49 protein-coding genes and 2 pseudogenes (1 of these 51 running past the window's edge) are annotated in these 57671 nt (G+C 35.9%); 28 read left to right on the forward strand and 23 right to left on the reverse strand.

Annotated features, from left to right (window positions below; all coding sequences use genetic code 11):
- The 11 genes and pseudogenes from QSH13_RS00005 to QSH13_RS00055 form a co-directional block, all read left to right on the forward strand.
- A pseudogene (locus QSH13_RS00005) lies at positions 1-87 on the forward strand (RNA-guided endonuclease InsQ/TnpB family protein); the annotation flags it as partial.
- Positions 88-404: 317 nt separating this feature from the next.
- Positions 405-1775: a sucrose-specific PTS transporter subunit IIBC gene (locus tag QSH13_RS00010; RefSeq protein ID WP_109397465.1), complete on the forward strand. Its 1371-nt coding sequence runs from the start codon at positions 405-407 to the stop codon at positions 1773-1775.
- Entirely contained in the window at positions 1776-3173 is a 1398-nt protein-coding gene (locus tag QSH13_RS00015; RefSeq protein ID WP_109397464.1) for a sucrose-6-phosphate hydrolase, read from the forward strand.
- A 72-nt stretch (positions 3174-3245) separates the two neighbouring features.
- Positions 3246-4256, forward strand: a complete 1011-nt coding sequence (locus QSH13_RS00020) for a LacI family DNA-binding transcriptional regulator (RefSeq protein WP_109397463.1) — start codon at positions 3246-3248, stop codon at positions 4254-4256.
- Positions 4257-4755: 499 nt separating this feature from the next.
- On the forward strand, positions 4756-6000 hold the full coding sequence (locus QSH13_RS00025) for a PfkB family carbohydrate kinase (RefSeq protein WP_196544513.1): 1245 nt from the start codon (positions 4756-4758) through the stop codon (positions 5998-6000).
- Positions 6000-6944, forward strand: coding sequence for a tripartite tricarboxylate transporter substrate binding protein (locus tag QSH13_RS00030; RefSeq protein ID WP_109397461.1), 945 nt, complete (start codon positions 6000-6002; stop codon positions 6942-6944). Before QSH13_RS00025 ends, QSH13_RS00030 begins: the two co-directional genes overlap by 1 nt.
- 31 nt (positions 6945-6975) lie before the next feature.
- Positions 6976-7413: a tripartite tricarboxylate transporter TctB family protein gene (locus QSH13_RS00035; RefSeq protein WP_072063949.1), complete on the forward strand. Its 438-nt coding sequence runs from the start codon at positions 6976-6978 to the stop codon at positions 7411-7413.
- Between the two features lie 15 nt (positions 7414-7428).
- Positions 7429-8919, forward strand: coding sequence for a tripartite tricarboxylate transporter permease (locus QSH13_RS00040; RefSeq protein WP_109397460.1), 1491 nt, complete (start codon positions 7429-7431; stop codon positions 8917-8919).
- 138 nt (positions 8920-9057) lie between these two features.
- On the forward strand, positions 9058-10053 hold the full coding sequence (locus QSH13_RS00045; RefSeq protein ID WP_286038651.1) for a dihydroxyacetone kinase subunit DhaK: 996 nt from the start codon (positions 9058-9060) through the stop codon (positions 10051-10053).
- 2 nt (positions 10054-10055) lie between these two features.
- Positions 10056-10658 carry a dihydroxyacetone kinase subunit L gene (locus QSH13_RS00050; RefSeq protein ID WP_286038652.1) on the forward strand — a complete coding sequence of 201 codons (603 nt, stop codon included), beginning with the start codon at positions 10056-10058 and terminating at the stop codon, positions 10656-10658.
- 18 nt (positions 10659-10676) lie between these two features.
- On the forward strand, positions 10677-11588 hold the full coding sequence (locus QSH13_RS00055; protein WP_109397458.1) for a dihydrodipicolinate synthase family protein: 912 nt from the start codon (positions 10677-10679) through the stop codon (positions 11586-11588).
- 120 nt (positions 11589-11708) lie between these two features.
- Here QSH13_RS00055 and QSH13_RS00060 read toward each other — a convergent pair whose 3' ends face one another.
- The 8 genes from QSH13_RS00060 to QSH13_RS00095 all read right to left on the reverse strand — a co-directional run bounded on the left by QSH13_RS00060 (position 11709) and on the right by QSH13_RS00095 (position 23990).
- Positions 11709-12677, reverse strand: coding sequence for a threo-3-hydroxy-L-aspartate ammonia-lyase (locus tag QSH13_RS00060; protein WP_286038653.1), 969 nt, complete (start codon positions 12675-12677; stop codon positions 11709-11711).
- 3 nt (positions 12678-12680) lie between these two features.
- On the reverse strand, positions 12681-13070 hold the full coding sequence (locus QSH13_RS00065; protein ID WP_109406298.1) for a RidA family protein: 390 nt from the start codon (positions 13068-13070) through the stop codon (positions 12681-12683).
- Positions 13071-13196: 126 nt separating this feature from the next.
- Entirely contained in the window at positions 13197-15647 is a 2451-nt protein-coding gene (gene glgP / locus QSH13_RS00070) for a glycogen/starch/alpha-glucan family phosphorylase (protein WP_286038654.1), read from the reverse strand.
- Between the two features lie 45 nt (positions 15648-15692).
- A complete protein-coding gene (gene glgA / locus QSH13_RS00075) occupies positions 15693-17126 on the reverse strand; it encodes a glycogen synthase GlgA (protein ID WP_286038655.1) in 1434 nt (477 codons plus the stop codon).
- Positions 17123-18466 (reverse strand): glucose-1-phosphate adenylyltransferase, encoded by a 1344-nt coding sequence (gene glgC, locus QSH13_RS00080; RefSeq protein ID WP_109397453.1) that lies wholly within the window; start codon positions 18464-18466, stop codon positions 17123-17125. The genes glgA and glgC overlap by 4 nt, the downstream gene beginning before the upstream one ends.
- Before the next feature lie 21 nt (positions 18467-18487).
- Positions 18488-20557: a glycogen debranching protein GlgX gene (glgX, locus tag QSH13_RS00085; RefSeq protein ID WP_286038656.1), complete on the reverse strand. Its 2070-nt coding sequence runs from the start codon at positions 20555-20557 to the stop codon at positions 18488-18490.
- A 1-nt stretch (position 20558) separates the two neighbouring features.
- On the reverse strand, positions 20559-22742 hold the full coding sequence (glgB, locus tag QSH13_RS00090; protein ID WP_286038657.1) for a 1,4-alpha-glucan branching protein GlgB: 2184 nt from the start codon (positions 22740-22742) through the stop codon (positions 20559-20561).
- A gap of 366 nt (positions 22743-23108) precedes the next feature.
- Entirely contained in the window at positions 23109-23990 is an 882-nt protein-coding gene (locus QSH13_RS00095; protein ID WP_109397450.1) for a LysR substrate-binding domain-containing protein, read from the reverse strand.
- 143 nt (positions 23991-24133) lie between these two features.
- On the opposite strand from QSH13_RS00095, the gene QSH13_RS00100 reads away from it, so the two are divergent.
- Complete coding sequence (locus QSH13_RS00100; protein WP_194294840.1) at positions 24134-24859, forward strand: sulfite exporter TauE/SafE family protein; 726 nt, start codon at positions 24134-24136, stop codon at positions 24857-24859.
- A 521-nt stretch (positions 24860-25380) separates the two neighbouring features.
- Here QSH13_RS00100 and QSH13_RS00105 read toward each other — a convergent pair.
- Positions 25381-26148: a GNAT family N-acetyltransferase gene (locus tag QSH13_RS00105; protein ID WP_109397448.1), complete on the reverse strand. Its 768-nt coding sequence runs from the start codon at positions 26146-26148 to the stop codon at positions 25381-25383.
- An 876-nt stretch (positions 26149-27024) separates the two neighbouring features.
- On the opposite strand from QSH13_RS00105, the gene leuE reads away from it, so the two are divergent.
- On the forward strand, positions 27025-27672 hold the full coding sequence (gene leuE / locus QSH13_RS00110; protein ID WP_109397447.1) for a leucine efflux protein LeuE: 648 nt from the start codon (positions 27025-27027) through the stop codon (positions 27670-27672).
- A 66-nt stretch (positions 27673-27738) separates the two neighbouring features.
- On the opposite strand, the gene QSH13_RS00115 is transcribed toward leuE, so the two are convergent.
- Complete coding sequence (locus QSH13_RS00115; protein WP_286038658.1) at positions 27739-28758, reverse strand: methyltransferase; 1020 nt, start codon at positions 28756-28758, stop codon at positions 27739-27741.
- Between the two features lie 243 nt (positions 28759-29001).
- Between QSH13_RS00115 and QSH13_RS00120 the strand changes: the two genes are divergently transcribed.
- From QSH13_RS00120 to ddlA, 4 genes are all read left to right on the forward strand, one after another.
- On the forward strand, positions 29002-29610 hold the full coding sequence (locus QSH13_RS00120; RefSeq protein ID WP_109397446.1) for a DNA-3-methyladenine glycosylase family protein: 609 nt from the start codon (positions 29002-29004) through the stop codon (positions 29608-29610).
- 78 nt (positions 29611-29688) lie between these two features.
- A complete protein-coding gene (gene ada, locus QSH13_RS00125; RefSeq protein ID WP_109397445.1) occupies positions 29689-30537 on the forward strand; it encodes a bifunctional DNA-binding transcriptional regulator/O6-methylguanine-DNA methyltransferase Ada in 849 nt (282 codons plus the stop codon).
- Positions 30538-30598: 61 nt separating this feature from the next.
- Positions 30599-30919, forward strand: coding sequence for a N(4)-acetylcytidine aminohydrolase (gene yqfB / locus QSH13_RS00130; RefSeq protein WP_109397444.1), 321 nt, complete (start codon positions 30599-30601; stop codon positions 30917-30919).
- A 316-nt stretch (positions 30920-31235) separates the two neighbouring features.
- The gene (gene ddlA, locus QSH13_RS00135) at positions 31236-32336 is read left to right on the forward strand and encodes a D-alanine--D-alanine ligase (RefSeq protein WP_109397443.1); all 1101 of its coding nucleotides are present in this window, start codon (positions 31236-31238) and stop codon (positions 32334-32336) included.
- Positions 32337-32627: 291 nt separating this feature from the next.
- Here ddlA and QSH13_RS00140 read toward each other — a convergent pair whose 3' ends face one another.
- A complete protein-coding gene (locus QSH13_RS00140) occupies positions 32628-33716 on the reverse strand; it encodes an alpha/beta hydrolase family protein (RefSeq protein ID WP_286038659.1) in 1089 nt (362 codons plus the stop codon).
- Positions 33717-34251: 535 nt separating this feature from the next.
- Here QSH13_RS00140 and QSH13_RS00145 point away from each other — a divergent pair.
- From QSH13_RS00145 to QSH13_RS00160, 4 genes are all read left to right on the forward strand, one after another.
- Positions 34252-34629 carry a lysozyme inhibitor LprI family protein gene (locus QSH13_RS00145; RefSeq protein WP_228407403.1) on the forward strand — a complete coding sequence of 126 codons (378 nt, stop codon included), beginning with the start codon at positions 34252-34254 and terminating at the stop codon, positions 34627-34629.
- Between the two features lie 204 nt (positions 34630-34833).
- The gene (locus tag QSH13_RS00150) at positions 34834-35367 is read left to right on the forward strand and encodes a carbapenem self-resistance protein CarG family protein (protein WP_109397440.1); all 534 of its coding nucleotides are present in this window, start codon (positions 34834-34836) and stop codon (positions 35365-35367) included.
- Positions 35368-35584: 217 nt separating this feature from the next.
- Positions 35585-36385 (forward strand): MetQ/NlpA family lipoprotein, encoded by an 801-nt coding sequence (locus QSH13_RS00155; protein ID WP_109397439.1) that lies wholly within the window; start codon positions 35585-35587, stop codon positions 36383-36385.
- A 277-nt stretch (positions 36386-36662) separates the two neighbouring features.
- Positions 36663-37946 (forward strand): cystathionine gamma-synthase family protein, encoded by a 1284-nt coding sequence (locus tag QSH13_RS00160; RefSeq protein ID WP_109406307.1) that lies wholly within the window; start codon positions 36663-36665, stop codon positions 37944-37946.
- A 63-nt stretch (positions 37947-38009) separates the two neighbouring features.
- Here QSH13_RS00160 and QSH13_RS00165 read toward each other — a convergent pair whose 3' ends face one another.
- On the reverse strand, positions 38010-38567 hold the full coding sequence (locus QSH13_RS00165; RefSeq protein ID WP_109397437.1) for a GNAT family N-acetyltransferase: 558 nt from the start codon (positions 38565-38567) through the stop codon (positions 38010-38012).
- A 288-nt stretch (positions 38568-38855) separates the two neighbouring features.
- Here QSH13_RS00165 and QSH13_RS00170 point away from each other — a divergent pair, with 288 nt between their 5' ends.
- The gene (locus tag QSH13_RS00170; RefSeq protein WP_228407404.1) at positions 38856-39635 is read left to right on the forward strand and encodes a helix-turn-helix domain-containing protein; all 780 of its coding nucleotides are present in this window, start codon (positions 38856-38858) and stop codon (positions 39633-39635) included.
- A 132-nt stretch (positions 39636-39767) separates the two neighbouring features.
- A complete protein-coding gene (locus QSH13_RS00175; protein WP_109397435.1) occupies positions 39768-40304 on the forward strand; it encodes a metallophosphoesterase in 537 nt (178 codons plus the stop codon).
- 135 nt (positions 40305-40439) lie between these two features.
- On the opposite strand, the gene ydeE is transcribed toward QSH13_RS00175, so the two are convergent.
- Positions 40440-41627: an efflux MFS transporter YdeE gene (gene ydeE / locus QSH13_RS00180; protein WP_286038660.1), complete on the reverse strand. Its 1188-nt coding sequence runs from the start codon at positions 41625-41627 to the stop codon at positions 40440-40442.
- A 301-nt stretch (positions 41628-41928) separates the two neighbouring features.
- Between ydeE and accA the strand changes: the two genes are divergently transcribed.
- Together accA and QSH13_RS00190 are read left to right on the forward strand one after the other, a co-directional pair.
- On the forward strand, positions 41929-42891 hold the full coding sequence (accA, locus tag QSH13_RS00185) for an acetyl-CoA carboxylase carboxyl transferase subunit alpha (protein ID WP_185900753.1): 963 nt from the start codon (positions 41929-41931) through the stop codon (positions 42889-42891).
- Between the two features lie 78 nt (positions 42892-42969).
- Positions 42970-43857: a LysR family transcriptional regulator gene (locus QSH13_RS00190; RefSeq protein WP_196544214.1), complete on the forward strand. Its 888-nt coding sequence runs from the start codon at positions 42970-42972 to the stop codon at positions 43855-43857.
- A gap of 3 nt (positions 43858-43860) precedes the next feature.
- On the opposite strand, the gene QSH13_RS00195 is transcribed toward QSH13_RS00190, so the two are convergent.
- Positions 43861-45363 carry an MFS transporter gene (locus QSH13_RS00195; protein WP_196544195.1) on the reverse strand — a complete coding sequence of 501 codons (1503 nt, stop codon included), beginning with the start codon at positions 45361-45363 and terminating at the stop codon, positions 43861-43863.
- A gap of 152 nt (positions 45364-45515) precedes the next feature.
- Between QSH13_RS00195 and QSH13_RS00200 the strand changes: the two genes are divergently transcribed.
- Positions 45516-46112 carry a TetR/AcrR family transcriptional regulator gene (locus QSH13_RS00200; RefSeq protein WP_196544196.1) on the forward strand — a complete coding sequence of 199 codons (597 nt, stop codon included), beginning with the start codon at positions 45516-45518 and terminating at the stop codon, positions 46110-46112.
- Positions 46113-46184: 72 nt separating this feature from the next.
- Here the strand turns inward: QSH13_RS00200 and QSH13_RS00205 are convergent, their stop codons facing one another.
- Complete coding sequence (locus QSH13_RS00205; protein WP_109397431.1) at positions 46185-46775, reverse strand: TetR/AcrR family transcriptional regulator; 591 nt, start codon at positions 46773-46775, stop codon at positions 46185-46187.
- Between the two features lie 140 nt (positions 46776-46915).
- On the opposite strand from QSH13_RS00205, the gene QSH13_RS18505 reads away from it, so the two are divergent.
- Positions 46916-47254, forward strand: a complete 339-nt coding sequence (locus QSH13_RS18505) for a hypothetical protein (RefSeq protein WP_336621750.1) — start codon at positions 46916-46918, stop codon at positions 47252-47254.
- Positions 47209-48123 (forward strand): MFS transporter, encoded by a 915-nt coding sequence (locus QSH13_RS00210; protein ID WP_336621751.1) that lies wholly within the window; start codon positions 47209-47211, stop codon positions 48121-48123. Before QSH13_RS18505 ends, QSH13_RS00210 begins: the two co-directional genes overlap by 46 nt.
- A 63-nt stretch (positions 48124-48186) precedes the next feature.
- Here the strand turns inward: QSH13_RS00210 and fhuB are convergent, their stop codons facing one another.
- The 8 genes and pseudogenes from fhuB to hutW form a co-directional block, all read right to left on the reverse strand.
- Positions 48187-50154, reverse strand: coding sequence for a Fe(3+)-hydroxamate ABC transporter permease FhuB (gene fhuB, locus QSH13_RS00215; protein WP_286038662.1), 1968 nt, complete (start codon positions 50152-50154; stop codon positions 48187-48189).
- Positions 50144-51052 carry an iron-siderophore ABC transporter substrate-binding protein gene (locus tag QSH13_RS00220; protein ID WP_286038663.1) on the reverse strand — a complete coding sequence of 303 codons (909 nt, stop codon included), beginning with the start codon at positions 51050-51052 and terminating at the stop codon, positions 50144-50146. The genes fhuB and QSH13_RS00220 overlap by 11 nt, the downstream gene beginning before the upstream one ends.
- Complete coding sequence (locus QSH13_RS00225; RefSeq protein WP_109397427.1) at positions 51043-51825, reverse strand: ABC transporter ATP-binding protein; 783 nt, start codon at positions 51823-51825, stop codon at positions 51043-51045. The genes QSH13_RS00220 and QSH13_RS00225 overlap by 10 nt, the downstream gene beginning before the upstream one ends.
- A gap of 74 nt (positions 51826-51899) precedes the next feature.
- Positions 51900-53984: a TonB-dependent siderophore receptor gene (locus QSH13_RS00230; protein ID WP_109397426.1), complete on the reverse strand. Its 2085-nt coding sequence runs from the start codon at positions 53982-53984 to the stop codon at positions 51900-51902.
- Between the two features lie 437 nt (positions 53985-54421).
- Entirely contained in the window at positions 54422-56020 is a 1599-nt protein-coding gene (locus QSH13_RS00235; protein WP_109397425.1) for an ABC-F family ATPase, read from the reverse strand.
- 239 nt (positions 56021-56259) lie between these two features.
- Positions 56260-56886 (reverse strand): NAD(P)H-binding protein, encoded by a 627-nt coding sequence (locus QSH13_RS00240; protein WP_109397424.1) that lies wholly within the window; start codon positions 56884-56886, stop codon positions 56260-56262.
- 6 nt (positions 56887-56892) lie between these two features.
- Positions 56893-57314 (reverse strand): annotated as a pseudogene (hutX, locus tag QSH13_RS00245) (heme utilization cystosolic carrier protein HutX).
- A 39-nt stretch (positions 57315-57353) separates the two neighbouring features.
- Positions 57354-57671 carry the final stretch of a heme anaerobic degradation radical SAM methyltransferase ChuW/HutW gene (gene hutW, locus QSH13_RS00250; protein WP_286038664.1) on the reverse strand. It continues 1029 nt past the right edge of the window, so the window shows 318 of its 1347 coding nt (coding positions 1030-1347); its start codon lies off the right edge, out of view; the stop codon is at positions 57354-57356.

Genomic DNA, 57671 nt, shown 5'->3' on the forward strand with positions numbered 1-57671 from the left:
GGCATACTGGAATTACAAGCGGCGGGACTCGTCGTTTCTGCCCATGGAGGCCAGCGTAAATCCGTCACACAGACGGTTGCGGTCTAAGAAGTGGGAAGCCTCGCCCGACAGGGCGGGGAGCAGTCACAAGCTATAATTATCTAACAATCGATTAACCTGTTTAGCTAAACAAAAAATTAAAATTTGTTTAGCTTGTCGTTATTTTTAATTATTTTAAATAGTCAAAATGTGATTAATAAATGTGCTTTTTTGTAACTTAGATCACAATTAAATGCCCGTTAACTGAGTTTTCATTGCTATCTTGAATTGATTTTTATTTAATCTAATTATTAGCTAAACCGGTTTAGTTTTGTGATAAAACCAAATACTCGCGACATAAATAAAAAAGAATGACAGAGGCTATGATGAATATTGAAAAAGTTGCTCATCAGCTTGTACCTTTATTAGGTGGTGCTGAAAACATTGCAAGTGCAGCACATTGTGCTACGCGTCTAAGGCTTGTTCTTGTTGATGACTCAAAAGCAGACAAAGAAGCAATAAACAAATTAGAGGGGGTGAAAGGGTGTTTTAGTAATGCAGGGCAAATTCAGGTTATCTTTGGTACAGGGTTAGTCAATAAAGTACACGCCGCATTCATTGCTGCAGCAGGCATTGGTGAATCAAGCAAATCTGAAGCCGCCAATATTGCAGCTAAAAAACTCAATCCATTTCAACGAATAGCAAGACTGCTTTCTAATATTTTTGTGCCCATTATCCCAGCCATTGTAGCATCAGGTCTATTAATGGGATTATTGGGATTAATGAAAACCAACCAGTGGGTAAGTCCTGACAATGCACTCTATATCATGCTTGATATGTGTAGCTCTGCGGCATTTATTATTTTACCTATTTTAATTGGTTTTACTGCAGCGAAAGAGTTTGGTGGAAACCCTTATCTTGGTGCAACACTTGGTGGTATTTTAACCCATCCTGCCTTAACTAATGCATGGGGAGTTGCTGCTGGCTTTAATACCATGAATTTCTTTGGGTTAGAAGTTGCCATGATTGGTTATCAAGGTACTGTTTTCCCTGTATTGCTTGCTGTCTGGTTTATGAGTGTACTAGAAAAACAATTACGTAAAGTTGTTCCTAATGCTCTTGATTTAATTATCACGCCATTCCTAACTGTTATTATTTCCGGTTTTGTTGCGTTATTAGTTATTGGCCCAGTAGGTCGTCTTTTAGGTGATGGTATTTCATTAATACTAAGTACCTTGATCACTCAAGCCGGTTGGATAGCAGGGCTTATTTTTGGTGGGCTCTATTCAGTTATTGTTATCACTGGTATTCATCATAGTTTTCATGCAGTTGAAGCAGGTTTATTAGGCAATCCTAATATTGGGGTTAATTTCTTATTACCTATTTGGGCAATGGCGAATATTGCTCAAGGTGGCGCTTGTATAGCTGTTTGGTTTAAAACTACTGATGCAAAAATTAAAGCTATTACGATCCCTTCAGGTTTTTCCGCTATGTTAGGGATCACTGAAGCGGCAATTTTCGGAATTAATTTACGTTATGGAAAACCTTTCATTGCCGCATTAATTGGTGGTGCTGCTGGGGGGGCTTGGGTTGTGGGTTCCCATGTTTATATGACAGCCGTTGGGCTTACTGCTATTCCGGGGATTGCGATTGTACAAGCAGGTTCAATTATTAATTATGTTATTGGTTTAGCGATTGCATTCTTAACGGCTTTTGTTCTTTCTCTTTTATTAAAATATAAAGTGGAGTCGGCCTAAATGACAAAAAGTGAAGGGTTGTCTGCAATTTTACACGCTGTTATGCGTAATAGTGCTAACGCTACTAAAGATAAATATTATCCACATTGGCATTTAGCGCCAGTAACAGGATTATTAAATGATCCCAACGGGTTTTGCTTTGATGGAGAATATTATCATCTATTTTATCAGTGGAACCCTTTATCTTGTGAGCATAAAAATAAATGTTGGGGTCACTGGCGGTCAAGGGATCTTATTACTTGGCAACATCAACCCATTGCTTTATTACCTGATGAGTTTTATGACAAAGATGGTTGTTATTCTGGTAGTGCAGTGATCCATGAAGGACAATTAACGCTCTGTTATACCGGCAATGTAAAATTTCAAGATGGAGCTCGTACGGCTTGGCAATGTTTAGCCGTAGAAAATAAGCAGGGAGGGTTTGATAAGTTAGGGCCTGTTTTAGGGCTTCCAGAAGGTTACAGTGGCCATGTTCGTGATCCCAAAATCTGGCAATATAACGATATATGGTACATGGTGTTAGGTGCACAAACTTTAGATAAACAGGGTAAGGTTTTACTCTATCGTGCATCTCATTTATATCAATGGCAATTAGTCGGTGAGTTAGCCGGTAGTCATTTAGGGGGGTTAAATGATGCAGGTTATATGTGGGAATGCCCAGATCTCTTTGAGCTTGAAGGACACTTTATTTTATTAACTTGCCCTCAAGGAATAAAAAAAGAGCAACATCGATTTTTAAACCCGCATCCTAGTGCTTATTTAATAGGAAGCTTTGATTATTCAACTTTGCAATTCCAACATGGCGATTTAATTGAGCTCGATGCAGGGTTTGAATTTTATGCACCTCAAACGACATTAGCCAATGGCAGGCGTCTATTATTTGGTTGGATGGGAGTTCCTGATGGAGAGGAAATGTATCAACCGACCATTGCTAATGGTTGGATACATCAAATGACATGCCCTCGTGAATTGCACATAAAAGAAAATAAGCTTTATCAACAACCCATAAAAGAATTACAGCAACTCAGACAAAAGGCCATATATTGGCAAGGTTTGGCTGATGATGCGCCTGATATTCACGGATTTTTGTTTGAACTAGAAGTAGAGCTGTTCGGCTCCTTGGCTATTTATTTTTCTGATAATCTTGCTTTAATTATTGAAAATAGCCAAGCCGTGTTAAAACGTCGTAGTGTTAAAAACGGGGCGTGGCAATCACGTTTCTGGTCTGGTGATATAAAACATCTTCAAATATTATGTGACAACTCTAGTGTGGAAATTTTCTTTAATCACGGAGCAGGTGTAATGAGTAGCCGTTTTTTCCCGTCAGAAAAACAGACAATCTGTTTCTTGGGAAAAGACACAATAAACCTCACTGCTTGGCGATTAAAGAATGCATAAATTAGTTAAATATAATTATATAAACGATAAAATAGTTTACGTTCAGCGAATGTAACATTAAGTAGAATAACAGTGAAAAAACAAAAACGTATCACGATCACCGATATTGCAAAATTAGCAGGGGTTTCAAAAACAACGGCAAGTTTAGTATTAAATGGCCGAGGTAAAGAGATGCGTGTTTCTGATGATACTATTGCACGCATTATAACCATTGCTGAACAATATCAGTATCAACCTAATATTCATGCACGCTCTTTGCGTGATAATCGTAGTTATGCATTGGGATTAGTTATTCCTGATATTACTAACTATGGTTTCGCTTCTGTGGCTTATGAACTAGAAATATTATGTAGAGAAGCGGGTATTCAGTTACTCATTTCTTGTACTGATGAGAATGCCGCTCAAGAAACACTGGTAATAGAACATCTATTATCACGACAAATAGATGGTTTGATTGTTGCCTCGTGTTTACAAAGTGATATTGAATATCAACGTTTGAGTCAACAAATTCCGGTTGTATTATTTGACCGTTATTTTGAAGGAACAACACTACCTTTTGTTGTTACAGATTCAATAACCACGACGCAACAACTTATTTCAGAGATTGCTTCTACAAAAGGTATTGATGAGTTCTACTTTTTAGGTGGACAATCAACACTTTCACCAACCACCGATCGTCTTTTAGGTTTCACGCAAGGGCTTTCACAAGCGAATATTAATCTGAAATCTGAGTGGATCATTCATGGACATTATCACCCAAGTTCAGGCTATGAAATGTTCGGCTCTTTATGTGCGTCCTTAGGTCATCCGCCAAAATTTGTTTTTACTTCAGCTTGTGGTTTATTAGACGGTGTATTGCGTTATCTAAGCCAAAATAAACATATGCAAAATGAAGTCTATTTGGCAGGTTTTGATGATCACTATCTTTATAATTCATTATCAATACCAATAGATACTATTGCTCAAAATAATCCTGAATTAGCCTCACACTGCTTCCGGTTAATTATGGGATTAATTAACCAGACAAATTTAGGAAATCATCAAATTTTTGTTCCAGCAAAAATTCATCAGCGTCATGAGTAAGATTAAGTAATTTTATGCAATCTCATTTATCTTTACTGACTGATAATCATTATCCATAAGATTAATGAATTAGAAGTGAATATAGATAAATGGGAAAAATTAAAAATAATAATGAAGATAGGCAAGTAATGCGTGCTTTTAACCTTCGTGCTTTGCATATTTGGCCTTTACGCCTTGCAAAACTAGATACCAAGGTAATTTTATTTAACATTATATTCACAATAAAAAACTATCATTTTTGTAATAATTTAAATCATTATTTTATCAGCCGCCTTTGAACGGCTGATTCTACCTCTCTTTTCTTAATTACCATTCTTTATTCGACTCGTTTCACCTCTCATTTTTAACGTATGACAATTGATGTTGTGTTAAAAAAATGTGATCTAAATTGCTTCGATTTGGTTTTGCTTTTGCTTTTGGTTTTTTGTTTTGAATGCCATCGCAGAATTACGAACCTAATCTCCTTATTCTCGTTATCAATGATACGGAGGCACTTTGTATGTTTTCAGAAGAACGGCGACAGGAAATTTACACCATCATCAGGGAACAAAAGAAAGTTAAAGTGGCTCAGCTTGCGGAAAAATTCAATGTCACATTGGAAACTATTCGCAGTGATTTGAAATACCTTGAAGGAGAGGGGTTGATCAAACGTTGTCATGGTGGCGCCATACTAGGGAAACAAGAAATTAAAAAAATAAGTAAATTTAGTGATAGCTTTGATATTTCATGTTTATTGCACGATTTATTAATCGTAAGAGAACGTAAAGATAGAAAGCCAGAAGGCAAAGTCTGCGTACTTGGGTCATTTGTGGTAGATATTATTGCCAATGTCGATTCTTTTCCAAAAGTCGGTGAGCTAATTAACTCTAAAAGTAATTCGATAGGTCCCGGTGGTAAAGGAACAAATCAGGCAATGGCTGCCAGTTTTTCGGATGCGAAAGTGCATTTAATAACGAAGGTCGGTGAAGATCATTTTAGTAAATATGCTTATAAATATTTACAAGAAAGTGGCATTGATTCTTTCACTATTTTTCAAACAGAAATAGAGCCAACAGGCAGTTCAATTAGCTATTTAGCGGATGAAACACAAAACAATATTACAGCGACTTACTTAGGGGCAAACAACACATTTTCAGATCAAGAGATTGATATTTCTTTACCTTATGTAAGTGAAGCGGATGTGTTATTGCTCCAAGGTGAAATAAATATAGAAGCTAATATTAAAGCCGCACTGTTTGCAAAATCAGTTAATAAAACAGTTGTGCTAAATGTTGCGCCTTATAATGAAAATCTAAAGCAGCTTTATTCAAATATTGATTTTATTACCTTAAATGCGAATCAAGCATCACATTGGGCTGATATTGAAATAAACAACATTAATGACGCTAAACAGGCTATTAACGTTATTTCAGGTGATGAAAACAAGAAAGTCATTATCTATATGGATGAGCTTGGCGTGGTCTATTTTGATGGACGAGCCACTTTTCATATACCGCCTATGCCATCGTTACGAGTGGATACGATGGCAGCCACGGATGCTTTTAATGGCGCATTTGCTTCAAAAATAGCGGCAGGAGGCACAATGCATGAGAGTATATTATTTGCCAGTGCTTTCCTTTCTGCATTTATAGAACAAAAAGGCGTAACAGCAATGCCTGTACTTTCTCAAGTTCAGGCTCGCCTTAAATCAAGGCTCGAAGATATTCGACCACAAATAATCTGCAATGAGAAAAGGTGCATATAATGAAAAAAACACTTCTGGCATTTACCCTATGCAGTTCCATTTTTACACTTCCGGTTTTCGCTCAATACCCTGAAAAGCCAATTACCATTGTTGTTCCTTGGGCTGCTGGCGGTAATACTGATACAGTTGCACGCCTAGCAGCTAAAGGGCTACAAGAAGAATTAGGCGTGACCGTTAATGTGGTAAATAAAACAGGCGGTAGTGGTGTCGTTGGTCATGATGCTATTAAAAATGCAAAACCCGATGGCTACACACTGGGTATTGCAACGGTTGAAATTGCCATGATGCATCATCAAGGAATGACAAATTTAACTTATCAAGATTACACACCAATTACACGTCTTGCTGTTATTTATGGTGGATTACAAGTTGGAAAGTCTTCACCATTTAAAAATGCACAGGAAATTATTGATTACGCGAAAGCAAATCCGGGTAAATTAAAAGCTTCCGGTAGTGGTTTAAACTCAATCTGGCATCTCAATACTATTGGGATGTTGCGTGCTGCGGGATTGCCTGATAACGCCATTCGCTTTATTCCTTCTCAAGGTGCAAGTGCTGCATTACAAGAGCTTGCTTCTGGCGGGGTTGATATTGTGACCTCTTCATTAGGAGAGGCAGACAGTATGGTAAAAGCGGGATTAGTGAAGCATATGGCAATTATGTCCAATGAGAAATCGGCTTTTTACCCAGATGTCCCATTATTTAAAGAAGCCACACCTTATAACTGGGATTTACAAGCGTGGAATATGTTAGTTGCGCCAAAAGGGTTAGATAAAGAAGTACAAGACAAACTTACGTCTGCAATGAAAAAAGTGTATGCCTCTGGCGAATTAGCTGAGTTTGCAAATAAACAAGGGTTTGAAGTTATCGAACTATATGGCGATGATGCCACTCAATTTATGGCCAATGAAGATAAAAAGTTTGGTGAAATTATAAAGAAATAACTGAGGAAACGGCTGAACAGCAGCCGTTTTTATGCCTATGCTAAATCGTCATATTCTATCGCTAATATTTTGTTGCTTTGGTTTATTTCTTATTGTTTATAGTGCGTATTCATTAGGTGATTTTAGTGAATATGGTGCCGCATTTATGCCTTCTATTATTGGCGGTGGCATAATTATATTTTCACTAATAGATATATTTTCACGCCATCAAGAAAGTGATATTCCATTAGTTTCATGGCATGAAATAAAATTTGTTTTATTAATCATTGGCATTATTCTTTTTTATGTTTTTGCATCAAATTATCTAGGTTTTATTTTAACGGGCTTAATTATTACAGCACCATTAATGATGAAATATGCAACAACAAAACCTATATACAGTTTTATTATTTCAGCCAGTGTGGTGTTAGGTGTGTATTACTTATTTACCGCTGTACTGTTAGTACCGCTACCTCAGCTATTTTCATAAATAGAGAACAACAGTATGGATATATTAATTAGCGCACTTGCTTATATTGATTACACAACAATACTTGTCGTGATTGGCGCTTGTTTATTTGGCTTATTTGTTGGTGCAATTCCTGGATTAACATCAACAATGGCTATCGCATTAATGGTGCCATTTACTTTTTTTCTTGAACCCATTCCAGCTTTAGCTTTAATGATTTCTGTCGGAGCGTCCTCTATCTTTGCGGGTGATATTCCCGGCGCTTTATTAAATATTCCGGGTACACCTGCATCGGCAGCTTATACCAATGATGCACATACCTTAGTCAAAGAGGGGAAAACAAATCGTGTATTAGGTATGTCGCTAACAAGCTCTGTGATTGGTGGTGTTATAGGTACGATTATATTAGCGTCAACAGCACCAATTTTAGCTGAGTTTGCTTTAAAATTTAGTTCTTATGAATATATGTGGTTATCTTTAATTGGGCTTAGCTGTGCAACAATTGTTTCAGGTTCACATATTCGAAAAAGCTTATTAGCACTATTCTTTGGTATTGCATTAGCCACCATTGGTTATGATGAATTTACAGGGCAAGCTCGCTTTACTTTCGGTGAAGTCTCTTTAATGCAAGGAGTCAGTTTTATTCCAGCAATGATAGGGTTGTTTGCAATTTCTGGTGCAATTAAATATTACGTTGAGCGTTGGAAAAAAAAGCAAATTACGTTAAGTGAAGTGAATGCTGAAAATAATTCTTACAACATTTTTAAAGGGGTTGGTGGTGTTGTTCGACAGCGTAAAAGTGGTATTTTCCGTAGCGGAATAATTGGAACATTAATTGGTGCTTTACCCGGTGCGGGAGCCGATATCGCAGCATGGATCTCTTATGCTGTTTCAAAGAAACTCTCTAAAAAACCAGAAAAATATGGTCATGGTTCTGAGGAAGGTATTGTTGATGCTTCAGCGAGTAATAATGCAAGTTTAGCCGGAAGTTGGATCCCATCTTTAGTATTTGGTATTCCAGGCGATTCAGCGGCTGCAATTATTATCGGTGTATTATATATGAAAGATATGCAACCAGGACCAACACTGTTTTTATTTAATCCTGATAAATTATATGCGGTCTTTATTATTTTCTTTATCGCTAATCTGGTTTTATTACCAATCGCTTTTATTGTTGTCAATTTATTGAAGAAGATTGTTGCTATTGATAATGCAATTATTTATCCAGCAATTATTTTATTTAGTATTGTAGGCTCTTATGCAATTACAAATACGATGTCTTCTATTATTGTTATGTTAGTAATGGGAGTTATCGGCTATTTCCTTCAAGAACGTAAATTCCCAATATCACCTATTATTTTGGGGATGATCTTAGGACCAATGTTAGAAAAAAACTTACTCTCATCATTAATGAAAGCTGATGGTGACTTAATTAACTTTGTTAATAGACCGATTTCGATGGTATTAGCTAGTGTGTTTTTATTTATTGTGGCTATGCAAATTAGAGGTGTTTTTAAAGCTAAATAAAAAAACCTATTTAATATTATTTATTAATAAGCATTTATTTATAGATACTTTTAAGTATCAGGGAAAACTCGTCTTAAATAAAATGAATTTATTTAAGGTGTCGAAATCAGCAGATAAATAAAAATATCGGGTGATCACATGAAAAAAATATTAAATAAGCCAGAAAATTATGTCGATGAAACATTAGCAGGTTTATGCCTTGCTCATGGTGATATTTATCGTCAACCACAGCCAAGATTGATTACTCGTTCGAAAAAAGCAAACAAACCCAAAGTGGGTATTGTAACGGGAGGCGGTTCGGGTCACTTACCGGTATTTACAGGATATGTCGGTGAGGGCTTATTAGATGCAGCAGCTGTAGGCGATGTTTTTGCTTCACCTTCAGCAGATTTAATGGCAGATGCCATTCGTGAAGCAAACAGTGGCTTAGGTGTATTGCTACTTTATGGTAATTACGGTGGCGATATCATGAATTTTGATATGGCGACCGAAACTGTTGATTTTGAAGATGAGATTCGTTGTACAACCGTTTTAGCCACTGACGATGTGGCTTCAGCAAAATCAGAGGAAGCGCACAAACGCCGTGGTGTTGCCGGGATGATTTATGGTTTCAAAATGGCGGGTGCCAAAGCCGAAGAAGGGGCAACGCTGGATGAAGTCACGCGTATCGCTCAAAAAACTATGAAAAATACCCGAACTATTGGTTGTGCGTTGACATCTTGCACCTTACCCGCAGTAGGGCATCCTACTTTTGAAATTGGTGCAGATGAAATGGAAATGGGGATGGGTATTCACGGTGAGCCAGGAATTTGGCGTGATAAATTACGTAGCGCAGATGATATTGCACAAGAGATGTTTGAGCGCTTACAAACAGAATTATCATTGAAAACGGGTGATAAAGTCTCTGTATTAGTTAACTCTTTAGGCGCAACACCATTAGAAGAACTTTATATTTTGTACAACAAAATTGTACAGCTGATTGATAAAACGGGTGCAATAATTGTGCATCCATTAGTTGGCCGTTATGCCACTTCTATGGAAATGACAGGAGCAAGCTTAACGTTATGTAAATTGGATGATGAGCTAGAAGCCTTGATGAATGCACCGGCTCATTGTGCATTCTGGAGGGTATAACGATGAATATTACGCTTGAAATGCTCAAACAAGCGGTAAACCGTATCGCTATCGCTTGCGAACAATTTCAACCTATGTTGTGTGAAGCAGATAGTCGCCTAGGTGATGGAGATTTAGGGATCACCATGCAAAAAGGCTGGCGACAAATTGCAGACGATTCACAAGATTGGCCTGATGATCTCAGCAAAGCGCTTTTTCAATGCAGTAAATCATTACAAAAAGCTTGTGCATCTTCTTTTGGCACATTACAAGCAACCGCTTTTATGGCAATGGCAAAATACTGTAAAGAAAATCAACTTCAAGAAATATCATCTTCCGACATTTCACCGCTATTAACTGTTGCATACCAAAGCATGATGGAGAGGGGAAAAGGGGAATTAGGACAAAAATCCGTACTCGATATTCTTTACCATTTATCTGAAGCACTAAAACCATTAGCTATCGATGATCTAAAAATAGCTGCCTTACAAAGCATCGAAAGTACGCTTAATGAATTTCGCCAAAAACCTAATTTATTAGGTCGAGCTCGTATGTTCCCAGAAAAATCTATTGGTTTAGATGATCCGGGTATGTTGGCAATTAAAGTTATTGTAGAAGCAATCTGATTTAATAAAGGTCTTTATATGAAAAAATTATTTGGCGTTACAGTGGCAATGGTTACTCCGTTTGATTCAAAGGATCAAGTCGATATTAAAGCATTATCTGCATTAACTGAAATGCTAGTAACCAAAGGCGTTGATTGCCTTTATCCTTGTGGTACAACGGGTGAAATGTTACGTTTATCTGCGCTAGAACGTAAAAATGTTGCGAAAACCGTTGTTGAAACAGCGAATAGGCGTTTACCTGTTTTTATTCATGTTGGTGCAATGACATTAAATGAAACCATTGAATTAGCCAAACATGCAGTTGACATTGGTGCCGATGGTATTGGTGTGGTGACACCACAATTCTTTGGTGCGACAGAGCGAGAATTAGAAAACTATTTTGTGACAGTGGCAAATAGCGTGCCAGATAATTTCCCTGTTTATCTGTATAATATTCCACAATGTGCCGCAAATAATATAAAGCCTGAATTAGTGGCAAAAGTACAACAGCAGTGTAAAAATGTGATTGGTATTAAATACAGTTTTGCTGATAACAATACAACATTAAGTTATCTTGCGGTTGCGGAGGGTTTTTCAGTTCTTCATGGCTACGATAAATTATTCCTAGGCTTATTAGATGCAGGCTGTGACGGTACAGTTTCAGGTTGTGCTTGTGTATTCCCTGAGCCATTTGTGAATATGTATAAAGCCTATATCACAGGTAATTACCGAGAAGCAAAACAGTGGCAACAATTTTGTGTGAAATTTAGTGATGCGCTTAAGTCTGGCGCGAATATGGCAATATTTAAATCGGCATTAACCATGCGTGGTTTAGACGGCGGTCATATGCGTTTGCCACAACTCGATTTATTGCCTGAAGAAAACCAACAATTAAAAGAAAATCTGACACAATTATGTAAAGAAGCAGGGATTACTTTTTTACTTAACTAAAAAGTCGTTAAACAAATGTCCCCGTTATTTTAGTTGATTGGTTGTATGTTGGTTTTTTTAAGCAGTATAGATTTTTCTATACTGCTTTTTTTCATCTTATACATGATAAGATGTCATGATTCATTGCGCTAAAAAGCGACCATATTGCGCGATATCGACATTACCACCACTAATAATAATACCTATTTTCTTACCTTTTAATTTATCACCAAATTGACAAGCTGCCGCTAAACTTAAACAACCCGTTGGCTCTACAATCATTTTCATCCGCTGGGCGTAAAACTGCATAGCTGAAATTAATTCTTCATCTGTTGCAGTTAAAATATCGCTCACATAGTGACGAATAATTTCAAAAGTATAATTACCTAGATGCTGAGTTTGCGCGCCGTCTGCAATTGTTTTCGGTGTATCAATATGAATGATTTCGCCTTTACGTAATGATTGCTGTCCGTCATTTCCAGCGATAGGTTCAACGCCAAATATCTTACAATTTGGTGAAAGGGCATTGGTAGATAACAAAGAGCCTGATAGTAAGCCGCCACCACCTAATGGAACAAATAGCATATCTAATTCACCAACTTCATCGAACAGTTCTTTTGCAGCAGTACCTTGCCCAGCAATAATATGAGGGTGATCGTAAGGCGGAATTAAGGTAAGCCCTTCTTTTTGTGCCATTTGTTGTCCAATATCTTCACGATTTTCTGTATAACGGTTATAGGTGATCACCCGACCACCATAACCTTTTGTTGCTGCCATTTTTGCCTTCGGCGCATCTTCAGGCATGATAATTGTTGCGGGGATCCCTAATAGCTTTGCCGATAACGCAATAGCTTGTGCATGATTACCTGATGAAAAGGTCACAACACCATTTTTACGTTGTTCTGCGGTAAATTGAGATAACGCATTCATTGCACCACGAAATTTAAATGCGCCCATTCTCTGGAAGTTTTCACACTTAAAATAAAACTGCGCCCCTGTTAGCGCATTAATGGTGCGAGAGGTTAGAACAGGTGTTTTATTAAGGTATGGCAGAATACGCTGATGAGCTTCAGCAACATCTTTATAAGTAGGAGTAGGTAACTTATTCATAGATTATTCCTTGATAACAACGGCTTCAATTTCAATTTTACTTCCAAAATGAAGCTCTTTTACCCCTGCGACTAATCTTGCTGGTCTGTGTTCATCAATCCATTTTGCGTATAGTTCATTAACGATAGGCCACTCGTTAATATCTGTCACATAGACTTTAACTTGAGCAATATCGGTTTTCTTTGCATTAATTCCGAGAAGACAAGCATTTAAGTTTTCAAGCACTTGTGTAATTTGGACTTCAATGGGTTTGTCTGTTAATGGGATTCCTTGGTTATCTAAGGGTAATAATCCAGAAATAAACGACATATTATTTGCAGTAACAACATGGGAGTAATGCCCACCTGGGGATGAGAGGGCATCAATATTTTGTAGTGTAAGATGTGAGGTCATTTTATTATCCTATTTCACTTAAGTTAGACGTTATGTATACCTTTGTTATACACAATGTCTAACTTTAGATCAATAGTTTATTTTTTACAAAAAGTTAAGGTAAGAGCAGGATATTTAGTTTAGTTTTTACAATGTAATCGCAGAAGCTTTCCAAATTCGCTGCATATATTCAGTTACCGCACGATCTGCAGAAAAATAGCCCATTTGGCAGATGTTTAACGCTGATTTTTTCAACCAAGCCTCTTCATCTTGATAGAGAACATCAACACTATCTTGAGTATCAACATAGCTACGATAATCGGCTAATACCTGATAATGATCGCCAAATTCAATTAAGCTATCGAAAATTGATTTGTATTTATCAGGGTAAGTTGGATTAAAGAAACCATTAGCAATTTGATTGAGCGCAGTATGTAACTCAATGTCTTCATCATAATAGCGACGAGGGGAATAACGCTGTCTTAATTCTGCCACTTCTTGTGCATTGTGACCAAAGATAAACATATTATCAAAACCAACATGTTCACCAATTTCAATATTAGCACCATCAAGTGTACCGATGGTTAATGCACCATTTAGGGCAAGCTTCATATTTCCTGTACCAGAAGCTTCTGTTCCCGCTAATGAAATTTGCTCAGATAAATCTGCCGCTGGGATAATATGTTGCGCTAAACTTACGCCGTAATTAGGTATAAAGATCACTTTTAGTTTATTTTTAATACGCTCGTCATTATTAATCTTGCTTGCAATATCGTTGATAAGATTGATGATTTTCTTTGCATTATAATAAGCTGACGCAGCTTTACCGCCAAAAATAAATACGCGAGGTACCCAGTTTTTCTCTGGATTTTCTAAAATACGATTATAGCGAGTGATAATGCCTAATACATTGAGAAGTTGACGTTTATATTCATGAATACGTTTGATTTGCACATCAAACAGTGCATCAGGATTAATATCAATATTTAACTCTTCCTTAATGAGCTGAGCAAAATTTTGTTTATTGATACTTTTTGAATCTTTTAATTGGTGTAAGAAATTTTTATCTTTTATCAATGGCATTAATTCACCCAACTGCTCTAAATTTGTTCGCCAATTTGTACCAATATGGCTATCAATTGTTCTAGAGAGAGAAGGGTTTGCTAACGCTAACCAACGACGTGGTGTGATCCCATTAGTAATATTGCAAAATTTCTTAGGATAGATCGTCGCAAAATCAGCAAATAAAGATTGCACCATTAATTGGCTATGAAGTTCAGAAACACCATTAACTTGATGACTGATAATAACCGCTAACCATGCCATACGAACATTACGGCCATTCTCTTCATCAATAATCGAAACGCGACGTAATAAATCGTTATCATTAGGGAATTGTGTTCTAACTTGTTTCAGAAATTTATCATTGATTTGGAAAATAATTTGTAAATGGCGAGGAAGCGAACGACCTAGCATATCAACCGGCCAAGTCTCTAATGCTTCACCCATTAATGTATGGTTTGTGTATGAAAATATCTGAATAGTTTGTTCCCATGCCTCATCCCAGCTAAATTCATGATTATCTATCAATTGACGCATTAACTCAGGAATAGCAAGCACAGGGTGAGTATCATTAAGATGTATGGCAATAAAATCTTTTAGATTATCAAAGCGTTGATGCAAGTGGTAATGACGTTGCAAAATATCTTGAACAGAAGCACTCACTAAGAAGTATTCTTGCTGTAAACGCAACATTTTACCTGATGCGGTCGAATCGTCCGGGTAGAGAATACGAGAGATATTTTCAGAGCGATCTTTTGCTTCTGTTGCTTCTAGATATTCACCTTTATTAAATTTACCTAAGTTAAACGCAACGTTTGATTTTGCTGACCATAAACGAATGGTATCTGTTGCTTGTGTGTTATAACCCGGAACAATAGAGTCGTAAGGTTGTGCCATAACATTAAAAGTATCAACCCAATAACTTTTCTCACCTTCTTGCTGTAAACGTCCGCCAAAATCCACTTCAAATTGCAGATCATGACGAGGAAATTCCCAAGGATTACCTTTTTCAAGCCAGTTATCCGCAACTTCATATTGTTCGCCATCTTTAATTTGCTGACGAAACATACCGTATTCATAACGAATACCATAACCTGTAACGGGGTAACCTAGTGTGGCGCAAGAATCAAGGAAGCAAGCGGCCAAACGGCCTAAGCCACCATTACCTAAACCAGGATCAGGTTCAAGTTCAATCTGTTTTTCAAGATCAAGCCCTAACTCTTGTAGCGCCGCTTTGACTTCGTGATAAACACCTAAAGAGAGCATGGCGTTTGTTAAAAAACGCCCCATAAGAAACTCCATCGAAATGTAATAAACCTGTTTTACTTTCGGCGAAAGCTCTGCTTTGGTTGATATTAACCAGCGTTCAACTAAACGGTCTCTAATAGCATAGGATGTGGCATTTAACCAATCTGTTGGTGTTGCATATTTGGGCGATGTTCCAACGATAAACATTAGCTTGTAAACAATAGAACGCTTTAATGATTCAATATCCTTATTGGGTGATAGATAATCAAATTCACATAAATTTTTCATTATAAATCTCTTTTCGTGATCCACTGGTTCAAATAGACTTCATATCTATAGATGTTGATACAGTGTCGCATACGTTTTTGCAGCGGTTTCCCAACTAAAAATAGTCTGACTCATGCCATCCATTTGAGTTTGTTGCCACTGTTTAGGCATATTCCATAAGGTAAAGGCTCGATTTATAGCCTGACGCAGAGAGTCCGATGTTGCTTCATAGAAAACAAACCCCGTAGCTTGGTGATGCGCTAAATTTTCTAATGAACAATCATTAACCGTATCGGCTAGCCCACCGGTGTGTCTCACTAAAGGTAGAGCGCCATATTTCAAGCCATATAACTGAGTTAATCCACAAGGTTCAAAACGACTAGGCACCATAATTACATCAGCGCCAGCGACAATTTGATGTGAAAAACTTTCATCATAGCCAATATGAACCGCTACATTTTTCGGGTATTGCTGTTGTGCGTGTAAAAATGCTGCTTCAAGGTGACTATCACCAGTACCTAATAAAACAAATTGACCACGTTGTTCAACGATATCTGGTAGTGTTTCAATCACTAAATCGAGCCCTTTTTGCGAAGTTAAACGACTTACGGCCGCAAAAAGAGGGGCATTATTGTTGACAGGTAAACCGCATTTTTTCTGTAATACAGTTTTGTTATCTAAACGCATATTCAGGTTTTGAACATCATAACGACGCGTAATTAATCTATCTATTGAGGGATCCCAAACCGCCTCATCAATACCATTTAAAATGCCACTTAATCGCTGCTCATCAGCACGTTGACGCAATAATCCCTCTAAGCCGTAACCAAACTCATGAGTGGTTATCTCTTTGGCATAAGTTGGGCTGACGCTCGTAATGTGGTTAGCATAAAAGAGGCCTGCTTTTAAGAATGAAATTTGTCCGTAATATTCCAGTCCATTAATTGAAAAACAGTCATCAGGTAATTCAAGTTGATGCAGATGATAAGGTGAAAACTCACCTTTATAAGCCAGATTATGAACAGTAAAAACAGATTTTGCAGAGTAATGTTTTATTGCTAGATAAGCACAAGCTAGTCCTGCATGCCAATCATGGGCGTGAACAATATCTGCTCGCCACAAGGGATCTAACCCCGCAGAAAGTTCACTTGCTACCCAACCTAATAAGGCAAAACGAAAAACATTATCACCATAAGCATGTTGATATTGATCGTGATAAGGGCTACCTGTACGTTGATAAAGATGAGGAGCATCAATAAGATAAATATCAACCCCTCGGTATTGTCCGTAAAGCAGAGGAATATTACCTGCAAATGTATCGATATTAGTTACTAATTTGAGATCGGGAATATTATCTTTGATAGCAGGAAATGCGGGAATAACAACCCGCGCATCTAAACCAATCTTTTTCTGGGCTAAAGGCAAAGAGCCCATAACATCAGCTAATCCGCCCGTTTTTAGTAGAGGAAATAATTCAGAACAACAGTGAAGAACATTCACGAAAATGCCTCCTCATGTTGCGTTTTTTGTTCTGCTTTCGTTTTAGTTGAATTTTCTTTACGGGCTAATTGCTCAAGCATTTCTCTTGTTACAAGTACGATACCTTCTTCAGTACGGTGGAAACGTGCGGTATCTTCTTCTGCATTCATCCCAATAACTGTCCCTTCGGGAATTGTACAACTACGTTCAATAATGCAACGTTTTAAATAGCAATGATGACTCACTGTCACATCAGGTAAAATCACAGAATTTTCAATATGGCAGAAAGACTCAACGCGAACTAATGGAAATAGAACAGATGAATAGAGCGTTGAACCATTGATAATACAACCGTCAGCAATCAGTGAATTCATCATTTTTCCGTGTTCGCCATGGTTATCTTGAACAAACTTAGCTGGTGGCAAAGGGGTCATAAAGGTGCGGATTGGCCAATCTTTCGCATACATATCAAGCTCAGGAGTGACAGAGGCCAAATCGAGGTTAGCAGACCAATATGCTTCGATGGTTCCTACATCGCGCCAGTAGGGAGGGACGGAGGGATCTGAACTGACACAAGAGAGTTCAAAAGGGTGAGCAAGAACATCACCACGTTCTGTGATTTTAGGAATAATATCTTGGCCAAAGTCATGATGTGAATTTGGATCACGGCTATCTTCTTCCAATAAATCAAAAAGGTAATCTCTATCAACCACATAAATCCCCATACTTGCTAGTGAGTGTTCTGGATCATTAGGAATACAAGGCGGGTTTGATGGTTTTTCTAAGAAATTAAGTACTCTACGATTTTCATCGATATCCATAATACCAAATTGGAATGCATTTTCTTTAGGAACACGAATACACGCTACGGTGAATTTTGATTTGTTTTCAACATGATCAAGCAATAAACGTGCATAGTTCATTTTATAAATATGGTCGCCAGCTAAAATCACAACATATTTTGCTTGGTAGCTACGAAGAATATCGAGATTTTGATAGATAGCATCAGCTGTACCCATATACCAATGTTCAGTATTACGACGTTGCTGAGCAGGTAATAAATCAACAAACTCATTCATATCTTCATTAAAGAATGACCAACCACGCTGAATATGTTGAACTAGTGAATGCGACTGATATTGTGTGATTACACCAATACGACGGATCCCAGAGTTAAGACAATTTGATAATGTAAAGTCGATAATTCGAAATTTCCCACCAAAGAAAACCGCCGGTTTTGCACGTTTTGAAGTCAATGCTTTTAAACGTGTACCACGACCTCCCGCTAAAACGAGTGCAATTGCCTCTTTAGGAAGTTGTTGTGCCAACATTAATTTTTGGCCTTGTTCTGTCGTCATCATAGTTATAGCACTCCAATCAAATCACTTAATCTGGGAGGAAATAATGGGTAATGTTTCAGTAGAAGATTGAGTATAAAAAGCACGCTTTCGCCAAAGGGTGATACTGTTAGGTTGTACTTCACAATGCTCAAATTGAGTCGGGTGACAATCAGGCCAGCTAGTTGTATCAAGCAAGCAAGACCAAGCCCCTTCAGGTAAAGAAAAAATTACGCTGTTTCTTAATGGGTTAAACATTAAGATCCACTGTTGAGCTAAAAGAAGTTGTAATGGTGAAGGGGGAAGTTGTTGCCAATCTTCATGACTCATAGGTTGAGCATTCTGACTTAACCAAATAATATTTTGGCTATCTTCCTCCCACCATTTAAGTGAACTTAATGGTGTAATTTGGTGACGTAATTCAATGAGGCGGTGAATATAATCAGTTAAGTTGTAAGGCTGTTGAAACCATTTGATCCAACTGACTTTATTATCCTGACAATAAGCATTGTTATTACCATATTGTGTATTACCCACTTCATCACCAGCGAGTAAATGAGGGGTTCCTCTAGAAAGCAGTAAAGTTGCCAGCATATTCTTTATTGCAAGCAATCTGTGTTGATTTATATTTTCGTTAACTATCAAACCTTCTTCACCAAAATTCACACTATAATTGGTGTTATGTCCATCTAGGTTTGATTCGCCATTCTCCTCGTTATGTTTGTTCTGATAACTTACTAAATCTCTTAGTGTAAAGCCGTCGTGGCTCGTTATCATATTGACGCTAGAGTAGGGAGGTCTGCCATTTTGGTGATACAGTTTTGCAGAGCCCGTAATATTGTCTGCAAATGTCGCGATAGAGACATCACGCCACAACCAAAAACGGCGAATAACATCGCGATAGCCATCATTCCATTCTGTAAATGGAACAGGAAAATTACCGACTTGATAACCATCAGAGCCTAAATCCCAAGGCTCGGCGATAAGTTTAATACGAGATAATAGCGGATCTTGTCGTATCGCTGTCAGTAGTGGTGATTGAGGATCAAAATAAGGGACTCGACCAAGACTTGTCGCTAAATCAAAACGAAAACCATCAATATGAAATTCTGTCACCCAATAACGCAGACAATCCATCACCCACTGCACCGTTTCAGGGCGACTTAAATTGAGTGTATTACCACAACCCGTCCAGTTTTGAGCTTTGTTTTCGTCGTTTAGCCAATAATAGCTTTGGTTATCAATACCACGTTGCGAAACAATATAACCTTCGAATTGATCACTTAATTCCGCAGTATGGTTAAATACTACATCTAAAATCACCTCAATATTGGCTCTATGTAAGCATCTTATGGCTTCTCTAAATTCATCAATAATATTCCGACCCGAATTAGAATAATATTGAGTCGATAAAGCGAAAGGCGCTAATACGTTATAACCCCAATAGTTTTTTAAACCAATTTTATGAAGATGTGGCTCTGTTAAATGATATTGAACAGGCAGTAATTCTAATGCCGTAATACCTAGTTTTTTCAGATGTGAAATAAAAGCAGGATGCCCTAATGCTGCATAAGTACCCTGTAGTTTTTCTGGTATTTCAGGATGAAGTTTTGTCAGTCCTTTTACATGTCCTTCGTAAATAATAGTTTCTGACCATGGCGTATTTAAAGGCTGATAAGTGTCTTTTTCTTTATAAGAATGACAAAAACAACGGCTATCATCAGTGATCACCGCTTTAGGCGTAATCGCACTATCATCATGCTCTAATAGATTAAAAACAGGAGAAATGTAAGGTAATGTATTATCAATAATACCTGTCACCTGTTTTGCATAAGGATCTAATAATAGTTGCTGAGATTGATAGAACAATCCGTACTCTGGGTTCCATTCACCTTCTACACGATAACCATAATGTAAACCAGGCCCTGCACCAGGCAAATATCCATGCCAAATTGCACCTGTTTTACCCGGTAATGGGTAACGGATCTCTTTGCCTGCTTTATCAAACAAACACAGAATGACTTTAGTGGCATTTTCACTAAAGAGGGTAAAATTTACTCCATAGCCATCATAATGACTGCCCATAGGAAAAGGACGTCCATAATCTAAAGACATATTAATCCTTCAATCTTAAATACAGTGTCGCAAGCGGAGGCAGTGTCAATGACAAAGAGTGAGGCTTGCCATTAAATGCACTTGTAATTGTTTCTATTTCACCTAAATTTCCTACATTGCTACCGTTATAAAACTCAGAATCACTGTTGAGAATTTCCTGATAAGTACCTGCTTTATTTACACCAACAACATAATTATGATGAACGACAGGAGTGAAATTACTAATAACAATGATTTCATTCTCTTGTGTATCTTTACGGCAAAAAGCAAAGACGGAGTTGTTGTGATCATCAACAGTAAGCCACTCAAAACCTTCACGTTCAAAATCACATTCATACAGTGGGGCATTAGCGCGATAAGAGAGATTCAAATCTCGCACAAAGTGTTGAATACCTTGATGCGGACTATTTGGCTCTTCAAGAAGATGCCAATCTAGGCTACGGTCATGATTCCATTCACGCCATTGTGCAAACTCACATCCCATAAATAACAGTTTTTTGCCGGGATAAGCCCACATAAAGCCGAGATAAGCACGTAAATTGGCAAACTTTTGCCAATCATCGCCAACCATACGACCAATCAATGAGCCTTTACCATGCACAAATTCATCGTGAGAAAGAGGCAAAACAAAGTTTTCGTTATAGGCATAGAGCATGCCAAAGGTCATTTGATTATGGTGAAATTTACGATAGATAGGATCACGTTGCATATAAGCTAACGTGTCATGCATCCAACCCATATTCCATTTGTAATTAAAACCTAAACCTCCTTCATCAGGCGGTAAGGTGACTTTAGGAAAATCAGTAGACTCTTCTGCAATCGTGATAGTCCCTGGACAAGTTACGCCCAGTAATTTGTTGGTATGACGAATAAAATCAATCGCCTCTAAATTCTCACGTCCACCGTGTTTATTTGGGATCCATTCGCCTTCTTTTCGGCTGTAATCACGATAAAGCATTGAGGCAACAGCATCGAAACGAAAACCATCTAGCGCAAAATGCTCATGCCAATACAATAAATTAGCAGAAAGGTAATTTAGTACTTCATTGCGCCCATAGTTATAAATCAACGTATTCCAATCGGGATGAAATCCTTCACGTCTATCCGCATATTCATAGAGTGATGTGCCATCAAAATTACGTAAGCCGTAATCATCTTCAGGGAAATGACCAGGAACCCAATCTAAAATGACATTAATTTCTGCTTGATGTGCGGCTTCAATAAAGTCACGGAAATCCATCGGAGAACCAAAGCGACGAGTTGGTGAATATAGCCCTAACGGTTGATATCCCCATGAACCATCAAAAGGATGTTCATTAATAGGGAGCAACTCAATATGAGTAAATCCCATTTCTTTAACGTATGGAACTAACTGTTCGGCTAATTCACGATAACTTAGCCAGCTTTGATCGTCAGTATGTCTACGCCATGAACCTAAATGAACTTCATAAATAGACATTGGTGCATTACGTTGATTTGCTTGCTGACGCGATAATGGCATTGGTTGAACGAGGGGTAATGTATTGATAATTGAGGCAGTTTCAGGACGTATTTGTGTTTCAAAAGCATAAGGATCTGCTTTTAAGCGACGTTCGCCAGTCGCATCAAGGATAGAGTATTTATAGCAATCCCCTAGATGCGCTTGGGGAAGGAAAAGCTCCCATATTCCACTTTCACGACGTAATCGCATTGGAAAACGCCGCTCATCCCAGAATGAAAAATCGCCTACAACGCTTACGCTTTTTGCGTTGGGTGCCCAGACAGCAAAAGTAATACCATCAATATCACCCAACTTGGCAGGGTGGGCGCCTAAACATTGATAAGAACGGGAGTGATGGCCTTGCGCTAAAAACCAAATATCCATTTCTTGCAATAAAATGCCAAATTGATAGGGATCATCAACGACACCTTGTGCATTTTCCCAGATTATATCTAAACAGTAATTAAAACGACGTTTACGTCGAGGGATCGCGCCACAGAAAAAACCACTAGGGTGTATACGCTCTAGTGTCGCGACTTTTCGTCCATTCTTTCTATCAATGACACTAACTGCAACTGCATCTGGTAAAAAAGCACGAACCTCTAAGCCCACTGATGTTTCATGCATACCAAGAAGTGCAAAAGGATCAGACTCATACCCATTAATTAGTTTTTCTATTGCTTTTTTTGTCACAGCTACAGACATCTTATCGTCCTTCGTTGCTAGCAAATAAATTAATAAATTTTATATATTAATATCAGCATAGAACGTTAATTTAAGTTAAACAATAAGTGTTTATAACAGATTATTTAAAATCAAAATAATTAACATAAGTTAATTTACTTGTTTTTTGTATTTAATTAATTGAATTTAAATAACTTTAATGAATGGGCTAGATTGGGGGATGAATTATAAAAATAGCACAATTAGCTTTTTTTAGATATTCATAAAAAAGAAACTATCATTAAGTATTTTTAACAAAATAGTTAGTAGACGGTTCTAAAAAATGTAATTAATAGGATTTAAATCGCTATTTTTATGAAAAACAATTACTTATTTTATTAGTAATGATTAATATTTCTGTTGAGTTAGCCATTGCTCGAAATCAAGATGTGTTTTGTTTTTTTGTACACCTAATGGTGTTAAAGCGTAGTAACTTATAGGTGCAATTTGGATATCGGGAAATAACACTTTTAAAGTACCGTTATTTATTTCATTCGATAAAATAGAAACAGGGCCAATGCCTAAACCTAATCCTTCAATAATGGCTTGAAGAGAAATATGAAAGTGATCAAAGCGGTAGTGACGTAAGAATGAGCGCTGTGTATTAAGATGAGTCGCCATTAACCATTGCTGCCAATGACCAGGACGAGTAAGCGTATCGATAACAGGGCAATCAAAAACATCTTCAAATCTAGTGACACTGTAACGCTTTAAGAGTTTTTCAGAAGCAATTAAACAATGTTTATCCGCTAAAAAAACAACAGATGAATACTCTTGTTGCTGAGGTTGAGGACGAATAATCAGATCATCATGACTAATCAAATGAAATCGCTCACTATTTGCAGAAGCAATTTGGATATTTGCATTAGGATATTGAAGATAAAAATTCTCCATTCGCGGAATAAGCCATTTTAAACAAAGTGTGGTAGGAACACTGATATTTAAAATGTCGTTTTTTCCACCATTACCATAACGAAAACCAATATCATTTAATTTATCAAAAACGTCACTTAACTCTTGTGCCAATGTTAATGCATAGGGAGTGGGTACTCGGCGTAAACCTTGTTTATTGAATAAAGTGACACCAAACCATTTCTCTATAACTTGGATATGACGACTGATCGCTCCATGAGTAACACATAATGTTTGTGCGGCTTCAGTGTAACTTTGGCTATGACAAGCGACTAAGAATGCACGCAATGAAGGTAATGGAGGAAGATTTCTCATCATAATTTTCTCATTATGGTTTATTTAGCATAAATAAAGCGACTTTCTGATTAAAACTCACAATACCGTGACATTTTATCACAGGTAAAAATAAAGAAGATAGGTATGATAAAGTGTCTTTAACTTATTGAACTTAAAGGATGATAATGAGTTTTATCGCAGTTATTTTATTAGCAGTATTGTCTGGCGTAATCAGTGGCGTTGTGGGAACGGGATCTTCTATATTATTAATACCTGCTTTGACTTATGTATTTGGTGCCAAGGAAGCCGTACCTATTATGGCATTAGCTTCAGTAATGGGAAATTTATCTCGTATTTATTTATGGCGTCATAGTATTCGCTTTAAACCACTATTTTATTATTTATTACTCGGCATCCCAGCGGTTATTCTTGGCGCTAATACATTATGGATAATGTCTGAAAAATGGCTAAATATTGGTATGGGGCTGTTTTTTATATTGATGATCCCCGTGCTTCACTTACTGCGCAAATATCAAATACAAATGAAAACCTACCAAGTTATTATTGCTGGTGCAGTTATCGGTTATTTAACTGGGGTAGTGTTTTCCACAGGACCATTAACGATCCCTATATTTTCGGCATATGGTCTAACATTAGGGCCATTACTTGCGACTGAAGCAGCAGCCTCATTTGTTATCTACCTCACCAAAGCTATGACATTTAGCCAACTTGGTGCAGTTAATAGCTTTATTTTAATTAGCGGGGGATTAGTCGGCTGTGGCCTAACTGTAGGAAATTACCTTGGCAAGAAACTGGTATTAAAACTAACACCAACACTTTTTCAATGGTTATTGGATGCTATGTTGATCTTTGCAGGTAGCTCACTGTTTATTAATGGGGTTATCACTTAATAAAAACAAATATTAACATAAAAAAATCCATCTTTTTTAAAGATGGATTAAATAGAGCAAGAATTTAATAGTGACAATGTACTTTTTCAATCTAAATATTTTATTATAATAAATCAATTAACATTAATTTAAATTATCAAAAAATCACATAAAAATATAAGATAGAATTATTTTATTTCCTTTTATAAAAAATTTTTAATATCTTTTAGTTACATTAAGATTTTTTGCGAAAATCATTATATTAAACACCACGAAGACATATTGATATTTTTATGCAACTATTGAGTAAATTTTCTTTATGGGTATGTTTTTCATTATTTTTTATGTTATCTTGTTCCCCGTTCTAAAGTTTAAATATTCATTTTCATAGCCATATTACCCAACTAAGGTTGGGTTTTTTTTATATACATCAAAGACAAATTATTTAGATTTTTATTTTGTTAAGTGAGACGCATGGTGTTTTATAAGTAAATTTATACATTAAAAAAGGCTCAATAGAGTTATTGAACCTTCTTATACAATTATTGGTTAATAAAGCTTAAATAGTTAAAAAGTGGTTTAAAACCAAATTTACGATATAGTGCTAAACCATCTGCTGATGCATCTAAAAAACAGCGTTCTACACCTTGCTCACGACAAAACTCTAACACATGTTTAATCAAATGAGTCGCATAGCCATTGCCTTGATAAGCAATATCGGTTCCGATATCGTCAAATCGCGCTAATTTATCATGCAATGTCAGCGTTAATGACGATACAGGTTGACCTTCAACTAATAATGCATAATGGAAGATAGTTGCACCATTATCTAATGCTTTCTGGTGATAACGAATATATTCATTAACAATCGTATCATCACTATCATCTCCCACAGGGAACGCTGTTTTTAATGGATGCGCCCACTGTTCAAGATTGTGATTGGTTAAAATAATATCGCAAGGATTATTACTATAAGATGGAAATACTGCTTCCGATAAGGTTAAATACATTGCAGTTGTCATACCATCACCGGTATAGCCTGCATTTTTTATTATTCCTTCAAATTCAGGCAATAATGTTTCAGGTAATACCAAAATATGGTCTTTTTTCTGTGAAGTAAAAAGGGTGCTGGCTTGCTGAAATGAGCTTTCTGTTGCGCCTTGGCGTAAATAAATAAAGTTAAAAATGGCGGCATCCATTGGTGTCATAAAGCAATGAGTATGATCACCAATACGAATATTGTTTTCACAAATTTCTGACCAAAAGGCTTTTTCTACTATTTTAAATTCTTTATACAGTTGTGCATCCATAATGGTTCTCTAGCTGAATCGTGATACGCGATATGGCGTTAATAAAGGTTCCGCTTTTTATAAATGCGTGTTGTACAACGCATTTATAAAATAAAGGTGACAATGTCACGATAGCGTGCATAGTAACAAGGTATACCCCAGATAAGGAGATATTTCTCCAATAATTAACATCTGATCTTTAGGCGTAGACCTTTCACCAACTGCAACCTGTTTTATTGTTAGTTTACCTGTTTGCATAAAATTATCATAAAAAATCGCTTATACATGGCATACAATACGTTCAGGGTGATGTTCATCACTATTATCAATGTAATCTTCTACTGCAATAATCTCATTTTGAATAAAGTGGCATAATTCCATCTTTGTCATGAGAATAAATGCAAAGTAAAAACGACACAGAATAACGGTTTTAATAAATATAATCTTTTTACTTCCTTATTTTTGTGCTAATTAACTGACTAAATAATAAAAAAACTTATTTTTCATTATGTTAATAAGTCGGATTGTTTTGGTTTTAAAAGTAGCACATAGGTTTAGATCACAAAAAGAATAATAAACTATAACAAAAAACAAACAACAGAGCATTGCATCCAAATAAAGCCAAAAACATAGGATATAATTCTGTATATTGGCTTTTTGGGTGGTTATTAAATCTGTATAAAATTTAATTTCAGCATCATACTATAACGCATGTTTAAACTGGTTTTTAACTCTAAAAATAAAAATAAAAAAAGATTTATAAACTGGTTTTTATATTCAAAGGCAGAGCAATTGACTTATCTTTATTAATTATAAAGATTATTGTTTTACAAAAATATTATTATGGATATGATAGCTCACATATTCAGCATGTTATTTTTTTGAAAAAGGCGTCGTATGTTAGAAAGTATCGGTATTTCAAATATTTGGACATACCTTTTAGGCGTTATTTTTATTACCTTAATACCAGGTCCAAACTCGATTTTCGTTCTTACTTCCAGTGCGAAGCATGGCGTAAAAGGGGGGTATAAAGCCGCTCTTGGTGTTTTTACGGGTGATGCATTATTAATCTTTTTGGCATTTTTGGGGGTTGCTTCATTAGTCAAGACTTCACCCGTTTTCTTTATCGTTATTAAATATGCAGGTGCTCTTTACTTAACCTATTTAGGATTAAAAACGTTATATGCAACGTTTCAAAAGAAAAATGAGACACCAGAGCAAGTCACTGAAGTTACAGTAAAAGCAAAAGATGGTCTTTATGTTAAAGCGTTATTTTTAAGTATGCTTAACCCAAAAATGATCATTTTTTATGTTTCTTTCTTTATTCAGTTTATCGACCCTAAGTATGAAAATGCAGGTATACCATTCTTTGTATTAGGTGTTATTTTAGAAATATGCAGTATGCTTTATTTATCAGTCCTTATTTTTGGCGGTGTTGCAATTACCAATAAAGTAAAACATAACAAACGGTTAGCTTCATTATCAAATAGTTGTATTGGTGCCGTATTCTTACTTTTTGGTGCGAAACTGGCATTAACTGCATAATTTTATTTAAAAAGCCACTTTTTAAAGTGGCTTTTTTTAATACAAACAAATGACCATCTCAATAGATTATTTAATAACAACCTCTAATATTGAGTTATATGTTTCTGTCTTTATCACTTTATTTATTTTTAAATCTGCTTTATCCAATAAAGCTATAAATTCATCTTCTGTACGCTCACCTGATTCTGGGAATGCACTCATGCAAAGAATATCCATATATTTAGCGACATCAGGTATATTCTTCTTAAAAATAACAGGTTCAATAATAAGTACTTTTGAATCTTTCTTCATAGCTTTACGGAAGTTTTTAAATATTTTAATAACACTATCATTATCCCAATCATGGATAATATATTTAATTAAATAGATATCAGATTCAGGATAATCTCCAAATAGATCACCAGGTATTAATTTCCATCGACTATCATCACCTAATTCAACTAATTTCGTTCTTTCTAACACATGCTGGCGATCAAACAACTGTCCTTTTAACGTCGGATTATTCTTTAAGACTTCTAATAATAATCCACCTAATCCTCCAGCAATGTCTGTCACTATTTTATTCTCTGGAAAATTATAATGCTTAATAATAAAATAATTTTCTATTTTTGATAGTGAGCTCATACCCGCTTGAAAATCATGATCTTTTCTTACATTATCTTGCCAATATTGATAAAAAGACATGCCATATAGATTTTCAAAAGCGGGATTACCTTGAACAGACTCAATGACATCACCTACTGGGCGCCATAACGTTTCATTTGTTAACATTAGCACGGCATCACGTAAGCTATATTTATGATCGCTTAATAAAAACTGTCCTGCTGGAGCAAGAGAATAGCGAGAACCTTCCGATTCATAAAATATACTTTCAGATGCTAACATTCTTAATATTCTATTTAGAACATAGGGAATTGAATTCGTTTTTTTTGCAAGTTCATTTATATCTTTAGGTCCTTCTTTTAATAAATCAGCAATTTTTAATTTAGCTGCAACTCTTAAAGCGGCTGGTATAGTAAAGCACATGGATTTTTTCATTAATTCTAATGCTGCTGACTTATTATTTAAATCTAAACTATTACTCATGATATTAATCTCCATTATATATAATGCATATTGGTTTATAAAAATAAGTATTTAGAATGAAGTATAGAATTTTTTTTAATTTAGATAAATTTATAAATATTTAATTTCATCGTTTTTAATTGTGATTTTTTCTATAATTATTATTAATTACATGAAAATAAAAAAGCAAGAAACGGGGTGTATAATACCTTAAGCTTCAAGTTATACTGTCATTTATCTAGTATATTTTGATATGAGATAGCTATGTATTTTCAGTATGGCGAAAAAGAGATAAATACTTTAAAAAATCGTGATAAGCGTTTAGCTGCGCTTATTGAAAGAATAGGGGATATTAAACGGCCTCTTACTCCTGATTTATTTACAGCATTAGTTAAAAATATTATTGAACAACAAATCTCAGTTTCTGCTGCCGAAACCGTTAATCTGCGATTACTCAAATTATGTGAGGGGATTTACACACCAGAACGTATTGCAAAATTATCAGAACAAGAGATACAGCAGTGTGGAATGACTATGCGCAAAGCTGGCTATATTATCGGTATTGCGGATGCAGTTATTTCAGAAAAACTAAATTTAAATAAAATTCCTGATATGACAGATAAAGAAGTTATCGATACTTTAATTCAATTAAAAGGTATTGGGGTTTGGACTGCAGAAATGCTATTAATCTCTTCACTTAATCGGCCAGATATTTTAAGTTGGGGAGATTTAGCTATTCAACGTGGAATTATGCGTCTTTATCGCCATAAAACATTGAATAAAGTACGCTTTGCACGTTATCGAAAACGCTATTCACCCTATGGTTCTACGGCATCGCTTTATCTATGGGCATTATCTAAAGAGCCAGAGTAATTGAGCAACAAACGGAGTTCTTTATTCATTATATTTTGTTACTAATAGCTATAATTCTGTATTTAAAGGACTACCATAATGGAAAATAAACATAATCAACTTATTGAGCAAGCCTGCCGTTTTATTGAAAAAAATAACGGTGATGTGTCACTAGCCAGTATTGCAAAGCATGTTATGGCAAGCCCATATCATTTCCATCGCTTATTTAAATCAACGATGGGGATCACTCCAAAAGATTATGCTAATGCATATCGTCAAAAATTAATAAAAAAAGCGTTAGTTCAAGATGGCAGTATTACAGATGCAATTTATCAATCTGGCTTCAATGCTAATAGTCGTTTCTATGAAAATGCAAAAGCAATATTAGGTATGACGCCAACGAATTGGCGTACAGGAGGTAAGAATATTGCTATCTTTTTTGCTATCGCGCAGTGTTCTTTAGGAAGTATTCTTGTGGCACAAAGTGAAAAGGGGATTTGTGCCATAATGTTAGGAGATGATGCTGAGTTGTTATTAGACGATTTACAAAAACAATTCCCTCTGGCTGAATTAATTGGTGCGAATGAAGAGTTTGAGCAAATCATTGCACAAGTCATCGGTTTTATTGAGTTACCTCAACAGCCCTTATCTTTACCTCTTGATATCCAAGGAACTGTATTTCAACAAAAAGTTTGGCGGGCATTATTAGATATTCCTTTTGGAAGCACGATGACTTATCAAGAAATTGCCAATAAAATTGGAGCCCCTAAGGCATATCGTGCTGTCGCTAATGCCTGTGCGGCTAATAAGCTAGCCGTTGCTATTCCATGTCATCGTGTTATTCGACAAAATGGTGAATTATCAGGTTATCGTTGGGGGATTGAGCGTAAAGCCAAGTTGCTTCAGACAGAGGCATTAAATAACGCCAAATTAGGCAAAAAAGAATAATAATTTATTATTGCATGATAAGATAATCAGTATGTTATCAATAAATTTATGAGTTAATATTATGTCGGCAATACCAACAGAAATTACTTTTTTCGAACGTTTAATTCCTTCTATTCTTGAAGGAAAAAAAGTGATTACTATCCGAGATAAAAGTGAAAGTAATTATAAGCCAGGAAGCATTGTTGAATTATTTGCTAATGAACATCGTACTCATTATGGAAAATTGAAAATCATAACGGTATCACCTTTACGTTATGACGATATCAATGAGTATCACGCGCAACAGGAAGGCATGACACTTCCAGTGTTGAAAGCGCTTATCAAAGATATTTATCCTACAACACAATCTTTATATCTTATTGAATATCAGTTAATAAAATAAGAACAAAAAAGATCACACCGTGATCCTTTTGCTTAAACAAAACTTTAGCTATCTGAATTGATTGCTTTAACTGAATAATCAATAACGTTCATTTCGGTTGGTTTACATCAGCCATGGTGTCTACTTACACCAATAGAATAGGTTTTGTTATTGCGTCACTATATCTTGAAAAAGTGATGTTTTAGCACTCTATATCATAGAATTTCATCATTTTATCGTGATTTTTCGCAGATAAGAACTATCTGCCTACATTGGGGGTTTTTATCATGATATATTGCTACCTATTCGCTATAGCTGTCCTATAAAAGGTTAGAAAATGAGTAAATTAAGAGTCGCTATTATTTTTGGTGGTAAATCCACGGAACATCAAGTTTCATTACAGTCAGCAAAAAACATTATTAATGAATTAGATCGAACGAAGTTCGACCTTTGCTTAATCGGTATTAATGAACAAGGCCAGTGGCATGAATATTCAGAAACTGACTATTTACTAAATAGCGATAATCCTAAAACTATTTCATTAAGCAAACCTTTAAGAGCGGTTGCTATTATTCCAGGTAGTGTGAAAAAACAATTTATTTCACTTGAAGATGGTCAGGCATTGCCTCAAATCGATGTGGTATTTCCAATTGTCCATGGTGCATACGGTGAAGATGGAACACTACAAGGCTTATTACACATGATTGATATGCCTTATGTTGGGCCTAATATCATGAGTTCAGCTGCTTGTATGGACAAAGATATTACTAAACGTTTACTTGATGGTGCAGGATTAGCGGTTGCACCATTTATTACCATTATGGCACATCAAATTAATGATATTCATTACAATGAAATGGTGCGTCAATTAGGACTTCCTTTATTTATTAAGCCTGCGAACCTAGGCTCTTCAGTAGGAATTAGCAAAGTTAATAATGAAGAAGAATTCAACGCAGCATTAGAAATGGCTTTTGAATACGATCTTAAAGTGATTGTTGAAAGTGCTATTGTAGGTCGTGAAATAGAGTGCGCTGTTTTAGGTAATGAAGATCCTCAAGTTAGCCCTTGTGGCGAAATCGTATTAAACGATGCTTTCTATGCCTATAACACAAAATATATTGATGAAGATGGTGCTAAGGTTGTCGTCCCTGCAGTAATGGATGAAAAGACGAGTTTGCATATTCGCCAAGTTGCCTTAAAAGCATACCGAGTCCTTAATTGCTTAGGTATGGCTCGTGTAGATGTATTCTTAACGCAAGATAATCGTGTTGTGATTAATGAAATTAACACACTACCTGGTTTTACCAATATCAGCATGTATCCTAAATTATGGCAGAGTGCGGGTTTAGGCTATCAATCGTTAATTACTAAATTAATTGAGCTAGCACTAGATCACCATAGAAAAACAACTGTTTTAAAAACAAAGTGTGAACTTTAATTGATGTATAAAAAGTGAGTGCTTGATAAAAATTACATACCTCAATCAATTTGGTATTAACTGTTGCTGATATTCAGATAACCTGTAATTTTATCATCGCGTACTAGCTGGCTATAACGTTATTACGTTTAAAGAAGTACGCAAAGCACTCACTTTTGGTTCTCAAAAAGTAAATATTCATCAAGTAGAAAAAAGACTTCTTCTTAACGTTGCAAAACCAACTTAGGTTCGGTTGATTTGTGTTTTTACACTTCAACACCTAAAGAGCCACTCTCAGGCGTTATCAACATTTCATCTTGTATTTGTATTGCTGTTTTTACATTCAAAATCAATATAATCAGAAGATGTTGTCATCTCTTCAGTGAGCCATGCTGTTAAGTAATTTAAAGCATCAGGGGAATAACTATCTCGCCCTTGATAAATGAAAAGTATCTGTTTCCACCAAGGCCATTGATTATCCAACTGGTAATTAAAGAAAGGTGCCTTTAATAAACCATGAGAAGCATTGGGAAATAGGATAACAGTCTTATCTACATGATTTCCTAATAGTGTTCTATATAAGCATGCATTTTTCAGTGCATCGACATTAAGGTCTAATTCACCAAACATAGCCAATACTCGTCCATTCATGTGCGGTAAATTTTTAGATGAATCACTTAAATAGTTTTGAATAACAAAATGGAAACGATCGTCAGACATATCTTCCTGCGCTGAAATATCATGGCTACCATTAATGCCAAACACCCGATCGTTTTGTTGCAGTTGTTCTGAAACCCTTCGAATAATTTCATTATCATCAATATTGTCGGCTTTTAAACGCACTTGGTGATAATAAGCACCTTGATCTCGCCAATTTACAGCACCACCAATAATAACGGAAAAATCGGGGTTAGATTGCGTCGCTACAATAGGGATAACCCAGCCAGCTTGTGAAAATCCTAAATAACCAACTTTAATATCGGGTTGAGTAAATTTTTTTTGAATAACCTGTAATGCTATTTGTGCTTCATCTGCTCTATCTTGCATCGATTGATGTAACCAATTTCCTTGGCTTTCTCCCACGCCAGGTTTATCCCATGTATACACACCAATACCAGCATCCACCAAGCTATTAATTAATGGCAAATATCCACTATTTGCAAAGCGATCTTGAGCACCATCACCATGAATAAAAATAGCAACTGCTTTTATCTTGTTCTGATTGGGTAAAACTAATGTTCCAGATAACGAGCTTGTTTTAGAAGTAAAACCAATCGGTATTATCGTTAATGCATGATCATCCAATTCAAAATCAGAATACTGACTACGACTGATGATAATCACAACAATAAGTGTGAGAAGCCCTAAATAAAACCAAATTGATTTGAAACATTTTTTCATATTTTGAAAAATCCACCATGGGGATAGCCCCTGATTATTATAAAGTGAACATTTGTAACTATAGTTATATAACATGTACTAATTAGACTAATTAGTCCAATAAATTAAAGCTGTTTTGTTAAGATTTACTTAAACAGAAACTAGTAAAATAAATTGCTTATTAATGTGAAATTTATTAGATGCTTTCAATAAATATTTTTCGATGCAAAAAATAGAATATAACTATTATTTCACTTAGTTTTTTGCAAATGATATTTATTTCTAAAGAATAAAAACATCAGGTTGTCTTTTTTGAATTTTTTATTAGATAAATAATCCACCTAAAAATATCAATATAATTACTCAACGTTCAATACTGTTACCTAACTTGGATTATCTAAAATAGAGCAATTCTTCCTTGTCTTCATGTAATTGTCATATGAAAACCTTGTTAAAATGATAAAGAACTTACTTTGTTTTTATCTTCTAAATCAAGCAGTAAAGAAATAAAACAAATATCTTTAGCTATGTTTTTAATCAAAAAATGGACGGTGTGATGAAAAAACTTATTCTATTCGGTGCAATATCTGGCGGTATACTATTTTGGTCGATACATTTACAAGCAGATAATTTTGATTGTCGAAATGCCGCGACTCAAACTGAAATTAATCAATGTGTATATCAAGATTTTCAGCAGAAAGATGAAGAGCTTAACCGTATTTATCAACAATATTATGCTAAGTTAGAAGGTGTTCGAAAAGATCAACTTAAACAAGCTCAGTTGGTTTGGATTGATTTTAGAGATCTCTCTTGCCAATATGAAGCTGATTATTATCAAGGTGGTAGCTTAGCGCCAATGGTATATAGTAGTTGTTTAAAAGATAAAACAAAAGAAAGAATTAACGACCTTAAAAATTACATTGCTCTATATTAACAGGAAACATTAAATCTAAAAAAATATACATCTAGAATATCTTCTTTTTATAATGGTTAAATAATTATAGTGATTATCATAAAAATATTTTATAAATGGTGAAAATGTAAATTTTGTATTATTTTGAAACATAAAAAATCTTGACTAATCATTATCATAAAGTAGTCTGATGCGCAAGTAACAAGCAAAAAAGAACTGAATATAATGAATAAGATATTAAAACTTGGGCTAGGATTACTTTTTTTATCGCTACCATTTGCTTCAGTATCAGCAGATATTAAACTCGAATATGGTGTAAATCTTATCGATTTTAATGGTGATGGTATTCCTGATGTTGTCGTTAAATCTAGACGGTCATTCGATGATTCAACATCTGTTGATATGACAACTGTTTATATCAAAGGAAGAGATCAAAAGGTTTATATTGTTCCGTCTATCTATGCTAACGCTTTGAGTCTTTATAACAATAAGATTAAAGGTACAGATATCACCATCTCTGATTTCAAATTTGTTGAGAAAAAAAATCATATTATATTGTTAAGTGCTGAAAAAATAGGAAACAACTTACAGAAACCCACTCCAATTCGCTTTTCAAGTCATTCTATTTCAGAAAATAAAAAAAGTGATGAAACTCAATTTAAATGGCAATTTAATACCTATTGTGTAACTGAATCATCCTATCTCAACGTAGAAGATGCATATTCTGATAACTGCATAAACAAAATTATTAATGAATAAATTTACAATTTAAACTGCAAACACATCATAATATGATGTGTTATTTTTTGTTTTATAAAACAATGCATTGTAAAAATATAAACAATATTCTTTTCTTTATATGCATTGGGTACTTGTATCATTTCTTGTTCCTTGTTATTAATCTACTGTTAGGATATTTCTTAATCAAAATGATTTTTATGGCGCTGTTTTATCAAAGTTTGTTTAAGAGGGAGATATGAAGGAAATTATTACAGGTTTACTTCTAGCCTCAATATCACTGTTTACTGTATCTTGTTCACAAGAAGATACACATAGAGTAAAAGTGGCAATTAATACAGGGCCTGATCAAGTAATTTGGGATGAAGTTATTCGTTTAGCAAAACTAACTGAAGGGTTAGATGTTGAGGTTGTTGCTTTCAATGATTATGTACAGCCTAATAGGGCATTGAACGACAAAGAAGTTGATGCGAATGCGTTTCAATCTATTCCTTATCTTCAAGCTCAAATGAAAGAGCATGGCTACCAATTTCATATTGCCAGTAAAACGTATATTTTTCCTTTAGCGGCATACTCTAAAAAAATTAGTGATATAGATGAATTAAAGCCGGGTGATGTCGTTGCAATTTCAAATGAAGTTAGCATGAAAGGGCGTGCACTTTTATTGCTAGCAGAAAACCATCTCATTACTCTTAATGATAATGTCGGTTTTACAGCAACAGTAGACGACATTATACATAACCCTAAAGAAATAGTTTTTGTTGAAGTCGACTCACCTAAGCTTACTGAATCATTAAATGATCCAAATATTACAATGGCTATAATAAACAATAATTTTTCATCTCAAGTTGGACTCATTGCGACTCGTGATGGATTAATCTTAGAAAATAAAAATTCACCTTATGCTAATGTTATTGTTACGCGTGAAGATAATAAAAATGATGAAAATATAAAGAAACTGATTTCAGTTCTGCATTCAAGACAAATCGAGTTAAAATTCAAAGAAATGTATAAAGGTGATGCTGTAAGAGCTTGGTAAGCTCCTTAACTTAAAGGTAAAAAGAGACACTCATCTTTTTATCTTTAAGTTTATCTTATTTTTTCCTTCTTTTTAACTAGAATAATCAACGCTTATTTAGTCCAATCATCTTGTTTAAATACCGACCAATGAATAGAACTTTTTATTTAAAGCTATTTTTATGTTTGAACTCATTATGTTTATATAACCACAGGTTTTTACTCTATATAAAACATTCTAACAACATGAATTTTTTTCAGTATGATAAAGATCCTTCATTAAACACAAGAAATAAAAAATGACTGATTCTCAACTGAAAAAACAATATATCGGCGAACATAAAATATCACCAGAAACACTAATGATGAGTTATGGCTATGATCCATTACTCTCTGAAGGTTCAGTTAAACCACCTGTATTTTTAACCTCCACCTTTATTTTTAAAAGTGCTGAAGAGGGCAAAGCTTTTTTTGATACAGTAAGTGGTAGAAAACCTTTACCAGAAGGTGAAAAAGCGGGTTTAGTTTATTCTCGTTTTAACCAACCGAATAGTGAAATTGTTGAAGACAGATTAGCAGTTTATGAAAATACACAATCTTGTGTATTATTTTCATCAGGAATGTCCGCGATCACCACAACATTAATGGCATTAACGCAACCAGGTGATGTCATTTTACACTCACAGCCACTTTATGGTGGAACTGAGACATTAATTGCCAAAACACTTGCTAAATTTGGTATTCAAGCAACCCCATTTACTGATGGATTAAATCTCTCACTTATTCAAGAACAAGCCGATAAAGCCCGTCAAAAGGGGCGTGTATCCGTTATTTTTGCAGAAACTCCTGCAAACCCGACTAACTCATTAGTTGATATTGAAGCATTAAAAAATGTTGCTGACCAATTAGAAAAAACGCAAGGCTATCGTCCTATTATTGTTTGTGATAACACATTACTTGGCCCTGTATACCAACATCCAATAGAACAAGGTGCTGATATTTCACTCTATTCTTTAACTAAATATGTTGGTGGACACTCAGATTTAGTCGCAGGTGCAGCAATGGGCTCTCGTGAGCTTATTAATCAAATCAGATTATTAAGAGGAGCTATAGGGACGCAACTGGATCCGCATTCTTGCTGGATGTTAGGTCGTTCGTTAGAAACGTTACAAATTAGAATGGAAAAAGCCAATCAGAATGCATTATTAGTTGCAGAGTTTCTGCGTGACCATGAAAAAGTAAAAGCAATCCATTATTTACCTTTTGCTAATAAAAATTCTGTTGAAGCTCAAGTTTTTACTAAACAATGTACAGGTGCGGGCTCAACTTTCTCATTTGATATTGTGGGTGGAGAAAGTGAAGCTTTCCGTTTTCTTAATGCCATGAAAATTTTTAAACTGGCAGTAAGTCTAGGGGGAACAGAATCTCTAGCATGTCATCCTGGTTCAACAACGCATTCGGGTGTACCAATAACATTACGACATAGCATTGGCATTCAAGACACCACTATTCGTTTATCTATTGGAATAGAAAATCCTCAAGATTTAATTGCTGATTTATCCCAAGCATTAGCACATGTTTAATTAAATTATCGTGTTAATTAAAAAACACCAGATAATATGAATTTCACAATCTGGTGTTTTGTTTTAATCCATCTGTTTTTGGATTTCATTCCATTCATCTTTAGTTAAGCGACAAATATTTTCAACTTTCACTTCATCTAAACATTCCACGTATTGTTCTTCAATAACATGATGGAATTTAAATCCACATTTTTCTTGTGCTTTTTGTGACTTCTCATTATCAGCGAAATAGCCACACCATAAATTATCTAATTCCAATGTTTCAAAGCTATGTCGACAGATTTCTTTTACAGCTTCTGGTATTAAACCTTTGCCCCAAAATGGCACACCAATCCAATAAGAAACTTCAGCATCATTATCTCCAATAGGGAAATTACTCTCATTTGCGAAAGATAATCCAACCAAACCGATAGCGAGATCATCATCAATTAACGTAACGGCATAAACTTCGTTACGCATAAATATAGAGCGAATAATTTCGGCACTTTCTTCAACACTTTTATGTGCTGGCCAACCTGCAATTGGACCAATGCGTTCATCTTTTGCATATTGATACAAACTTGATGCATCAGAAAGTTTCCATGGGCGAAGTATAAGCCTCTCTGTTTTTAATGTTTTCATTTCAATAAGTTCTCTTAATTTTCAAGTGTTTTGCAATTTATCTTACGCCTTTAAGATGTGAGTATTCTAAAGAGAACAGCTAAAAAACCGAATGTCATAAAACAGGTAAAATCGGTACTTTTGACAACTAAATGAGAATGGATACTTGTTATTAAATTCAATATCGTCAAAGATAAAAATAGCAAATGGGCTAGGTAAGCATTAAAAGAGGTTAATTGATTTATGTTGAGTCAAGTTCTGTCACGACTTAATGCGTCATCGCAACATGCCATAATAGGTGAAAGTAATATGACAAATGAAATTGGTTATCCTCTACCTTTATCCTATATTGTGATTATGATTTGTTTAGAAGGTAGGGCAATAGCCAATATTGGTTTTCAAAAACAGGTGATCAAAGCGAATGATATTCTTATTTTAGGCGATGATATGATGACTGTTTTGAATCAAAAATCAGCAAACTTTCGCTTGTTTTATTGCTTTCTTGATAAATCTTTTGCCTCAGAAATTGCTTATTCTCTTTCTAATACTTTATTTTCATTTCTCCATGAAAACCCTGTTTGCCACCCACAAAAAGAGCAATATGAAGACTTAAATAGATGGACTCAACAGCTAATACATATAGATAACAGTTATTCTGAACACAGAAAATTAATGTTAAAAAACCACTTACAAAATCTTTTTTTTGCGATTACTGAATCAATACCCCCTCATTTCTCGATCGCCAAAAAAGAATTTAGTCGTAAAGAAAAGCTTTGCTGGCAGTTTTGGGAATTGATCGGAAAATATTGTTTAGAGCATAGAGAGGTGGCTTTTTATGCAAATCAGCTTAACATTACACCGTTTTATTTATCACAAATAACAAAGCAATTCTTTAATGATGCGCCTAAGACCTTGATTAATCGTCAGGTTACTCTTGAAATAAAAACATTATTAATGCACACTTCGCTTTCGGTAAATGAGTTATCAATGAAGCTTCATTTTGATGATCCCTCATATTTATGCCGATATTTTAAAAGAGAAACAGGTAACTCTTTATCGGGTTACCGTAAACAACATCAACGACAATAAGACAGATGATATTGTACTTATTGTTTTATTTTTAACTAAAGGAGGGAATTATTTTGAAAAAATATCACTATGCAGACCGAGGGAAAATATTTTCTTAAGGTTGAGAACTTTATTACTTATTAAGAAATTACTATGATTTACTTTACTTCTGATACACATTTCTGCCATTCAAATATCCTCAATCTTTGTGATCGTCCATTCAACAGTGTTAGTCATATGAATGACACTTTAATTCATAATTGGAATGCTTACGTTTCTGATAATGACGAAATCTACATTTTAGGTGATTTTCTTTATCGCGGAACAGGGCGAGATGCCAATCAAATCTTGCGCCGATTAAAAGGTAAAAAGTACCTTATCCGTGGAAATCACGACAAGTTTCTAGACGATCCGGAATTTGATGCATCGGCATTTGAATGGGTAAAAGATTATTTTGAGTTGGATTATAAAAAAAGAAAAATTGTGATGTTTCATTATCCTATATTGGAATGGGCTGGTTTTTTCCGTGATTCAATTCATTTATATGGTCATGTTCATAATTCACAAAAAGATCCGACTCAACGTAAGCGTTTAGATGTTTTAGGAAAAAATGCCATTAACGTGGGTGTTGATGTTAACGATTTTTTCCCTATTAGCATTGAAACAATCATAAGAAGAGCGTCAAAATAGTTAAATTGAGCCATATTTAGCTTATATAACGCAATCTTGAAAAGGAAAAGTAGAGGCTGATAAGTTATCCGTTTTCTACTATGACTCATAAAAAAGACACCAAGGTGTCTTTTTAGTCTGCACATTTAAACAAAGCTAAAGTGTAATCGTTCTTTTTTTACTGGCGTTCATGCCTTGGATCATACAAAACCAAGCTAATGCAGAAACAGCCATTAAAATAGCAAATAAAGAAACCGGAGGGAAGGAAGTCAGAATAAAACCACTGGCCAATGGATTAAGTGCAGCACCTAACCAACCTAATGACTGAGCAGAAAAATAACTTGCTTTCATTCCTAACGGCGCAATGTTATCAATCATCATATACTCACCTGGTGCATAAATTAACTCACCTAAGGTAAACACTGCGATAGCTAATGCCCAAAAAATTAAATTGTTGCCTGCAAACATAAAACCAAGTAAGCCCATCATAAAAAATAGCGTACCAAGTGTCATTAATTTACGTAGTCTTTCGGCTGTAACATGCTTACCTACTATATATTGTAGAGAGACTACAATGGCGGCATTTACAGGTAATACAACCGCAATAACAGACTCTGCTAATTTTGCATCATAAACCACTAAAATATATTGTGAAATACAGGATGCAAAAGAGCCAAATGTCAATGTACCGAAAAAAGTAGAAAGCACAAACCAACTTAATGCTCTATCTTTTAACATCATTTTCGGATCCCATTTCACACTATTTTCTTCATCAACATTTATTACTTTAGAACGTTGAACGAATAGCTGGATCATAAAAAGTGGGATACTGGCAGAAATAGCGGCAAGCCAAAACGGTAATTGTGTTCCATACATTAATAATAAGGTGCCAATAGGTGGGCCAACTGTCCACCCTATATTGATAAAGGTATAGTTGAGAGAAAATATTTTAGGTTTCGCTGAAATTGATAACGTTTCAGAAAAATAGGCCTTTAACACGGTTGAAAATACTAAATAAGAGCAGTTAATCACCGAGAAAAAGATAACCACTAAAACAGTACTATGGATCATAGGTATTGCAGCAAATCCAAAAATAAACGTTATAATCGATAGCAACATATAACGTTTTTTCTCAAATTTATCAGCAAGCATCCCAAAGCCAAGGCTGAAAAAAATACCCGTTGTTAATGCAATAGACATAGCAATACCTATATCATCAACGGGTAATTGATACTCCCGAGACAAATAGATAGCCATAAACGGTAATGTTGCACCTCTTCCTATTGTAAGAAGAAGTGATGAAAATAGCAGTGCAGTTGTTGAGCGTGTTTTTTTTGAGAGCATATTATATTTATTCTAATTATTTGTATTTTATGGTTTATTTTATAACTTGAGCGATTTTTACGGGTGAAGAAAGAATAAAATCACACTGTATATTAATACATGACTTAATAATTTCTGTATAGCTTAAAATCAGAGAAAAAGCTCTTTTTGATCTTCTTTTTTCTTGCGGTTCTTATTGTTAAGTTTAATTATCCCATTTTTGATAATAGTGTTTATCAAATTCCTCACTATTAACACATTATTATTTTTTCTAAACTGATCTCATTACTGTTTTATTTACTGCATTAAATCTGAGGTCATTATGTCTTTTATTCATCTTGAATTTGAAAAACCTATTGTTGAATTAGACGAAAAAATAGATGCATTACTCACTTTTAAACAATCTCAAGATGAACTAACCAGCATTAATTTAGATGAAGAGATCGCACGCTTAAGGCAAAAAAGTCTTTCGCTGACAAAATCGATTTTTACTGATTTAGGTGCTTGGGAAATTGTGCAACTCGCTCGTCATCCTATGCGCCCATATACCCTTGATTATATTAAAGCGATTTTTACTGATTTTCAGGAATTGGCGGGGGATAGGGCTTACGCCGATGATAAAGCGATTGTGGCGGGGTTAGCGCGTTTAGACAAAATGCCCGTCATGGTAATTGGCCAACAAAAAGGGCGTGATACAAAGGAAAAAATCTTTCGCAATTTTGGCATGCCATCACCTGAAGGTTATCGTAAAGCATTACGTTTAATGAAAATGGCGGAGCGTTTTCACCTGCCTGTTATTATTTTTATTGATTCAGCAGGGGCTTACCCAGGTGTCGGCGCAGAAGAACGAGGACAAGCCGAAGCTATCGCGCGTAATATTCTTGAAATGTCACGATTAAAAACACCTATTATTTGCACAATTACTGGTGAAGGATTTTCTGGAGGTGCGCTAGCCATTGGTGTTGGTGATAAAGTTAATATGTTGCAATACAGTACTTATGCGGCAATTTCACCAGAAGGGTGTGCTTCTATTTTATGGAAAAACTCTGATAAAGCGCCAATTGCGGCAGAAACAATGGGAATGACTGCACCTAAATTACAATCATTAGGGATTATTGACGCCATTATTCCAGAGCCATTAGGTGGCGCTCATCGTGATCATCAACAGGCCGCAGAATTTCTTAAACAACAATTATTAACTGACTTAGCCTTATTAAAAAGTTACTCAACCGAGGCGCTTTTAGATAAACGTTATCAAAAACTCATGTCTTATGGTTACTGTTAATTATTAACGAGAGAAAAGAAAATGAATGATACACTGCCTATATTAAGCAATAGAAATACAGTAGGCAGTGAATTATTTATGCAAATCGATCTTAATTTATTACGTATTTTTTCTGCCGTAGCAGAGCAAGGACAATTTGCAGCTGCGGCTCGGCAATTATCTATGCCTAGCTCAAATATTAGTCGTGCAATTAAACAACTTGAACAACAACTTAATTGTAAGCTTATTGATAGAACAACCCGAAAGATGCGCCTCACTGAACAAGGTAAAATACTCTATCAGCAAGGGAAAAAAAACTTAACTGAATTAGATAATGTGATTAGCAATATCACCCGTGATGGACCATTAACGGGCACTTTCCGTTTAACCATTCCAAGTGAATATGGTAGTGAGCTACTGGGTGATATTTTGGCTGATTTTGCCGCACTTCATCCTAATTTGCTTATTCAATGTGATACCCAATTAATGCCAAGAAATATCATCGATGATGATATTGATTTGTTATTAACCTTTCATCGTGGAAATTTAGCGGATAGTAGTTATCACTCGCGTTTGATTAAATCTTGGCGAAGTATTGTTGTCGCATCTAATGAATTATTAGAAAAAACAGGAATACCTACACATATTGAACAATTAAGTAAAATGCCGTGTATTTCAAGCTTAAGCGCACTAGAAGGGCAACCTTGGATATTTGTGGGTGAAGATAAAAAACCAATCAAAATAACCATTAATAGTAATTATCGAGTAAACAGCGCCATATTAGCAAAATCAGCAGTATTAAAGGGATTGGGATTTGCTATTTTAGCTGAGCATTGCTGCCTTGATATGATTAAAGAGGGGAAGTTACGAGCTATTGAATTTCCTCAACAACCCGCAACGATTAATTTAGTGGCAATATATGCAACTCGTAGCACACTTTCACGTAATATTGAGTCTTTTCTTGAATTTTTAACTCAACGTTTATAAATGTTAATCTGTGATTTGTTGAGTAAGTGCCTTATGTTTTGCTTTAACAGGAAAGAGCACAATAAATAAAGTCACAAAACATGAGATCCCCGCAGTCGCAATTGCATAAGCAAATCCTGAATTAAACGCCTCTGGTAACAAAGTAACAAAATCTTTGTCTAAACTATTTGTCGTATTTTCAGTCACTAAACCAACAATATCGATATAATTTACAGATATTCCTAATACTTGACTTTGGATCACCATATAATGAATAGCTTGTTGCACCATCAATGTCCCTAATAAAGCAATTCCCATTGTCATGCCGGTTTGTCTTAATGCATTCATAGTTGCAGACGCCATACCAGAACGAGATGGTGGCACACTTTTCATCACTAAAGCACCTATTGCGGGTGTTGATAATCCCATTCCAGCACCTAATACAAACAGATAGCTTCCTGTTATTCCATAGTGGCTATTTGTTGCTAATGTTGCTAATAAACAAGAAGAAATAGCGATAAATAAGAAACCATAGATCATAAGCTTTCTGACTGAGAAATAAGAAGAGAGTCGTCCAAAAGACATAGAAAACAGTGCCATTGCAATAAATTCTGGTGCCATTCTCCATCCCGTTTCTAATGCACTCCAGCCTTGTGCTTTTTGCAAAAAGAAAGCAATAAAAAAGACATTACTGTATGTAGCAAAACCCAAGGTAAAAGAAGAAAGATTATATTGAAAGAACGTGCGATCTTTAAATAAAGTCAATGGTAGTAAAGGACGTTGAACGCGTTTTTCTATCATTAAAAAAAGGACAAGAAATATAATTCCCGCAATCAGTGTTGATACCGTTCTATAATGTGACCACCCCACAGAGCCAGCTTCAATTAAACCATAAGTCAGTGATCCTAATCCCAACATACTGGTTAATTGACCAAAAGGATCTAAAGCAACATTTTCAGGATCAGCACTCTCACTTAATCCATACCAACCTAATAAAACGGTAAGAATGCCAATAGGAATATTAATAAGAAATATACTCGCCCAACCACTCGCATGAACTAAAACACCACCTAAAATAGGCCCAATGATGAGTGATAATGCACTAACAGAAGACCATATTCCTATGATGCGAACCCGTTCAATATCAATAGGAAAAGCATGAGTGATTAAAGACAGTGCACCCGGAATAAGTGCAGCCGCAGCAATACCTTGAATAATACGTCCAAGAATTAATATTTCATGTTGCTGTGCAATTGCACAAATTACTGAGCCTAACGTGAAGATAATTACGCCCCATAGCCACACTTTTTTTCGTCCAAAGCGATCACTTAAAGGACCGGATGACAAAATACAAGCTGATAGACAAAGTGCATAAGCATCAACAATCCACTGTAAGGTTGCCATGTCAGCATGTATATCATTTTGAATCGTCGGTAGAGCCACATTTACGATACTAATATCGAGCGTTGCCATAAAAGTACCTAAACAAATGGCACAGATAAGTGACGGTCGTTTTAAAGAAGTCATAAGCTTTATTGCCTTAATGATGAATAATAATAGCATCATAGTATTCGACTGACCGTCGGTCAATTGATATTGATAATGAGTTTCATTTATCATCATTGTGAGTCGCTTTAATATAGAGTACGCTTTACAAGCGCCTTTGAGGGAGATAAGTAATGTCATTAGAAGAACAAACAACAGATAAACCAAGAACAAAACCCGCCGAGGTTCGTTTAGAAGAGTTAATGAATGCAGCAGAAACGTTATTTCTTGATAAAGGTTTTGATGTCACAACCGTTAGCGATATCGTAAAAAAAGCAGGGGTAGCCAAAGGAACGTATTACCACTATTTTTCTGCCAAAACAGACATTCTTGATGCACTGAGAACACGTTATATGGATTGGTATTTAAATAAAATAGATAACGCAATGGACGCCTGCTCACAACAAGATCATCGTGAAAAATTAAAACAATGGTGTGAAGTTAGCGTTATTGCTTATGTTGAGAAACAAGCATTACACGATATGCTTTTTCATCAAGTATTTCATCAAAGCAGTAATATTCATGAAAATAGGGCATTACAGCAAATTAAAACACTATTAATTTCGGGTTCAGAAAATAAAACTTGGCACGTAACACAACCGGAATTAACCAGTACATTAATTTATCATGGTATGCATGCAGCTGTTGATAATTTAGACCATAGCAAAGAATATACCGCCAAAACATTAGGTAATATGTTATATCAGCAATTTACTCAATTGCTAAAATAAATGAAATTTTATCGTGACAGTGTCACGATATGAGGTTTTGACAAGAGAAAAGGGTAAAATTACCCTTTTTATTTATTCTGTCGAATTACGTAGACTGTTTAATAAAGTATCTAATGTTGATTTAGCCTGCTCTAGTTGAGTTTTACCATCAAGACTATTCGCTATCCATAAAGCCGTCGCTTCTAAACTACCATAAATAAATAGAGCCAACATTTTTGAGTCGGTTTTGATAATTATTTTATTTTCGATAAGTTTATCAATCATATTGCTCATTGATATTACACAATGAGTGGGGAGTTCCGCCAATTTATCACTTAATACGGCACGTGAATCTCGCATAATAATACGTTGAATTTCAGGCTCTAAAGCCATTTCTAAATAGGTATGACAACGCATTGAGAATGCCAACCAAGGATCATCAATAATATCGGAAATAGCCTGCAAACGCGCATCCATCTCTGCATCTATTTGTGCAACAACAGCAGATAACAATCCTTTTTTATCACCAAAATGGTGATATAACGCCCCCCGAGTTAATCCTGCTTGCGCCGTTAAGTCATCCATTGATGCTTCTGCATAACCTTGTTCACAAAAGACTTTTCTCGCTGTTTGTAGCAATAATAGTCGTGTTTCTTCCATTTCAGCACGCGTACGTCTAGCCATTTCATCTCCTTTTTCAAATATACATACGTATTGTTTGTATGTTTACATTCAGTTCGTATGTATATATGATTTATACATACGCAATGTATGTATTATCTTTAACCCTCGTCAAAATGGCAAGGGTAAACATAAGGAAAACGATGATAAACACTTATCGAACACTGTTTAGCTATAAAGGCACTCTATCTTTCACCTTAGCGGGAATGGTTGCAAGATTACCATTACCAATGATGGGGATTGGTATCATAATGATGATTTCACAACTTACAGGGAGTTATGCATTAGCGGGAACAATCTCTGCTAGTTTTGTATTTACTTACGCAATTCTATCACCCCAAATATCACGTTTAGTCGATAATTATGGGCAATATAGAATTTTACCTTTATTCACATCAATTAGTGTGATTGGGATCGGGGGGATGCTATTAGCCACATGGTTACAGTGCATATTAGTTTATTATTTATTTTTGCAGTACTAATTGGTTTTATGCCGTGTATTTCTGCCATGATCAGAGCGAGATGGACTGCAATTTATAAAGAAGATAGTCGTTTACAAACAGCTTATTCATTAGAAAGTGTGTTTGATGAAGTGACATTTATTATTGGTCCACCCATTTCTGTCACGTTAAGTGTCGCTTTTTTCCCTCAAGCCGGGTTATTACTAGCCGCTTTTTTTCTTATTATTGGTGTGTTATTACTCGTTTTACAACGTGATACAGAGCCGGCAATAATATCAATATCGTCTGAATCAACATCTCATAAAACACACTCTGTGATCCGTTTTTCTCTTGTCAAAATCTTAACTGTTATTATGATTTTTATGGGCGTTATTGTAGGTACTATTGATATTTTTAGTGTGGCTTTTGCCAATGCCCAAAAAATACCCGCAGGAGCCAGTTTTGTATTAGCAGCCTATGCGGTTGGCTCTTGTTTTGCAGGCTTATTTTTTGGCACGTTAAAATTATCAACACCTTTACACCATTTATTATGCTTAGGTGGCATCGCAACTTTTCTTACTATTTTGCCTCTTATTTTCGTCGGCTCTATTTATAGCTTAAGTTTTGTCGTATTAATTTCGGGGATCTTCTTTGCTCCTATGATAATCGTGACCATGTCACTTATTGAGAAAAATATACCAGAAAATCAGCTAACTGAAGGAATGACATGGTTACTTGCAGGGTTAAATGTAGGTACAGCAATTGGTGCAACATTAACAGGACAACGGATTGATTATTCCGGTGTTCAATCTGGTATATGGATTGCAATTGGAGCAAGTGCTTTAGTGATGTTAATTGGAGTTTTAGGTTTTCAACGCATTAATCATAAAAACAATAAAAGTTATGTGTGATTAATAACGCACAAAGCCTAAGATATCAGCAAAAATTAATGACAATATCTTAGGCTTTTTAAATCAACGGCTACGATTTAACAACATTAAACAAAGGAAATAGCTACCACCTAAAATCGCCACCAAAGTTCCTGCTGCAATTTGAGCGGGATAAATAAATATTTGCCCAAGCCAATCCGCCCACACCATTAAGGTTCCACCAATTAACCCTGAAACCATTAATTGCGATTTGATTTTATGAGCACCAAGTAATATTGCCGTATGCGGAGCCACTAAGCCAATAAAGGCAATAGGGCCAACGGTTGAAGTTACTAAGGCACATAGCAACGATACAATGATTAATAAAATAATACTGGCATGCCCAGCATGTAATCCGCGAGCTAAGGCAAAACTTCGACCAATAGATATTAATGCAAGCCAGCGCGTTAATAAAAAGACGCTACCCACAATTAATGTGATTGCGAATGCAAAATAGAGAGCCTGTTCACTGTTAACACGATAAGTCGAGCCTGATAACCACAGTAATATTTTATAGCTATTTAAGGAGCCTTTAGCTAAGAAAAATTGAATAAAGGCTTCCAAACTCGCGGTTAATGCAATACCCGTTAATATTAAGCTGGCTGGTGCATATTGGTGCCTTCTGCCTAAAACTAATAAAATAATCATAACAACACAGCTGCCTAATAGCGCAACTCCCCACAGTGATGTTTGTAAGGTGCTCCCTAAAATTAAGCTCGAAAAAACTAATGCAAAAGTAGCACCCGATGACACCCCCAAAATATCTGGACTAGCTAATGGGTTATAAATTAAACGCTGTAAAATAACACCAGCAATAGCAAGAGCAATACCTGCAAATAATCCAGCCAATAAGCGGGGTGATCGCAATGCCCATTGATAAACAGAAGGTATTTCCCAGAACCATTGTTGTTCATTAATATGAATGAAAAGGGTAAGGACTAATCCGAGTATTAATAATACAAATATTCCTATCACAGCATATTTTGATACTGTTTTAGCCTGTGAATTAATTGAAATCGAAAGCTGATCTTGAGCGCGCATTTTCTTACGGCTAAACCAAATTAGTGCAGGTGCTCCAATAGCGGCTGCAGTAACACCACTTGGAATAACTGTATTAAGCCACTGTCCAACCCCTATCGCCAAGCTATCCGTAATAAGCAATAAACATATTCCCATTAGGCAACTGGCAATAAGTTCTTGGCGAGCAGTTCTTGCACCTAATGTTCTAACAATATTAGGTGCAAGTAATCCGATAAAACTAATCACCCCAACAGCAGTAATAGAGACAGAAACTAACCAAGTACTTAATATAATAAAAAAGGCAAATGCAGGTAAAACAGACAATCCTCGAGCTGTCGCGCCTTCATTACCTAAACGTAATAATGTGAGAATACGAGGGGCAAAAATAAAAATAAGTACAACAGGTGCAATTCGCGGTAATAACCAAAAAAATGAATTCCAACCATCTTGAGCCAAATCTCCGGCTCCCCACATAAATATATTTTGAGCAAATTGAGAATTTAATGTCACTAATGCGGTCGCGATAGCACCTAATAGAATATTGACTACCATACCGGAAACGACAAGGGGTAAACCGGTCATATTACGAATGCCGGCAATAATAATCACAAAACCAAATGCAAATAAAGCGCCTATTGTTGCAGCTAATGCACTGTGATCAGCAACCCAATCGGTAAACCAGATATTCACAATAACTAAAGCTAACCAAGCTCCTGATGAGGTTCCTAATGTTAAGGGCGATGTCAGGTTATTTTGCGTTAATTGCTGCATTAAACTCCCGACAACACCGAAGATCCCCCCAATCAGCAGTGTTATTGCTAAACGTGGTAATTGTGCATGAATAAAAAAAACATCAGCGAATGGTGAGGATCTTTCTGGATGTTTTAATAAATACCATTGGTGAGATAATGAAAGAGAATTATCAACTTGTAAGCTGATAATACTTAATAAGATAATTGCCAAAAAATAGAAAGTATATTGCTTAATTTTCATTATTCGGTGCCATATCTAATAAACTTTCTGTAATGGCTTCGGCCATTAACGTTAACGATGTCACTCCGCCATAATTCCAGACGGGTTTTACCGAATGAAAATGTCCATTTTGAACAAATGGCATAGCTTGCCATAACACGGACTTTTGCAGTTTACTTTCATCGGGAAAAGGCAACATATAAAGAACGTAACCTTGCTTAATCTGCTGCAACACATTCATTCTTCTTTGGTCGATTCCCCAAGGTTGAGGAGGTAACGATATTGCTGATTTCAATCCCAACTTTTTAACTACAAATTCAGTTGTTGAGTTTTCTGTGTATAAAAAGACGGACGTTAATGTAGAAAAACGGATCACTTCGACTTCTGGTAGCGTAATAAATGATAATTGTAATTTTTCTCTTAATTGTGCAAAAGTATTGTCCATCTCAGCTAATTTTTGCCGCGCAAGCGTCTCTTTCCCTAAAAGAGAGGCTAGGGTATTAAAATGCGCTAAAGCCACATTGGCAGCATTATCTTGGCGAGAAAAATTAGGTAAATACACAACAGGAGCGATAGTTTGCAACACTGGCAATAAATCTTGTTGCGAACTTGCCGCTAAAATAAGATCGGGCTTTAACGATGCCATTTTTTCTAAATTAGGCTCTGCCCGCATACCCACTTCTTCAATAGAGTTTGGGGCAATAGGATGAGCTACCCATTGGTTATACCCTGCAATTTCGGTCGCACCTACGGGAATAACATCTAGTGTTAATATTTGTTCCAGTAAATCCCAATCTAAAACAATAATGCGTTGCGGTATTTTATTGGTATTTGGTGTGGCATTTACGCTAGGAGTGATCAATAAAATAGCCAGCCCCAAAGACAGTGATTTAACTATTTTTTGTAATATTACACGCATACCACCGCCACCTTATGTTGTTGTGAACCTTTATTATCAGGGTGCTCAATCAGCTTAATCGGTGTCTCATAAAGTGCAGAAAGTCGTTCATCATCAAAAAGTAATGAAGCTTCACCTTCAAATGCAATTTTGCCTTTTTTAAGCGCGATAATATGAGTGGCATAACGTAAGGCAAGGTTAAGATCATGCAAAATAACGATGATACCAACATGCTGAGTTTGATTTAGCTCACTCAACAATTCCATAAGTTGATATTGATGATGTATATCTAATGCTGATGTTGGTTCATCTAAAATCAAAATAGGTGATTGTTGAGCCAGTAACATGGCAACCCAAGCCCGTTGACGTTCGCCACCTGATAAATCATCAGCAAGCGTGTCAGCAAAAGGGAGGACTCCCGCTTTTTCCATCGCTGTTGTGATAATTTCATCGTCTTTTTTATTCCAACGGCCTAATGTTCCACGCCAAGGAAAGCGTCCTAAACGCACTAATTCTCTAACCGTTAATCCAGCAGAAGCGGGAAGTTTTTGTGGGAGAAAGGCAATTTGTTTAGCCAGCTCACGAGGCTTATAATGTGAAATATTGCTGTTATTTAGTGTAATAGAGCCACTATCTGGGGCTTGCTGACCTGATAACAAACTGACTAAAGTCGATTTACCTGAGCCATTATGGCCGAGCACAATGGTCAATCCTAGATCTGAAATACGCAGTGAGGGAATAGATAGAATAGTGCGTCCACCGCGATCCATTTGAATATTTGAGAGTTCAAACATGGTCACTCATTTATAAAATGATATTCCGCCTTTTATTGCATGATTAACAACAAAAGGCGGAATAATAAAGAAAATTACCAGCGATATTTAGCATTCAATAGAACAGAACGAGATTGCCCGTAATAACAGTAATAATCACAACCAGAGAGATATTCTTTATCGAGAATATTGTTAATATTTAACTGTAATTGCCACTGTTTATTGAAATTATAGATCGCAGCCATATCCCATAATGTTGCACTAGGTACGGTTAAATCACTGCTCTTAGGATTATCTTTAGATTTACCTAAATAACGAACACCGGTTCCTAAAGTTAAATCTTGGGTTCCTGTAATTGGAATTGTGTAACTTCCCCAAGCAGATGCCGTATGTTTAGGAATTAAACCGGCTTGTTGTTTACCTTTATTACCCGTGTCATCTGTTTGCATATCGGTATAAGTGTAATTGGCTTTTAACGCTAAACGTTCTGTTAATTGCATTTCACTGGTTACTTCAACCCCTTTTGACGTCACTTTACCCGTTTGTGTTGAAACAAAAGTCGTTGGGTTTGCAACCAGCGCATTCTTCTGAGTGATATCAAACCAAGCAACATTAAGGTAACCATCGATAAAATCAGGTGTATATTTTATCCCTGCTTCAATTTGTTCACCTTTTAATGGTTTATACAGATCTTGAGTTGCAGGATCGATAGTACTCATCACCTCAAAGGACTCTGAATAACTCACATAAGGAGATAAGCCATTATCAGCTAAGTACATTAAACCTGCATTGAGGCTAAATTCGCTATCAGTACGTGATTTATCCTCATTTTTTACCTTGGCTTTATTTTCTGTTTTTACCCAATCTTGGCGTACACCTGCCATTGCAACCCAGTGGCTATCAAACCTGGTTTGATACTGTGAGTAAAGGCTATATTGTGTTTTATCTATGGTGCGATTGACATTGTTAGCAGGGTTAAGCGGGGTATATTTGCCGTAAATAGGGTTCCACGGATTAATCGTACCAAAGCTGTAATTATCTTGCTCATCGCCTTTGGTTTGATGATATTGCAACTCAGTACCTGCTAATAATGTATGTTCGAAATTATCCGTATCCCATTCACCAACAATATTATTATCAAAAGAGATACTTTGATTTTTACCATCACGGAAAACAATGCCACGATTCAGTTCTGTTGCCGTAATATCTGAATTAGGGAATGCGTAGACACTACGTAATAACAGATCGTTATAACCATAGTTTAAACGTTGAGAAAAACGCCAAACATCATTGATATTACTTTCTAATAAATAACCTGCTGAAATTTGGGTACGTTTATATTTATCGTATCCTGGTTCACCTAAGTTAGTTGACGGTTTAATTTTCCCAAAAGGGGATGAAATTAATGTACCAGCAGCGGGGAAGAAAGGATTGGTTGGTGTACCACTATCATGCAAATAGGTCGCCATAAAGGTTAGTGCTGTATCATCCGTCAGATTAATCGCAATACTTGGCGCAAGATAAATACGCTCATTATCAGTATGAGATAATTCTCCATCTGATTTTTTCATTAACCCAACAAGGCGATAACGTACACGTTTATCATCTGTTGTACTTGAAACATCAAAGCCTAACCCATGCTGATCATTATTTCCGACCTCAAGAAATACTTCATTTTGAGATTTGAAACTAGGTTTCTTTTGTACGACGTTAACTGCACCACCGGGTGTCGATTCACCAAATAAAACCGCTGACGCACCTTTTACGACTTCAATTTGTTCAAAGCCATAAGGCTCTAATAACCATGTGTAATAACCATCACGAAAAAGGCGGCTGTTATCTAAATAGGTTGCAGCTTCAAACCCCCGCACGCGAAGCCAATCAGTATCGTTATCAGCACCAAAAGGCTGAGAAACAACACCGGAAGTATAACGTAAAGCTTCATCAAGTTTTTGAGGAGCATGTGTTTCGAGATCTTTTTGAGAAATAACAGAAACGGATTTAGGAGTTTCTTGCAAGCTGGTATTTACTTTTAAAGCCTGGGCACTAACGACAAGTTTCTCAACTTGTTCCGTTTTTGCCGTTTCTTGCGCAAAAGCCTGTGTAGTCAAAATAAAAGGAAGGGTGGCAGAACAAAGTAATGCCACAGGTTTCAATTTAAATGCATAAAAATCAATCACAATGAGTCACCGAATAATAATTATTACTATTACCATTATTATTCATATAATTGATACTAAGGTAAATTAATTTATGCAAAAATATCTATAAATGATAATTTTTGGGGTTAATTAACTGTTTATATCAATTCAAGTCCGCCTTCCACCGACAGAAGTGCTGCTATGCTGCGCATGATGGGTTAAACATAAAGTTCGCATTCCTGCTACCTGCTGTAAATACCAAGCTCTAGCACGCATTAAAGTGCGTTGGCCACAATGGCGTTAAAATCATCATCCATTAATCCTATAGGATAACCATTATTTTCGGGTGCACCGTTATAATGTTTTATTGAAAAAATAGTAGGGCAAAATTATTGTGATCTTTTTGATAACAATAAAAAAAGGCTTGATAAAGAGTATCAAGCCTCATTTAATTATTGCTCTAATTTATTATGAAATTAAAGTGTAATACCTTTTTTCGTCAAGAACTCATCATAAGTACCTTGGAAATTAGTCACTTTTTCCGGTGTAATTTCAATAATACGATTTGCCAATGAGCTCACGAATTCACGGTCATGAGAAACAAAAATCAATGTGCCTTGATAAAGTTCTAATGCCATATTCAGTGATTCAATAGATTCCATATCTAAGTGGTTGGTAGGTTCATCCATAATCAAAATGTTTGGTTTTTGCATCATTAGCTTACCAAATAACATTCTGCCTTTTTCACCACCAGATAACACTTGAACTGATTTTTTCAAGTCATCTTGAGAGAACAGTAAACGACCTAATACGCTACGTACAGATTGCTCGTCGTCTTCAGGTTTCATCCATAAGCTCATCCAATCAAACACCGTCATATCAACTTCAAAATCAGTTGCATGATCTTGTGCATAATAGCCAATGTTTGAGTTTTCAGACCATTTTAGACGGCCTGTATCTGGTGTTAATTCACCGACTAATGTTTTGATCAACGTCGATTTACCCACACCGTTATTACCTAAAATAGCGACTTTTTCGCCCACTTCAAGCATCATATTGACGTCTTTAAACAGCGGGGCATTATCATCATAACCTTTAGAGATATTTTCTACTTCAAGCGCATTACGGAATAATTTTTTCTCTTGCTCAAAGCGAATGAATGGGTTTTGGCGACTTGATGCTTTCACTTCAGCTAATTGAATTTTTTCAATTTGTTTTGCACGAGAAGTAGCTTGGCGTGATTTAGAAGCATTAGCACTAAAGCGGCTTACGAAAGATTGTAATTCACTAATTTGTGCTTTTTTCTTCGCATTATCCGCTAATAAACGCTCGCGAGCTTGAGTTGCAGCAAACATATACTCATCATAGTTGCCGGGATGAACAGCAAGCGCACCATAGTCTAAGTCAGCCATGTGCGTACACACCATATTTAGGAAGTGACGGTCATGGGAAATAATGATCATAGTACTGTTACGTTCATTTAGCGTTTGTTCAAGCCAACGAATAGTATCTATATCCAAGTTATTCGTCGGTTCATCCAGTAACAAAATATCAGGATCAGCAAATAGGGCTTGTGCAAGTAACACACGTAATTTCCAACCCGGTGCCACTTCACTCATAGGGCCATTATGTTGTTCTAATGGGATACCTACGTTTAGCAATAATTCGCCAGCGCGCGATTCAACGGTATAACCGTCCATTTCACCAAATTTCACTTCAAGATCGGCAACACGTAAACCGTCTTCTTCACTCATTTCAGGTAAGCTATAGATGCGTTCACGCTCTTGCTTCACTTCCCAAAGTTCTGTGTGCCCCATAATTACCGTATCAAGCACAGTAAATTCTTCATAAGCAAATTGGTCTTGTTTTAGTTTACCAAGACGTTCATTAGGATCGAGGAATACGTTGCCACTAGTTGGCACTAAATCGCCACCTAAAATTTTCATAAAGGTTGATTTACCGCTACCGTTGGCACCGATTAAACCATAGCGATTTCCGCCACCGAATTTGACAGAAATGTTTTCAAACAGTGGCTTTGAGCCAAACTGCATAGTGATATTATTGCTGATTAACAAGACAAATACTCATTATTAGTGAATGACAAAAGGTAATGGGGCGGCATTATGCCACAAGTTCCCCCTATTAAGACAGTAAAGTGACGAATGTCGGTTAAGAAATTATTACCATAAGAGAAAAACTCATCATATTGTGAGTTATTGCCTATAACAAAAGTAAGAAACAAGAGATAACGCCAATACGCTATCTCTTAATGGTGATGTTAATTTGAAGCGTAATATAGCTATCGCGAATGCAACTACTTGGAAGGTACTAAACCCGGTTCAACGACCGCATAAACTTGATCCTCGAGAAGATCGGCTTCAAGAAGCTGAGTCACTAAACGCGCAACATCTCGACGATTAACTAAACCATGGATCTCTTCATTTTGATAAAGCTGAGCGTTTCCCGTTTCTTCACCATTAAGCAATCCACCTGGTCTTACTATCGCATAATCAAAACGACTAGTTTGCAACCACACTTCAGCTAATGATTTTTCTCTTACGGCTTGACCAAACGTGGCTTTTGCCCTGTCAGATAAAGTAACCCAGCTATCACCACATCCTAAAGATGAAACCATTAACATACGTTGAAAACCCATTTTCTCCGCCGTATCAATGACGGTTCGATGAGCGAGATAATCATTTTCACCGCCCATCGTGGAAATAATATCAGCTTCTTTTCCTGCCAATGTTAAAACAGCTTCAACAGCCTTAGCATCAATTGAATCACCAATAACTGTTTTGATCCCTTTTTCTTCTAACCGATTAGCAGCCTCTTCGGAACGCACTAAAGCCACAATAGGGCGTTGTTGTGTAACGCCAATATCTGCAATATGTGCGCCAACACCTTTACCGCCAGCGCCAAAAATAACCCAGGTTTTCACTCGCAATTATTCCTTATTTAATTGTTGAGCTAATTGACGAAAGGCTGATAATTGTTCTGGTAATAATTGACGGTGTTCGTCTCTACCAAGAAAAATTTTAAACATTGCAACGCCTTCTTGATTGATAAATAAAATAGAAGCAGTATCCATACCCATAAATTTACGCTCGACCATCGCAATAAATTGGCAATTTTCGGCTTTAATATGGCCTGTCATTCCTTTTTTACCACGTAAGTTAAAATAGCCATGACGATGAAAACCACTTGGTAATTTACCGCTAAATTCTAAAATAACATCTTGAGTATGAACAAGTGTGATGGCAAATGTCTCACAACTTCTAACAAGGTTGTATCAAACTGCATTGCAATAGTTTCCAGAGTTCCATCAGGCTCGGTTATTAAAAATTGTTGCAACGCTATATTCATGATGTTATTTCCATCTTTTAAGTAATATTTAATAGAATAAAACTAATGAGGTGTATTTAATTGCAAAATTAATTGCTGTAAAGATGTCAGCAAATTACTAGCCCAAAAACGACCTTCATTAGTGAGTTTCATACAAAGAAAATCGTCTTCAATAAGACCGGCTTGATACCATTGAGTTAATAAAGGGGAGAGCTGAGTCGCTTGTGAACTTAATTTGGTTAAATCTACACGCCCACACTCGATGCCAGCTTGTAGTTCATAACGCCAGCGAAAGCCACGATCAGTTGTACGACTCATCATCATTAAGGGCTTTTTATTATCTGCAATTTTTTGATAATAGCTATCCAGTGAGCGTTCTAT

The sequence above is a fragment of the Proteus faecis genome (assembly GCF_030286765.1).
GTDB classification, from domain to species: Bacteria; Pseudomonadota; Gammaproteobacteria; order Enterobacterales; family Enterobacteriaceae; genus Proteus; species Proteus faecis.

Excerpts from the sequence above, each read along its gene's own strand:
- QSH13_RS00220 (WP_286038663.1), bottom strand. The coding sequence starts at position 51,052 with ATGCGTGTAATATTACAAAAAATAGTTAAATCACTGTCTTTGGGGCTG.
- yqfB (WP_109397444.1), top strand. The coding sequence starts at position 30,599 with ATGTCGGCAATACCAACAGAAATTACTTTTTTCGAACGTTTAATTCCT.
- QSH13_RS00095 (WP_109397450.1), bottom strand. The coding sequence starts at position 23,990 with ATGATGAGAAATCTTCCTCCATTACCTTCATTGCGTGCATTCTTAGTC.
- ada (WP_109397445.1), top strand. The coding sequence starts at position 29,689 with ATGGAAAATAAACATAATCAACTTATTGAGCAAGCCTGCCGTTTTATT.
- QSH13_RS00175 (WP_109397435.1), top strand. The coding sequence starts at position 39,768 with ATGATTTACTTTACTTCTGATACACATTTCTGCCATTCAAATATCCTC.
- QSH13_RS00045 (WP_286038651.1), top strand. The coding sequence starts at position 9,058 with ATGAAAAAAATATTAAATAAGCCAGAAAATTATGTCGATGAAACATTA.
- QSH13_RS00205 (WP_109397431.1), bottom strand. The coding sequence starts at position 46,775 with ATGGCTAGACGTACGCGTGCTGAAATGGAAGAAACACGACTATTATTG.
- QSH13_RS00155 (WP_109397439.1), top strand. The coding sequence starts at position 35,585 with ATGAAGGAAATTATTACAGGTTTACTTCTAGCCTCAATATCACTGTTT.
- QSH13_RS00170 (WP_228407404.1), top strand. The coding sequence starts at position 38,856 with ATGACAAATGAAATTGGTTATCCTCTACCTTTATCCTATATTGTGATT.
- QSH13_RS00165 (WP_109397437.1), bottom strand. The coding sequence starts at position 38,567 with ATGAAAACATTAAAAACAGAGAGGCTTATACTTCGCCCATGGAAACTT.
- leuE (WP_109397447.1), top strand. The coding sequence starts at position 27,025 with ATGTTAGAAAGTATCGGTATTTCAAATATTTGGACATACCTTTTAGGC.
- ddlA (WP_109397443.1), top strand. The coding sequence starts at position 31,236 with ATGAGTAAATTAAGAGTCGCTATTATTTTTGGTGGTAAATCCACGGAA.
- QSH13_RS00050 (WP_286038652.1), top strand. The coding sequence starts at position 10,056 with ATGAATATTACGCTTGAAATGCTCAAACAAGCGGTAAACCGTATCGCT.
- QSH13_RS00140 (WP_286038659.1), bottom strand. The coding sequence starts at position 33,716 with ATGAAAAAATGTTTCAAATCAATTTGGTTTTATTTAGGGCTTCTCACA.
- QSH13_RS00145 (WP_228407403.1), top strand. The coding sequence starts at position 34,252 with ATGAAAAAACTTATTCTATTCGGTGCAATATCTGGCGGTATACTATTT.
- glgC (WP_109397453.1), bottom strand. The coding sequence starts at position 18,466 with ATGATGACGACAGAACAAGGCCAAAAATTAATGTTGGCACAACAACTT.
- QSH13_RS00160 (WP_109406307.1), top strand. The coding sequence starts at position 36,663 with ATGACTGATTCTCAACTGAAAAAACAATATATCGGCGAACATAAAATA.
- QSH13_RS00030 (WP_109397461.1), top strand. The coding sequence starts at position 6,000 with ATGAAAAAAACACTTCTGGCATTTACCCTATGCAGTTCCATTTTTACA.
- fhuB (WP_286038662.1), bottom strand. The coding sequence starts at position 50,154 with ATGAAAATTAAGCAATATACTTTCTATTTTTTGGCAATTATCTTATTA.
- QSH13_RS00060 (WP_286038653.1), bottom strand. The coding sequence starts at position 12,677 with ATGAATAAGTTACCTACTCCTACTTATAAAGATGTTGCTGAAGCTCAT.
- QSH13_RS00055 (WP_109397458.1), top strand. The coding sequence starts at position 10,677 with ATGAAAAAATTATTTGGCGTTACAGTGGCAATGGTTACTCCGTTTGAT.
- QSH13_RS00210 (WP_336621751.1), top strand. The coding sequence starts at position 47,209 with ATGGTTACAGTGCATATTAGTTTATTATTTATTTTTGCAGTACTAATT.
- QSH13_RS00010 (WP_109397465.1), top strand. The coding sequence starts at position 405 with ATGAATATTGAAAAAGTTGCTCATCAGCTTGTACCTTTATTAGGTGGT.
- QSH13_RS00025 (WP_196544513.1), top strand. The coding sequence starts at position 4,756 with ATGTTTTCAGAAGAACGGCGACAGGAAATTTACACCATCATCAGGGAA.
- QSH13_RS18505 (WP_336621750.1), top strand. The coding sequence starts at position 46,916 with ATGATAAACACTTATCGAACACTGTTTAGCTATAAAGGCACTCTATCT.
- QSH13_RS00115 (WP_286038658.1), bottom strand. The coding sequence starts at position 28,758 with ATGAGTAATAGTTTAGATTTAAATAATAAGTCAGCAGCATTAGAATTA.
- QSH13_RS00035 (WP_072063949.1), top strand. The coding sequence starts at position 6,976 with ATGCCTATGCTAAATCGTCATATTCTATCGCTAATATTTTGTTGCTTT.
- QSH13_RS00120 (WP_109397446.1), top strand. The coding sequence starts at position 29,002 with ATGTATTTTCAGTATGGCGAAAAAGAGATAAATACTTTAAAAAATCGT.
- QSH13_RS00190 (WP_196544214.1), top strand. The coding sequence starts at position 42,970 with ATGCAAATCGATCTTAATTTATTACGTATTTTTTCTGCCGTAGCAGAG.
- QSH13_RS00105 (WP_109397448.1), bottom strand. The coding sequence starts at position 26,148 with ATGGATGCACAACTGTATAAAGAATTTAAAATAGTAGAAAAAGCCTTT.
- glgP (WP_286038654.1), bottom strand. The coding sequence starts at position 15,647 with ATGAAAAATTTATGTGAATTTGATTATCTATCACCCAATAAGGATATT.
- QSH13_RS00225 (WP_109397427.1), bottom strand. The coding sequence starts at position 51,825 with ATGTTTGAACTCTCAAATATTCAAATGGATCGCGGTGGACGCACTATT.
- QSH13_RS00040 (WP_109397460.1), top strand. The coding sequence starts at position 7,429 with ATGGATATATTAATTAGCGCACTTGCTTATATTGATTACACAACAATA.
- QSH13_RS00100 (WP_194294840.1), top strand. The coding sequence starts at position 24,134 with ATGAGTTTTATCGCAGTTATTTTATTAGCAGTATTGTCTGGCGTAATC.
- QSH13_RS00195 (WP_196544195.1), bottom strand. The coding sequence starts at position 45,363 with ATGACTTCTTTAAAACGACCGTCACTTATCTGTGCCATTTGTTTAGGT.
- QSH13_RS00200 (WP_196544196.1), top strand. The coding sequence starts at position 45,516 with ATGTCATTAGAAGAACAAACAACAGATAAACCAAGAACAAAACCCGCC.
- accA (WP_185900753.1), top strand. The coding sequence starts at position 41,929 with ATGTCTTTTATTCATCTTGAATTTGAAAAACCTATTGTTGAATTAGAC.
- QSH13_RS00150 (WP_109397440.1), top strand. The coding sequence starts at position 34,834 with ATGAATAAGATATTAAAACTTGGGCTAGGATTACTTTTTTTATCGCTA.
- glgX (WP_286038656.1), bottom strand. The coding sequence starts at position 20,557 with ATGTCTTTAGATTATGGACGTCCTTTTCCTATGGGCAGTCATTATGAT.
- glgB (WP_286038657.1), bottom strand. The coding sequence starts at position 22,742 with ATGTCTGTAGCTGTGACAAAAAAAGCAATAGAAAAACTAATTAATGGG.
- QSH13_RS00015 (WP_109397464.1), top strand. The coding sequence starts at position 1,776 with ATGACAAAAAGTGAAGGGTTGTCTGCAATTTTACACGCTGTTATGCGT.
- QSH13_RS00065 (WP_109406298.1), bottom strand. The coding sequence starts at position 13,070 with ATGACCTCACATCTTACACTACAAAATATTGATGCCCTCTCATCCCCA.
- ydeE (WP_286038660.1), bottom strand. The coding sequence starts at position 41,627 with ATGCTCTCAAAAAAAACACGCTCAACAACTGCACTGCTATTTTCATCA.